A 57,671-nucleotide genomic window follows, 5' to 3' on the forward strand; every position below is an offset into this window, starting at 1 on the left:
TGAAGACGGGCCTCGATGTGATCAAGGCGGCCATTCTTGGCGCTGAAAGCTTTGGTTTTGGTACCGCGCCCATGGTGGCCATCGGCTGTAAATACCTGCGTATCTGCCATTTGAATAACTGTGCCACTGGTATTGCCACCCAGCGCAAGGCCTTGCGCGATGAGCACTATATCGGTACTGCCGAAATGGCCATGAACTTCTTTCGCTTCGTTGCCGAAGAAACCCGTGAGTGGATGGCACAGCTCGGGGTGCGCAGCCTGGAGGCGTTGGTCGGTCGCGTGGATCTGCTGCGTGTATTGGATGGGGAAACCGACAAACAGAGCAAGCTCGACCTGTCACCGCTGCTGCATACCGATGCACACCTCGCCAGCAAACCGCAAACTTGCCAGTCCGCCAGGAATCTGCCCTGGGACAAGGGCGAGCTGGCCGAGCGTATGGTGGCGGAAATCCTGCCCGCGATAGAAAATCTGGCCGGGGGTGCGTTCAGCTACGCGGTGACCAACTGCGACCGTTCCCTGGGCGCGCGCCTGTCCGGTGAGATCGCCAAGCGCTATGGCAACCAGGGCATGGTGGAAGCACCGATCAAACTGCATCTCAAGGGGGTCGCCGGGCAGTCGTTCGGCGTTTGGAATGCTGGTGGGTTGGAAATGTATCTGGAGGGGGATGCCAACGATTACGTGGGTAAAGGCATGGCTGGCGGTAAACTGGTGATCCGCCCTCCCGAAGGCAGCGTCTTTGACTCTCGGGAAACCAGCATTGTGGGCAACACCTGCCTGTACGGTGCCACCGGCGGCAAACTGTTTGCCGCGGGCCGTGCCGGCGAGCGCTTTGCCGTGCGCAATTCCGGTGCCTTTGCCGTAGTGGAAGGTGCGGGTGACCACTGCTGTGAATATATGACCGGCGGAATGGTCGCGGTACTGGGACGCACCGGCTACAACTTCGGCGCCGGCATGACCGGTGGGTTTGCCTATGTATTGGATCTGGAGCGGGATTTCTTCGACCGCTGCAACCATGAGCTGATTGAGTTGCGCCGCATCAGCAGCGAGATCCTGGAGCCGCACCAGAGCCACTTGCGCGCAGTGATTGAGGAGAGCAGCGCAGAGACCGGCAGTGCCTGGGGTATGGAGTTGTTGGAAAACTTTGACGAACACCTGAGCCATTTCTGGTTGGTGAAACCCAAGGCGGCAAGTCTTGCGGATCTTCTTTCTGACGTGCGCAAGCGCGGCGAATAAAGCGGAAACAGACAGGGAGACAGTATGAGAGACAGGCTGAACAACGATTTCCAGTTTATCGATGTGGCGCGTATTGATCCACCGAAGAAAGATATCATCACTCGCACCAATGAGTTTGTGGAGATCTACCAGCCTTTCAGTAAACGCCAGGTGGCGAGTCAGGCGCACCGCTGCCTGGACTGCGGCAATCCCTATTGCGAATGGAAGTGCCCGGTGCACAACTATATCCCCAACTGGTTGCAACTGATCAGCGAGGGAAATGTGATCGAAGCGGCAGAGCTCTGCCACGAGACCAATACCTTACCGGAAGTCTGTGGCCGCGTGTGCCCACAGGATCGCCTGTGCGAGGGCGCCTGTACCCTTAACGATGGTTTTGGTGCTGTGACCATCGGCAATGCGGAAAAATATATTACCGACACGGCCTTTGCACTGGGCTGGCGCCCGGACCTGAGCCATGTGAAAGAGAGCGGCAAAAAGGTGGCGATCGTTGGCGCCGGCCCCGCCGGACTGGGCTGTGCCGATATTCTGGTCCGCAACGGCGTACAGCCGGTGGTGTTTGACAAGTACCCGGAGATCGGCGGCCTGATCACCTTCGGTATTCCGGAGTTCAAGCTGGAAAAGTCCGTGATGCAGAAGCGTCGCGCGGTTTTCGAGGCAATGGGCGTGGAGTTCTGCCTCAACACCGAGGTGGGCAGGGATATCCGCTTCGGCCAGCTGCTCAATGACTACGATGCGGTTTTCCTGGGCATGGGCACCTACAGCTATATGAAAGGCGGTTTCCCCGGTGAGGATTTGTCCGGCGTGCACGATGCCCTGCCGTTTTTGGTGGCCAATGTGAACCGCAGTATGGGCTGGGAGAAAGACCCGGCGGAATTCATAGCAGTGGAGGGCAAGCGCGTGATAGTGCTGGGTGGTGGCGATACCGCCATGGACTGCAACCGCAGTGCCATTCGCCTGGGTGCCAAGAGTGTGACCTGTGTCTACCGTCGTGATAAGGAGAATATGCCCGGCTCCCGCCGCGAGGTAGCCAATGCCGGGGAGGAGGGGGTGCAGTTCCTGTTCAATCGCCAGCCGGTGGAGATCGTCGGAGAAGGCAAGGTCTTCGGGGTCAGGATGGTGACTACCGAATTGGGTGAAGCCGATGAGAACGGCCGCCGCCGACCCCAGGTGGTGACCGATTCCGAGGAAGTGGTTCCGGCGGATATTGTTCTGGTGGCTTTTGGTTTTCGCCCGAGCCCTGCGGAGTGGTTTGCCAAGTACGATATCGAGTTGGCGGATTGGGGGGGTGTTATTGCGCCAGAAGATCAGAAATACAAATTCCAGACGGCCAACGAGAAGGTTTTTGCCGGCGGTGATATGGTCCGTGGTTCCGATCTGGTAGTGACCGCCATCTGGGAGGGACGCCAGGCCGGCGAGGGTATTCTCGACTACCTGGGTATCTGAGCGGCCCCAGCTGTTCGCAGGGGGCTGTCCGTACACTATCGTCATTTTCCACCCGTTCCAGGCAGCACTCCGCTTAAGTGCTGTCCCCCTGTTTATCGTCACACCGCCCCCGGTACAATGGCCGCTCTTTTAACCCTCTCAGTGTGCCTATGTCTGATACCAAATTGCCCCAATTGAAAAATGACCGTTTCCTCCGCGCCCTGCTGCGCCTGCCCGTGGATCGAACACCGGTGTGGATGATGCGCCAGGCGGGCCGATATCTGCCGGAGTACCGCGCCAGTCGTGCCGAAGCCGGTAGTTTTATGGACCTGTGTCGCAACACCGAGCTGGCCTGCGAAGTGACCTTGCAGCCGCTGCAGCGCTACCCTCTGGATGCGGCGATCCTGTTCTCCGATATTCTCACTATTCCCGATGCCATGGGCCTCGGCCTCCATTTTGCCGAGGGCGAAGGGCCCAAATTTCACAAACCCCTGCGCAGCGCTGCGGATATCGAGAAGCTGGAAGTAGTGAACAGCGAGCGTGACCTGGATTATGTAATAAACGCCGTGTCCACCATTCGCCGCGAACTGAACGGGCGTGTACCGCTGATCGGCTTCTCCGGCAGTCCCTGGACCCTGGCCACTTATATGATCGAGGGCGGCTCCAGCAGGGATTTTGCCCGTTGCAAGGAAATGCTCTACAAACGCCCTGAGCTGATGCACCAGTTGTTAGCGGTACTGGCGGACTCGGTAACCGATTATCTGAATGCGCAGATTCGCGCTGGTGCCCAGGCAGTGCAACTCTTTGATACTTGGGGTGGGGTCTTGAGCCACAGTGCCTACCGGGAGTTTTCCTTGCACTATATGGCGCGTATCCTGCGTGGCCTGATCAAGGAGGCCGGGGGACGTCGCGTGCCCGCCATCCTGTTTACCAAGGGCGGTGGTCAGTGGTTGGAGGCGATGGCAGAAACTGGTGCAGAGGCCCTGGGCCTCGATTGGACCACGGATATCGGCAGTGCCCGTGCCCGTGTGGGTGGACGGGTGGCCCTACAGGGCAACCTGGATCCATCTGTCCTCTTCGCCGGGTCCGAGCGTATCCGCCGGGAAGTCGCGCACATCCTGGGGGCGTTTGGTCACGGCAGCGGGCATGTTTTCAACCTCGGTCACGGTATTACCCCGAAAATTGATCCGGACCACGCCGGCGCCATGATCGAGGCGGTGGTAACGCTATCGGCAAAATACCACACCTAACGGTGGCAACCAGTGTCTGAGTCTGTGAAGGCAGTCTCAGTTTGGACGGGTGCTCGTCAATATCTCTCCATGATATAAAGAGACGCTTGCCCAGGGGGTCCCGGTTATTGCGCCTGACGATTCCTCTGGGCGCGTTACAGGCAATTTTCACAGCAGTCGGTACCCCCCCAAGTGGCAATCGAACAGGCAAAAATTTCCGTTGGTGACCTCCAGCGCGGCATGTTTGTTTCCAGGCTCGACAGGCCCTGGGCCCGGACGCCTTTTGCACTGCAGGGCTTTTATATCCGCGATCTGGAGGAGATTCGCCAACTGCAAAAACACTGTCGCTATGTCTATGTAGATGTGCACAAGACCGTGGGCAGTGCCGGCATCGCTCTTCGCCGTCTTCTGGATGGCAGTTGCGGCAAGCAGAGCCGGGCCGCTTCCCATGTGGTCATTCCCTGTCGCCCTGTGACTGTTGTGCATGGTACCTACCCACCGCCGCAACCGGCCCGGCGTGAGGCTGGCAATGCGCGCAAGCTGCACGGGCAGATACTGCAGGGTATGGGAGAAGTGATGGCGCTGGTGGCCAGCAATCGCCCACTACCGCTGAGGCAGGTAAACCGGGTGGTGGAAGACCTGGTCGAGAGCGTGTTGCGCAGCCCGGATGCTTTCACCTGGCTGGCGCGGGTGCGGCACAGGGATGAATACACCTACAGCCACTCGGTGCGCGCGAGTATCTGGGCGGTAGTGTTTGGCCGCCATATCGGCCTCTCGCGCCAGGCGTTGCTAAGGCTGGGGGTGGCCACGCTGCTCAAAGACGTGGGCAAGTTGTCTATCGCCAGAGAAATACTGCAGATGCGACACAGGGACCCCCGCAGTGAACTGGCGTACCGAAACTTTGTTCAGCACAGTGTGCAATTGTTGGCCACAGATGCACAACTAGATCCCGAGGTGATCCGTGTTGTGCAATGTCATTGCGAGCGCCACGACGGCAGCGGCTACCCCGCTGGCTTGCGCGGTGACAAAATCCCGGTACTGTCGCGCCTGTGCGGGATCGTGACTTTCTACGATGAGGCCACCAACCCGCGCGGTGCCAGCCAGCCCATAGCACCGTCCCGCGCCGTGGCGCAACTTTACGATTTGCGTGGCGTCACCTATCAGGAGCAGCTGGTGGTCGAGTTTATCCAGGCGATCGGACTCTATCCCACCGGCACCCAGGTGGAGCTTTCCTCTGGAGAGGTTGGTGTGGTGGTGGAGCAAAACTACGGTCGGCGCCTCAGGCCCAAGGTGATGATTGTCCTGGATGGGCACAAGCGTCAGCTGAGCAAGCCGAGACTGTTTGATCTGGCCGCCGCCGAAGACCGCGCAGAGAAGCTGATTGAGCGGGGTAAAATGGGTGCTCGGAAAAAAATCCGTATTTTGCGGGATATTGAGCCCGGTGCTTATCCCGAGGTGGATGTCGCTGCAGTGCGGGACTATTACCTGTTCAAGGGCCGCGGGCAGCTGTCCCGACTGATCTCACATCTGGCAAACTAGCGGGCTTTTTACAGCTTGTGGAGGCAATATGGGCAACCATAACCTCCCCATCTATCAAGCCCGGTTGTTGTCAGCGGCAAGGTTGCCGAAATGCGCACCCATGCGCACCAGAGACTCTGCTTTCAGAGTGTCGAGCCAGCGCACCCGGTCTGCGCCGAACAGCATGATGACGGTCGAACCCAGTTTAAAGCGCCCCATCTCCTCACCTTTTTCCAGGTGGATTGGTGCATTGTCGAGATAGTGGGTGGTGCAAACACCGCGCCTGTGCGGAGTTACCTGGCCCGCCCATACGGTTTCAATGCCGGCGACGATCATGGCCCCCACCAGGATCATGGCCATGGGGCCGGCAGCCGTATCGAATAGACACACCAGGCGCTCATTGCGGGCAAACAGGCGCGGCACGTTTTCTGCGGTCACTGTGTTGACGGAGAACAGCTGGCCGGGCACATAGGTCATGCTGCGCAGGGTGCCGGCAACTGGCATATGCACCCGGTGATAATCCTTGGGCGACAGGTAAACCGTAGCGAAATGGCCGCCGTTAAAGTGTGTCGCCAGCTCCGGGTTCCCACCCACCAATTCCAGCAGGCTGTAATCGTGTCCCTTGGCCTGGAATATGCGGCCATTGTGAATACTGCCCAGCTGGCTGATGGCGCCATCTGCCGGGCAGGCGAGACTGTGTTCGCCAGTGACAATAGGGCGTGCGTCTTCTTTCAATGCGCGGGTGAAGAAATCGTTAAAGGTGCGATAGGCGGTGCAGTCGGTTTCCTTCGCCTCCTGCATATTGACACCGTACTTTTCCACGAACCAGCGGGTAAAGGGGTCTTTGATCAATTTGATTTGTGTGTTCGCCAGCCAGCCGGCAGCGCGGGACAGGGCGTGCTGCGGGGTCAGGTACTGCAGTGTGGCAAAGAGTTTTGGATGCATAGAATGACAAGGGTTCTCAGTGATGCTTATGTTTCTACCGGGGTATCGGGCAAATTGCCCCACTCGCTCCAGGAGCCGGGATAGGCACGGATATCCAGGCCAAGGGATTTGCCTACCAGCCAGGTAAAACCGGAACGGTGGTGGCTCTGGCAGTGGGTAACGATCGTGTGGTTTTGATCGATCCCCAGCTTTGCGAGAAACGCCCGAGCATCGGCACGGATACGCAGATCGCGTTGGGGATCCATGAGCTGGGTCCACTCGCAGTTGATGGCGCCGGGAATATGCCCGCCTTTCATGGCCAGGACCCGCTCGCCACGGTATTCCTGCGGCGAACGTGCATCCCACACGAGGAAGTCCGGGTTGCCCAGTTGTGCCTGAATCTGTCGGGCATCCATGATCGCGGCGGTGTCGATCGAGAGATCGATTTCACTGGGTGTGATCTGTGGCTTTTCTGTGGCAAGGGGCAGGCCGGCCCCGCGCCAGGCGCGCATGCCACCGTTCAAATAACTGAAGTTGCGGTGCCCGATTACTTCCAGGGTCCACAGGAAGCGTCCGGCCCAGCCACCGCCCTCGTCATCGCAGGCCACCACAGGCAGTTCCGGGCGCAGACCGATGCCGCGAAACACTCGGGTCAGCTGGTCCAGATCCGGCAGTTTGCCCGGTGCTGGCGGTGTGCCGGCCATCAGGGCCTGAAATGACAGGTGCTGGGCACCGGGAATATGGCCGCTCAGGTAGTTCTGTGGGGAGCTGAGGTCGATGACCAGCAGCGTCTCGTGTTCCAGTCTGGCGACGAGGTCTTCCGCCTCCATAATCAGGTTCAACATTTATTCTCCGATGCCAGGCTGTTGCGCAGGTGCAGAAAACTGTTCATTCGGCGCTCGCTAATATCTCCATTGACCAGTGCGGCGCGGATAGCGCAGCCGGGCTCTGCCTGGTGGCGGCAATCGCGAAAGCGGCAGTGGCCGATAAAGGGACGGAACTCAACGAACCCCTCCAATAAAGCAGCTTCTTCCAGATGCCAGAGACCAAACTCGCGAATACCGGGGGAGTCTATCAGATCGCCGCCACTGGGCAGGTGAAACAGTTCCGCTGCGGTGGTGGTGTGGGTGCCCTTGCGGGTGGCTTCTGAGAGAATGCCAGTGTGTGCGCCGGCGCCTGGCAGCAGGGCATTCACCAGTGACGACTTCCCAACGCCAGACTGGCCCACAAACACACTGCTGCCTTGAGCCAGTGTTTTCAGTAACCGGGGCAGGCCTTGGCCGGTTTTGGTGGAGAGTTTCAGCACCGGGTAACCCAGGTCGGGATAGGGTGCCAGCAGTGCTTCCAGAGTCTCGTGGTTGCTGTCGTCGATCAGGTCGATCTTGTTTAAAAGCAGAATGGGAGCAATACCGGTGGTTTCTGCAGCGACCAGATAGCGGTCGATGGCATTGGCGTAGGGCTCGGGATAGGGCGCTATCACAATGACAATGCGATTGATGTTGGCGGCTATGGTTTTCAGGTCGCCGTAGCGATCCGGGCGCTGTAATTCTGATATGCGTGGCAAGCGCGCGCCGACAACGCCACAGCCGCTACCGCTATTGGCCGGGCGCCAGGCAACGTGATCTCCGGTGACCGGGGTGTCAATGTTGGCGCGCAGGTGGCAGCGCTGGCGCAGGGACGGGATACTTTCACTCTCCACCAGGATCTGGGTGCCGTAATTGGCAATCACCAGGCCGGTTTGTTCCCGTCCCAACCCGTCGTGTTCCAGGGCTTGCTCCACGGATTGCCCGCGTTTGCGCGCGCGCGCCTCGCGCTCCTGTTGGGCCTTGGCAATTCGCCACTGCTGGCGCCGGCTCAATTTGCGTTTACTCATGCACTGGTACCTGGAGATCAGCGACGGATTATAGCTATTGGCGGGTAGTTGCGGTAACTTGCGTGGAAAGTTTGAGGAGACCCCTGTGGATCAGAACAACCTGATCTGGATTGATCTGGAGATGACCGGCCTCGACCCGGAGAGAGAGCGCATTATTGAGATCGCGTCCATTGTGACCGATGCGCGGCTCAACATTCTCGCTGAGGGTCCGGCCCTGGTACTTCACCAGAGCGATACACTGTTGAAGGCCATGGACGACTGGAATACCGAACAACACGGCAGCTCCGGTCTGGTGGCGCGGGTGAAGGCGTCGACGATTTGCGAACGAGAAGCGGAACGAGAAACTTTGGAATTCCTGCGCCACTGGGTGCCGGAGGGCGCCTCGCCCATGTGCGGTAATTCCATTGGCCAGGATCGCCGCTTCCTGGTCAAATACATGCCGCAGCTGGAATCCTATTTTCACTATCGCAATTTGGATGTCAGCTCGGTGAAAGAGTTGGCCAGGCGCTGGCGACCGGATGTGCTAGAGGGTATAAAAAAGCACAGCAGCCACTTGGCCCTCGACGATATCCGCGATTCCATCGAGGAACTGCGCCACTACCGCGAGACGTTTTTCCGCCTTTAGCCCTGGGTGCTACCGTGCGTTATATCAGGGTATGCGCTTGATTTTACGTCTGCGCTTACGCCCGCTGCGCAACCGCATCAGAGCCCAGTCGATATGCTCCAGCACCAGTGGTGTGGCGGTTTTTCGCGCCATTTCTAGAGTATCTAACACGGCAGCGCTGGCTTCCCCATTGCCCAGGGCCACCGCCAGATTGCGCTGCCAACGCTCGTAACCGATACGGCGAATGGGAGAGCCTTCGGTCTTGCGTAGGAACTCCGCCTCCGTCCAGGCAAACAGCTTGAGCAGTTCGCCGTTGTCCAGGCCGTGACGCGGGTGGAAGTCCCGCTCGGCGGTGGGCTTGGCGAACTTGTTCCAGGGACAGATCGTCTGGCAATCGTCACAGCCGAATACCCGGTTGCCCATTGGTTCTCGGAGTGTCTCCGGTATCGGTCCCCCGTTTTCAATGGTCAGGTAGGAAATGCAGCGGCGTGCATCCAGCGTGCGGGGGCCGATAAAGGCATCGGTGGGACACACCTTGAGGCAGGCGACACACTCGCCGCACTGGTCGGCCTCTTCGCTGGTATCCACCGGCAGTGGCAGGTTGGTATAGATCTCGCCGAGAAAGAAAAAGGAGCCGGCCTTGGCATTGATAACCAGGCAGTTCTTGCCCACCCAGCCGAGACCGGCCTTTCTGGCCAGGGCGCGTTCCAGCACCGGGGCGCTGTCGGTAAAGGCGCGTCCTCTGGATTCGATACCCTGTTCGGCGCAGAAAGTATCGACTTTCCTGGCCAGGGTGGCCAGGCGCTTGCGAATCAGTTTATGGTAATCGCGGCCATTGGCATAGCGGGAGACGTAGGCCTTGCTGGAATCCTTGAGCACCTCAATGGGCCGGGTATCCGGTGGCAGGTAGTCGAGGCGGGCGCAGATAACGCGTATCGTGCCTGTCTCCAATAGCTCCGGGCGCCAGCGCTTTTCCCCGTGGGCACCCATCCACGCCATATCCCCATGGTAGCCCGCGTCTATCCAGGCGCGCAGGCGTTCGCCGTCTTTCTCAAGCTGACAATCGGTGATGCCAATTTGCTGAAAGCCCAGCTCCCGCCCCCAGCGTTTGATCAGTTTGGCAAGTTCAGGGAACAGTGATTCGGTCATAAATTGCAATGGCTCGATATCTCGTGCAAGCACACCGCCTGGCCGGGGCGGTATACTTTGCTGTCAGGGCGAGTGACGGCGATGTAATCGCCTATTTTGCCACAGATGAAATTTTGACCACATTGCGGGAGTCGCATGGACACGCCTCAACCTCTCTACAGTGCCGAATCGGTTCGGGAACTCGACCGGCAGGCGATGGCTGCACTGGGGATCCCCTCCATCCAGTTGATGAAGCGCGCCGGTCGCGCTGCGTTTGACCGTTTGCTGGCGCGTTGGCCGGATATCGGTCGCATACAGGTCTACTGTGGCGGTGGCAACAATGGCGGCGATGGCTATGTGATTGCAGCTCTGGCCGCGCAGAAGAATATTCCCGTCACCGTTTTTGCCTGCACCAATCCCGAACGCCTAAAAGGCGATGCCCGTGCTGCACATGACTATGCCTGCCGAGAGGGTGTGCGGATAGTGACTGCCCTCACCCAGATGGGCAGTGCCGATGGCGATACCCTGAGCGTGGACGCCCTGCTCGGCACCGGCTTCAGCGGCCCACTGCGGCCCCCGGTAGCGCACGCCATAGAGCGTATCCGCAAAAGCCGGGGACCGGTGCTCGCCGTGGATATTCCCTCCGGGCTCGATGCCGATACCGGCAGTGCAGGGCAGGCGGTCTGTGCTGATATGACGGTCACTTTTATTGGCCGCAAGCTGGGCCTGTATTGCGGCCGCGGACCGGCGCTGTGTGGTGAGGTGGTCTTTGCGGGGCTCGGCGTGCCAGAGCCGGTATACGACGCAGTGCGACCACTGGTGCAGCGTTATGGGAGTGCCAGTATCAAGCGCTTGCCGCCGCGCCCAGCCGACAGTTTTAAGAACCAGTTCGGTCATATTCTGATTGTGGGCGGTGACAGCGGTTTTGGCGGCGCGGCATTAATGGCGGCACAGTCTTCGGCACGTGCCGGTGCTGGCCTGGTTTCCCTTGCAACGCGCCCAGGGCACCTGGGTGCGGCACTGACCCGTTGCCCAGAGGTGATGGCTCATCCGGTGGTTTCAGGACAGGAACTGGAGCCGCTGCTCATCGGTCCCGACGTGATTGCGGTGGGGCCGGGGCTAGGGCGCTCGCCCTGGAGCGAGCAACTGTTGGCACGTGTCGGTCGTACAGGAAGCCCGCTGGTGGTAGATGCCGATGCTCTGAACATTCTCGCTCAGGGGCGGGTCTTGGCCGGGGTCAAGCGGGATGACTGGGTCCTCACCCCTCATGTGGGAGAGGCTGCGCGTCTGCTCGGCTGCGATACCGTCGAAGTGTGTGCCGATCTCCGTGCGTCGGCCGCGGCTGTTCAGCACAAATTCAGTGGCGTGGTGATACTAAAAGGAGCCGGTACGCTGATTGCCCATGACGGCGGTGTCGATCTGATCAACAGTGGCAACCCGGGGATGGCCTCCGGCGGCATGGGTGACCTGCTCACTGGCATTGTTGCAGCGTTAATTGGACAGCATCTGCCGCTTGTGGAAGCGGCACGCCTGGCGGTGTGGCTACACGGTGAAGCGGGCAATCGCGCTGCTGCGGATGGCCAGCGCGGTTTGCTCGCTACCGATCTCCTCCCCTGGATTCGCCGGTTGGTGGATTGATCGTGGGTGCGCTGACAATGTATCTGGGGAATGAGGCGGCAACGGTGGCCGGCGGTGAAGCCTTGGGCCGGGCCTGCCTTGCCAGTGGTCTGCAGCAGGGTTTGACACTGTACCTGGAGGGCCAGTTGGGTGCCGGAAAAACCACCTTTTGCCGTGGTGTGTTGCGTGCATTTGGCCATAACGGTGCGGTGAAAAGCCCCACTTATACCCTGGTCGAGCCCTATGAGCTGGGCGCCCAGCGTATCTATCATTTCGACCTCTACCGACTCGGGGATGCCGAGGAACTGGAGTTTATGGGGGTGCGGGATTATTTCGTCGCACACAGCCTGATTCTGGTGGAGTGGCCTGTGCGCGGTGCCGGTGTGCTGCCGGAACCGGACCTGCAGGTAGAGCTGAGAGTGCAGGAGCACGGCCGCCTGCTGTATTTGAGTGCCCACTCCAAGCAGGGTGAGCGGGTCATGGCTTTGCTGGACAAATTGCACTGGGAACATCGAAAGGCATTGGGTACAGGGCAGTGGCTATCAGATGAGTCGTGAGGGTTGACAGGTAATGGCGTTGAGGTGGCGATGGCTGATGGCCCCGGTGTGTGCACTGGCAATGGTGCTGCCGGTTGTGGCGGCGGAAGTGAAAGGCGTGCGCCTGTGGCGTGCGCCGGATCACACACGCCTGGTTTTTGATTTGAGCGGACCGGCGGAACACAAGCTGTTTACTCTCGGCGCCCCGCACCGGGTTGTGGTGGATATTGCCGATACCGAACTGCTGGCAGAGCTGGACAGGCTGAATCTGGAGGGTACCCCAATTGTCCAGATACGCCACGCCCGTCACAATAGCAAAGACCTGCGTGTAGTACTGGACCTGAAAACCCAGGTCAAACCGCGCAGCTTTGCCCTGCGTCGCCATGAAAAACTGCCAGACCGCCTGGTGATCGACCTTTACGATAACGTCAAAAACACAGTGAAGACTCTGGAGCAGGTCGGTGGTGAAAGGGATATTGTCATCGCCATCGATGCCGGCCACGGCGGTGAGGACCCCGGTGCCCTTGGGCCGGGCAGGTTGCGGGAAAAAGACGTAGTGCTGGCCATCGCCAAGCAGCTGAATAAGCAGATCAACCGCAGGCCGGGCTTTAGCGCCAAACTGGTGCGCACCGGTGATTACTATATCCCCCACCGCGAGCGGGTGAATATTGGCCGCAGGATGCGTGCAGACCTGTTTGTCTCCATCCATGCAGACGCCTTCACCCGCAAGGATGCACGGGGTGCCGGAGTGTATGCGGTATCCACCCGTGGCGCCACCAGTGAAACCGCGCGTTTTCTGGCCCAGCGGGAAAATGAATCGGACCTGATTGGCGGCGCCGGCAGTCTGAGCCTCGGCGACAAGGACGACACCCTCGCCGGAGTATTGCTGGACCTGTCCATGACCGCCACCATGAATGCCAGCCTGGATATTGGCGCCAGTGTACTGAATCATTTGGGCAAGGTGGCCCATCTGCATAAAAAGCGCGTGGAACAGGCCAACTTTGCCGTACTGCGCTCGCCGGATGTTCCCTCTATTTTGGTGGAGACCGGCTTTATCACCAATCCCCAGGAGGCCAAGCGCCTGCGTGATCCCAGCTTTCAACGCAAGCTGGCACAAAAACTCAGTGACGGTATAGTGGCACATTTCAACAGCCACCCACCGGCAGACACTTGGCTTGCCGCGCAACGGGATAGAGGATCGCAGCGACATGTGATTGTCCGCGGCGAGACCCTGTCGGGTATCGCCGCACGCTACAAGGTCTCGGTGGCCGCGCTGAAAAAAGCCAACGGTATCAATACCTCGGTGATTCGTGTGGGGCAGACTCTGAATATTCCCTCCGGATAAATCCCCGCCGGGGTCAAAGGTTCCGCCGGGCCGGTCAGGCAGCAACAACAGGCCAGAAATCATGCACGATCGCATCCAGCAGTTATCCCCCCGTCTCGCCAACCAGATTGCCGCCGGTGAGGTAGTGGAGCGGCCTGCCTCGGTGATCAAGGAGCTGCTGGAGAACAGTCTCGATGCCGGTGCCACGCGCCTGGATGTGGATATGGAGAAAGGTGGTATCAAGCGTATGAAAGTGCGCGATAACGGCAAAGGGATTGAGCGGGATGACCTGGCTCTGGCACTCGCGCGCCATGCCACCTCAAAAATTCACGCTCTGGAAGATCTGGATGCAGTGGCAACCCTGGGCTTTCGTGGCGAAGCTTTGGCCAGTATTTCCTCAGTGGCACGCCTGACCCTGACCAGTAGTCGCGATGAGTGTGGCCAGGGCTGGCAAGTGAGCGCCGAAGGCCGCGAGATGCACGCCCAGTTGACGCCGGCAGCCCATCCGCGCGGCACCACGGTGGATGTGCGCGACCTGTTTTTCAATACCCCGGCACGACGCAAGTTTCTGCGCACTGAGAAGACGGAATTCAACCGTGTCGACGAGACCGTCAAGCGCCTGGCCCTGTCCCGCTTCGATGTCTCCATCAGCCTGCGCCACAATGGCAAGGGCGTTCTCAGCCTGCGCGCCGGTAGCAACCGCGTGGAGATGGAGCGCCGTGTCGCCCAGATCTGTGGCCCGGCATTTATGCAGAAGGCCCTGCATATCGAGGTGGAGCGCAGCGGCCTGCGCCTGTGGGGCTGGGTGGCCGAGCCGGCCTTCTCCCGGTCCCAGGCCGACCTGCAGTTTTTCTACGTAAATGGTCGCGCCATTCGCGACAAGGTGGTGAGCCATGCGGTGCGCCGTGCCTTTGCCGACGTGCTCCACCACGGTCGTCATCCCGCTTTTGTGCTCTATCTGGAACTGGACCCGGCGTCGGTGGATGTCAATGTGCACCCGACCAAGCACGAGGTGCGATTTCGCGACAGTCGCCTGGTGCACGATTTCCTGTTTGGCAGCTTGCACCGGGCCCTGGCAGATGCGCGCCCGGGACAGAGGGAGAAAACTGCCGAGGGTGCTGAGACAGGGGTTGCTGAAACTGCGGACACGGGGCGAGTGACCGGTGCCCAGGGAGGGGAGTTTGCCGGACAGCAGAAGATGCCGCTGGGCAATCGGCCATCCCCGGGGAACCTGCAGCAGCAAATGCATGCCTACGGTACCCTGCATCAGCCGTACCGGGGACACGCAGCGGTTGCAGAGCCAAACGGAGATGCCACCGGCTCAGCTGCAGCGGCGCCGCAGCCTATGGGCAGTAAAATGGCTTCCGGGGAGGGGGCGCCGCCACTGGGGTTCGCCATAGCCCAATTGCACGGGATTTATGTGCTTGCGCAGAACGACCATGGCTTGATCGTGGTGGATATGCATGCTGCCCACGAGCGTATCGTCTATGAACAGATGAAAGTGGCTCACGCTGCCGGAGGCATCCAGGCCCAGCCGCTGCTGGTGCCGGTGAGTCTGGCGGTAAGCCAGCGCGAGGCAGATTGCTTTGAGGGGCGCAGCGGGGTTTTTACCTCCCTCGGTTTTGTGCTGCAGCGCGCCGGGCCCGAGACATTACTGGTGCGCCAGGTGCCCACGATGCTGCACGGTGCCGAGGTGGAGCAACTGGTGCGGGATGTGCTCTCTGACCTGATAGGTCAGGGGGATAGTGACCGCATAGGCGAGAGAATTAATCGGATTCTTGGCACCATGGCCTGCCATGGCTCGGTGCGCGCCAACCGCCGCTTGACGGTGCCGGAGATGAACGCCTTGTTGCGGGATATGGAGCGCACCGAACGCAGCGGACAGTGCAATCACGGCCGCCCCACTTGGACCCAGGTTAAACTGGCGGATTTGGATAAGTGGTTTATGCGCGGACAATAACCGCGCACGGAAAGTAGGTGGTGATTTGAACGAGCGCATTTCGGGTGACAAGCCCTGCGCAATTTTCCTGATGGGCCCCACTGCATCGGGCAAGACGGATCTGGCCATGGCTATTGCTGACCGTTTACCGGTGGTCCTGGTCAGTGTGGATTCTGCGCTGGTCTACCGCGGCCTGGATCTGGGTTCAGCCAAACCGACAGCGCGGGAGCTGGCCCGTCATCCCCACCGCCTGATCGATATCTGCGAGCCCAGTGAATCTTATTCCGCCGGCCGCTTTCGCGCAGATGCCCTCCAGGCTATGGACGATATCAGTGCAGCCGGTAAGATCCCTTTACTGGTTGGCGGAACTATGTTGTATTTCCGCGCTCTCTTACAAGGATTGGCAGTATTGCCCGGGGCGGATGCGCATGTGCGTGCTGACATTGAGGCGCACGCAGAGCGCGAGGGCTGGCCGGCGCTGCACGCGGAACTGGTCCGGGTTGACCCGGAACTGGCGGCGGAATTGCACCCCAATCACTCGGCGCGTATTGAGCGGGGGTTGGAAGTCTACCGCCTCACCGGCGTGCCGTTGTCCCGACTGCGCCGCGAGCGGCGCAGTGGCGGGGTGCAGGAGCGCTACCAGCTGCAGCAGCTGGCGATCATGCCGAGGGACAGAGCGCTGTTGCATCGGCGCATCGAAGGGCGTTTTAAACGGATGCTCGAGGCAGGGTTTGTTGATGAAGTGCGGGGACTGCGCGCGCGCGGCGACCTGCACAAGGACCTGCCGGCGATCCGTGCAGTGGGCTACCGCCAAGTATGGCAATACCTGGAAGGTCACTACAGTTACGATGAAATGGTTGCCGCGGGTATCGCTGCCACCCGTCAACTGGCCAAGCGCCAGCTGACCTGGTTGCGGCGCTGGCCGGCGCTCACGACTCTGTATACTCAGGATACCGAGGGCAGGGTGCGTACGCGGGAGGAAATCGTGGCGGAAGCCTTGAAATTTCTCACCTGAGCATCCATAACGTGGTTGGGCTAATAAACGACAGGCCCGTTCAGTCAGTTTTCACAGAGTCCGGCCTTTTCCGGATCGCTACTACACTACTTACACGCGTATTCAACCTCAGTCGTTCATTGATCCGTGCATTTCGCGGGGGTGATTGTGGCCTGCATACCGAATTCAGCTTTTTGACAAGGAGAAAAAAGATGTCAAAAGGGCATAGCTTACAAGACCCTTACCTCAACGTATTACGCAAAGAGCGTATCCCGGTTTCTATCTATTTGGTCAACGGCATCAAGCTCCAGGGGCAAATTGAATCTTTCGATCAGTTCGTGGTGTTACTAAAAAATACCGTCAGCCAAATGGTGTACAAGCATGCAATTTCCACTGTGGTTCCATCTCGCGCGGTTCGCGTACCGCTGCTGAATCCGGCGGCTCAACATGGCGGTGAAGGTAATGCAGAAAGCGGTGAGCGCGAATCCTTCAGCTGAGTGGTCCGTGCGCTAGAGTGACCTGTGCTCCGCTTGATCGGGGCGACCGCAGTTGAGTAAGCGCACCACGGCCTCGCCGGCTGCCACCTCCAGTCAGGGAGCCGGGCCGGCGCCCGTTTTCGCAACAGAGAATTCCCATTGTTTTTCGATCGACCGGAATCCGGTGAACTGGCTGTGCTGGTGCACCTAGAACTCTCCTCCATCGACAGTCCCGATGACCCGCGTGAGTTTGAGGAATTGGCCCTCTCTGCGGGAGCAGATCCCGTCAGCTTCATCTTTGGACAGCGTGCGACACCGGACCCGAAAACCTTTGTCGGGCGCGGCAAGCTGGAGGAGATTGGCCGGGCGGTGCAGGAACAGGGTGCGGAACTTGTGATCTTCGATCACATCCTTTCACCCAGCCAGGAGCGCAATATCGAGCGTGCACTGAAATGCCGGGTACTGGATCGCACCGGTCTGATTCTGGACATATTTGCACAGCGTGCGCGCACCCATGAGGGTAAGCTGCAAGTTGAGTTGGCACAGCTGCGACATATGGCCACCAGACTTGTGCGCGGCTGGACACACCTGGAGCGGCAGAAGGGTGGTATCGGCCTGCGCGGGCCGGGTGAAACCCAATTGGAAACCGACCGCCGCCTGTTGCGTGTGCGTATCGACGCCATTGAGAAGCGCCTGGAAAAAGTCCGGCGCCAGAGGGAGCAGGGCCGGCGCGCGCGTTCCCGTGCAGAGGTGGCCACAGTATCGCTGGTCGGTTACACCAACGCCGGCAAGTCCACCTTGTTCAACCGCCTCACAGACGCCGGTGTGTATGTGCGCAATCAGTTGTTCGCTACCCTCGACCCGACCATGCGCAGGGTTGAATTGCCCAATGTCGGCGCCATGGTATTGGCGGATACGGTGGGGTTTGTTTCGCACCTGCCGCACAAACTGGTAGAGGCTTTTCGAGCCACGCTGGAGGAGGCCGCCAATGCAACTCTGTTGCTGCATGTCGTGGATGCCGCTGCGGAGGACCGCTTGCACCTGATGCAAGAGGTGCAGACGGTGCTAGAAGAAATCGATGCGTCTGATCTGCCACAGCTGGTTGTGTATAACAAAATCGATTTACTCACCGATTTTGCCCCGCGCATGGATTGCGATGACCAGGGTGTGCCGCAGGCGGTGTGGTTATCCGCCGCCACCGGTGCGGGTTGCACGCTGTTGGTTGAGGCGATTGCCCGGCGCCTGGGTGCGCAAATGGTGCGCGGCCGGTTGGTAGTGAGACCCCATCAATCCCGGTTGCGCGCCCAGCTGTACCAGATCAACGCCATTCAGGGCGAAGTCTATCGCGACAATGGTGATTGTGAGTTGCAGCTACTGCTGCCGCGCAGGGACTTCCAGCGCCTTCTGGCGCCATTTTCATCTAATGGTGAGCGCCCCGTTTGGCTGCCACTGGTGGATACAGGTGAGGACAGCGGGCAGAGGGAACACGAGTGACGACTGAGCAGGTGTGGGCATTGTTGTGCAACCGCAATTGCGACAGACTTGCCTGCAGCTGAGTCCTGGCGGCAATATTTTGCCGGCGGGGATGCTAGAATCCGCCGGAGTCAAAGCGTTAATGAGCAGAGTTGGAGTAATTTAGATGGCCTGGAATGAGCCGGGTGGTAATAACAAAGATCCCTGGGGTGGCGGTAACCGCAAGAACGATGGCCCGCCGGACCTGGACGAGTTGATTCGCAAGATTCAACAGAAACTCGGTGGCCTGTTCCGCGGCGGCAGTCCCGGCACTGGCACCGGCAACTTTCCCTGGATGCTGATCCTTGTCCTCGGTGCATTGATTTACGCGGGCCTGGGGATTTATCAGGTCAATGCCAACGAGGCAGCGGTGGTGCTGCGTCTGGGTAAATACCACACCACAGAATCCGCCGGCCTACACTGGAACCCGCCGCTGATCGACAGTGTTACCAAGGTGAATATGACCGAGGTGCGCACCGAGCGCACCACTGGGCAAATGCTCACCGAAGACGCCAACATTGTTGAGGTGGTGCTGACCGTGCAGTGGCAGGTGGGTGACGCGGAGTCCTATGTGCTGCGTGTGCGCGATCCGGTCAAGAGCCTTCAGGAGGCTACCGACAGCGCCCTGCGCCATGTGGTGGGTTCATTGACCTTGAATGGTGTGATCTCCCAGAACCGGACCCAGGTGTCTACCGATACCCAGCAGCGCCTGCAGGAATACCTGGATCTCTACCAGACCGGCATTCTTATTGATGTGGTTAACCTGACCGACGCCAAGGCGCCGCGTGAGGTGCAGGATGCATTTGACGACGTCACCAAAGCCCGCGAGGACGAAGTGCGCCTGCAGAACGAAGCGCAGGCTTACGCCAATCAGGTAATCCCGGTGGCCCGTGGTCAGGCTCAGCGCATTCTCGAAGAGGCGGAGGGCTACAAGGCCCGCGTGGTGGAGAGTGCCCGCGGTGAAGCGGTGCGCTTCGAAAAATTGCTGACCGAATATGAGCGTGCCCCGGAAGTAACCCGCGAGCGCCTCTATCTGGATGCGGTTCAGGAGGTGATGTCCGGTACTTCCAAGGTTATGGTGGATGTTGAAGGCGGCAACAACATCATGTACCTGCCACTGGACAAGCTGGCGCAGGAGAGCGCGACACCGGCGGCTCAGCGCCAAGACACCTCGCCGATTGTGGTCGAGGAAGTCTACCAGCGCGTCGTCGAGCGGTTGCGCAATGATGCTGCCAACAGTCGCCGCAGCCAGACTGTGCGCTAGGAGGTGATGGAATGAATAACAGAACACTGGCTATTATCGCGGTTGTGCTTGTCGGCATACTGCTGATTTCCTCCAGCGCCTTTGTGGTGAAGGAAACGGAAAAGGCGGTGCTGCTGCGCTTTGGTGAACTGGTGCGCTCCTACTATGAGCCCGGTCTTTATTTCAAGATCCCGTTTGCGGAAAAGCTGCGCAAATTTGATGCGCGTATCCAGACCGTGGACTCCAGTCCGGTGCGTATGCTCAACAGTGAAAATAAATTTATGATGGTTGATTCGTACGCAAAGTATCGGATCTCCGATGTGGGCAAGTTCTATACCGCCACCCGCGGTGATGAGCGCAACGCGGTGCGCCTGTTGTCGGAACAGATCAATGACCGCCTGCGCAACCAGTTCGGTGTGCGCGACCTGCACGAAGTGGTGAGTGGCGAGCGCGACGAGCTGATGTCGGAGATCACCAAGAACCTGAACCAGGTAGCACAAAAGAATTTGGGTGTGGAAGTCATCGACGTGCGTGTCAAGCGGATCGACCTGCCGCCGGAGGTTTCCGAATCGGTGTTCCAGCGCATGCGCGCTGGCCGGGAGCTGGAAGCGCGGGATCATCGCGCCAAAGGTGAGGAGGCCAGCGAGCGCATCCGCGCCAATGCGGACCGCCAGAAAGTAGTGATTGAGTCCGAGGCCTACCGCCAAGCAGAGGAGCTGCGCGGTGCCGGTGATGCGGAGGCCGCCGCTATCTATGCCGCAGCCTACAATAAAAACCCTGAATTCTACCGCTTTACCCGCAGTTTGCAGGCCTACAAGGAATCCTTCAAAAGCAAGTCGGACATGCTGCTGGTGGAGCCGGACAGTGAATTTTTCCGCTATCTGAAGGACCCCAAAGGGCAGTGAGCCGGACCCAGTCGGCGCGCCACCCAGACTCGGTGTAACCCGGGAGTCCCGGGTGGTCGTGTCGACGGCCCCGAAAGCCCTACCTTCCCGCCAGTACTTGGTGCTAAAATCACGCAAACCGGGCCCAGCCCGGTTTTTTTGTGAAAACCGCTGGCCATCCCGTTAACCCTGAGAAGCCCGTTTCACCATGACCCAAGCTGATCGCTGGATGCTGCCCGATGGCATCGCGGAAATTCTGCCTGCAGATGCCGTTCAGGTTGAAACCCTGCGGCGCCGACTGCTGGACCTCTACCACTGCTGGGGCTACGAACTGGTGATACCGCCGATGCTGGAGTTCACCGAGTCCCTGTTGATCGGGATGGGGCGGGATGTGGACCTGAGCACCTTTAAGGTCACCGATCAGATCTCGGGCCGCACGCTGGGTATCCGCGCCGATATTACCCCGCAAGCCGCTCGCATTGATGCGCACAGTTTTCCGCGCGCCGGTGCCAACCGCCTGTGTTATGCCGGCCATGTTCTGTATACCCGGCCGCGCACGGCCATGGGCTCCCGCGCCCCGTTCCAAGTCGGTGCAGAGCTGTTTGGTGTGGACAGCCTGAATGGGGATATCGAGGTTATTTCCCTGATGCTGGAGAGCCTGCAGGTCGCTGGGGTCGAACGGATTCACCTGGATCTCGGTCACGTCGCCATCTATCGCAGTCTGGCCGAAGCGGGGGGGCTCGACGAAGCGAAGCGCGGCGCGCTGTCCGCTCTGTTGCAGAGCAAAGCGAGTGCCGATGTGCGCCGTTGGGTGGCGGAAAATGTTGCCGACCCACAGGCGGCCGCCTGGTTGCAGGTATTGCCCGGATTGGCGGGGGGCCTGGAGTGCCTGGAGAGGGCTGGCACAATGCTCGCGGGTGCACCGGCAGCGCTGCGGGGAGCTCTGACTGACCTGCGCCAGGTGGCGGACGCCCTGCGCGGGCGCTACCCGGCGGTAGAGTTGTTTTTTGATTTAAGTGAAGTGCGCGGTTACGACTATGAAACCGGGCTGGTGTTTGCCGCCTATACACCGGGACACGGCCAGGCACTTGCCAATGGTGGCCGCTATAACGGCATTGGTGCTGTCTTTGGACGCAGCCGCCCGGCTACCGGGTTCAGTAGCGACCTGGTAGTGCTCAATACTTTGGGCAATGGCCCGGCACCGAGCACCGGGGCTATCCTCGCACCGGATGTCCGTTGGCTGGAAGATGCCGCCGGCCTTTGGCGTACCGTTCGTGAACTGCGTGCACGGGGAGAGGTGGTGATTGCCGCGCTGTGTGGTGACATGGACAGCGATCTCCACGCGCGCTGCGACCGCGAGTTGGTATTCGACAGCGGCTCCTGGGTGGTGAAGTCGCGGGACTGATTGACAGTGGAAACGGTGCCGGACACTGTGCGGCAAACATTCCTGATCACCATTATTGCCGGGGCCTACAGCTCCAACGAGAGAAAAACCTGAGTTTAGAGATTGATACTGATGGGCGAGAACCTGGTAGTGCTGGGAACCCAGTGGGGTGATGAAGGGAAAGGTAAGATTGTCGATTTACTGACAGAGAAAGTCTCTCTGGTTGTGCGCTTTCAAGGTGGACACAACGCCGGCCACACCCTGGTCATCGACGGTGAAAAAACTGTATTGCACCTGATTCCCTCCGGTATCCTGCGACCAAGTGTCATCTGCCTGATTGGCAACGGTGTGGTACTGTCTCCCGAAGCACTGCTGGATGAGATGCAAGCGCTGGAAAAGAAAGGTGTGCCTGTCAGAGAGCGCTTGCGCCTGTCACCGGCCTGCCCACTGATCCTGCCTGTACACGCGGCACTCGATGAAGCCCGTGAGAGAGCCCGCGGCGATAAGGCGATAGGGACGACCAAACGCGGCATTGGCCCGGCCTATGAAGACAAGGTGGCTCGCCGTGGCCTGCGCCTGGGTGACCTGTGTAACTGGGATCACTTTTGCAGCCAACTCCGGGAGCTTATCGATTATCATAATTTTGTCCTGACCCGGTATTACAAAGTGGAGCCGGTCAGTTACGGGGACACTCTGGAGAAGGCCAAGCACTGGCGCGAGCAGTTGGTGCCAATGATCACCGATGTAGCGGATCACCTGCACAGGGCTCGTGAGCAGGGAGAACACATCCTGTTTGAGGGCGCCCAAGGCTCATTGCTGGATATCGATCACGGGACTTACCCGTTTGTAACCTCTTCCAACACGACTGCCGGCGGTACCGCCACAGGCTCGGGTTTCGGCCCCCTGTACCTGGATTATGTACTTGGCATCACCAAGGCCTATACCACCCGTGTTGGCAGTGGCCCTTTTCCGACTGAGCTGGACTGTGAAGTCGGCCGCTACCTGGGCGAGCAAGGCCACGAATTCGGTGCAACCACCGGACGGGAGCGCCGCACGGGTTGGTTCGATGCCGTGGCGGTGCGCCATGCGATTCGTATCAACAGTATTTCGGGCCTGTGTCTGACCAAGCTGGATGTGCTCGACGGCCTCGAGGAAGTAAAGCTCTGTGTAGGATACTGCAACAGCGCCGGTGAAGCCGTGGCAGTCCCCTTCGACGCCGCTGGCTGGGAGGGCGTGGAGCCGGTTTACGAGGTCATGCCCGGCTGGCAGGAGATTACCAAAGGCGTGCGCTGCGAGGTGGATCTGCCGCCTAATGCCAAGGCCTATATCGCCCGTATTGAGGCGCTGGTGGGAGCGCCTGTAGAGATTGTTTCCACGGGACCGGATCGCAACGAAACCATTGTGCGGGCCTCTTCTGCTCTCTGTAAAATGGGCATTCACAGCGCCAGTGTGTAAAGGGTGGCGACCGGGAAGTGAACCCATGGTCTGATGCAGTTCTTGCTATTTTCCATGGAGCCACTGATGATGGGCTTTGATCCATGCCGTTGGCCGAGCAGTTTTACGGGGCTCGAGGCCTGAATTTGACCGGGTTACTCCATGTCTACATCCGTTGCCAGTCGCTATAGCTTTGCCGAAGAGATTGCCAATAGCGTCACCCACGGTATCGGAGCACTGCTCGCTATCGCCGGCCTCGGGGTTTTGAGCGGTTTTGCCGCCCTGCGCGGTGATGCCTGGCATATTGTCAGTGCCAGTGTCTATGCCTCGACCCTGATCCTGTGCTTTCTCGCCTCGACCCTCTATCACGCTGTGAGCCATATTGGCGCCAAAGCAATTTTGCGCACACTGGATCACTCCTCGATATTCCTGCTGATTGCGGGGACCTATACACCGTTTACCCTGGTGACTCTGCGCGGCCCCTGGGGCTGGTGGCTGTTCGGGATTATCTGGGGACTGGCCCTGCTAGGGCTGATCATTCAGTTAACCCCGCTGAAGAGGGTTCGCGCCCTTTCCATTACTCTCAGCGCCCTGATGGGATGGGTGGTGATCGCAGCAATCAAGCCGCTGGCGGGCAGCCTTGAAACCGGCGGTCTCTGGTTGCTGATGATAGGCGGTCTCTGTTATACCGGTGGTATCGCTTTCTACCTGTGGCGCAGCCTGCGCTTCCATCACGCCATCTGGCATGTGTTTGTTTTGGCCGGTGGTATCCTGCATTTCTTTGCAGTGCTGTTTTATGTGATTCCCTGAATGCCTTGCCCGCATGTCGCACAGGTGATTGCCGGCAATCGAGCTGGCCCCTGTGACCGGTTACCGGGATCAATGCTCTGCGGGTCGTTGGCCACCGATAAAAACCGCCTTTCAGATCACGGGGACTCGGGCTACCCTTGAGCGAGCAGAATCCAGTATCAAGGGTACCGCAATGCGTCAACTGTACAGATCCCACTCGCTGCCCCGTCTGCTTGCACTCTTTGCGGCACTTTTCTGCGCTCTTGCCCAGGCCGTCGATCAGCCCGACCCGGCTTTCGAACAGTGGGTGCGAGAATTTCGCCAGACAGCCATCAACAATGGTATTTCCCCACAGGTTTACGATCAGGCATTTAAGGGCATTACCTCGCCGGACCAATGGGTATTGGACCGGGCCAGTTTCCAGCCGGAGTTCAAGGCACCGGTGTGGCAGTACTTTGATAACCGGGTGCAGCGCAGGGCGATCGAGCGGGGCAGACGGGAGAAGGAAAAAATAGCGCCCTGGCTCGACAAAATCGAGAAACGCTTCGGGGTAGACCCGGATATTCTCCTGGCGATCTGGTCAGTGGAATCGAGCTTTGGCGGTATTCTCGGCAATGACAAGGTCATGCGCAATGTGATCCGCTCCCTCGCGACGCTGGCCTATGCGGACCAAAAACGCAAAAAATTCGGTCGCCAGCAGCTGCTTGCTGCCCTGAAGATACTGCAGGCCGGGGATATCGAAGACCGCTACCTGCTCGGTTCCTGGGCCGGTGCCATGGGCCACACCCAGTTTATCCCCACCAGTTACCTGGCTTATGCAGTGGATATCGATGGCGATGGCAAGCGCGATATCTGGAATTCGGTGCCCGATGCTCTAGCTACGGCGGCCAATCTGCTGTCGAGCAATGGCTGGCAGCGCGGTAAGCCCTGGGGGTATGAAGTGATTATCCCCCAACGTAAATTGCCGGCGGGCAAGCTCACTGTGGCGGAGTGGGAAAAACTCGGCGTCAAGCGTGCCAATGGTGATCCCTTCCCCAGCAAGGCGGCGGTGGCCGAGCTGAAATTGCCGGATGGCCGCCAGGGACCGATCTTCCTGGTATTCAAAAACTTCTTTGTGTTGAAGCGCTATAACAACTCTGATCGCTACGCAATAGCCATCGGCCTGCTTGCCGATCGCATCGGCGGCGCTCCCCCGTTGGCCAAGGATTGGAATCGCCCCTTTACTCCCCTGCAAAGCGGTCAGGTGGAGGAACTGCAGAAACTGTTAAAGCAGCAGGGCTATTACAGCGGCGAAATCGATGGTAAGGCCGGCCCGGCTACCCGCAAAGCCATCCGGGCGTTTGAGGCGCGGGCTGGCGTTGTGGTCAAGGGCTATCCCAGCAAGGAGGTACTTGAATTACTGCAGCGGCAGTAAGGCGAGATCAGAAATTTTCATCGGGCAGCAGGCTGTCCTGCAGTAGCTCGAGGTTCTCCACCACTTCCTGCGGCTCGCGGAAATAGGCGATGTGGTACATCGCCTCACCCTCCTGCACCAGGGGAATGTTCTGCTGCCCGATAATAATGCCCACGCCGTTGCAGCAGACCCGATCGAGCGCATTGCCGAAGGGGTCGGCAATCGTTGCCAGCAGCTCCCCTTCGTGTACCTGATCCCCCAGGGATTTCATGTAGTTGGCAATACCACTGTCACCGGCCCTCAGCCAGCCGCTGCGCCGTGCAACAAACGGTTCGATAGGGTTGCCCCTGCGCCCTCTCGGCAGCATATGCAGGTGTCGCAGGACATTGATCACCCCTTTTACTCCTGCGCGAATACAGAGTTCATTAAAACGCAGGGCCTCGCCGGCTTCGTACAGCAGGACCCTGATCCCAAGGTCTGCGGCTGCCTGGCGAAGAGAGCCGTCACGGATGGAAGTATTGAGCAGTACCGGCACACCGAAGGCTCTGGCCATGGCACGGGTAGTTTCGTCATCCAGGTTGGCGCGAACCTGTGGCAGGTTACTGCGGTGGGCAGCGCCGGTGTGCAGGTCGATGCCGTAGTCGCATTTGGCCACTACTTCGTTGAGGAATACGTGGGCCATACGCGCTGCCAGTGATCCCTTGGCCGATCCGGGAAAGGAGCGGTTGAGGTCGCGCCGGTCGGGGAGATAGCGGGTGTGCTGCAGTACGCCGTACACATTGACCATCGGTACTGCGATCAAAGTACCGCGCAGCGATTGCAGGGCGCGCCTGCGGATCAGGCGGCTGATCACCTCAATGCCATTTAACTCATCCCCGTGTACCGCGGCGCAGACAAAGAGGGTCGGGCCATCCTTTTTGCCGCGCTGTACATGGACGGGAATCGCCATCTCCGTATTTGTATACAGGCTGACAACGGGCAGATCGATGCGGCGGGACTCCCCCCTGGCCACCGGAATATCGCCAATTTCAAAATCGGGCCTGGCTTCCATAGTTCAGCCGTACGATTGACCTGATTAACAGAGTGTAGAGGTCGGATAGGAGGATGGTGTAAGCACCGCTAGTTGCCTTTGCCGCTGTCAAGTAGCGATCACCTCGACTCGTGGCCCGCTCACTGTAGTGTCGGCAGCGCAGGGTGTAAAAACCCCAGGGCCGTTAAGCCAGATCTGCAACACCGGGTGCCAGTATCCCAGGGGGTGGTACCACAGGTCGGTCTCGCTATCGGCAATCAGGTTGATACCGCGCCAGGGGCCGGGTTGTTGTCGATGGCTGCAGCCGGTATTTTCCCTTTGCCCGGGAGTCCACAACCAGCGCACGGCCCCCTTTGCATCGAAGATGGCCAGGGGCCTGCCATCGGGGCTGTTCAGGTAGTGCTCGCTGTCAGTGGATTTCCATTGGCACAGTATGCTGCGGGTCAGAGGGTGCTGTATCCAGTGGTCGAGACCGCGGGATTTTCCATCTATCTGCAGGGTTTCCGCCCAGATTCCCAGGCCGCTCCAGTTGGTGACCACCCGGCGCTGGCGCGTGGATTTGCGGTGTGTACAGGTTTTGCTCAGGCGCCGGCCGAAGGGATCGTAACGGAAGCTGGTCTTGAACTCGCTGCATTCTGCGGTGCCCATCAGTCCCCAGCCGTCGTAGTGATAGCGGAAATTTTTACGTGCCGGCATCTCCCGCTCGCCGATGACGTTACCGCGTTTGTCCCGGTCTATGCACGCCGGGACAGACTCCGCATGCCGGACAGGTGTGGTGAGTGGTAAGGGGGGATGTGTTTCGAATTTCCAGGCCGGGGTCTGGCTGCTCTCCAGAGTGGACAAATGTCCGTACCGGTACCTGTGGGTACTGCGCACCGCCCCCTGTACCAAAATGGTATCCCGGCCATTGGTCTCTGAGCGCAGTATCGATGCTCCGTTGGCGTCGATGCCGTACAGCGATCCGCAGGGTGCGAAGGTGTAGGTGAGGTCGAGGTCATCAGAGCTGGCGCTGCGCAGCCAGCCGCGGGAATCGTACTGATATTTCAGGCTGAAGTCGCGGACATCGCTGCTGTTGTGATTTTCAGCGATCACCCGGCCTCGCCGATCGTATCTGAAGCGAACTGAGGCATGTTGATTATTGGCCTGGATCAGTCTCAGCTGGGTATCGTAGTGAAACGCACTGCTCTGGCCGTTATTGTTGCGAATCCCGGTAACCGCTCCGCGGGTGTTGTAGAGAAAATACCAGTGGCAATCGTTGTCACAGTACTCGCGCAAAGTGCCGTCGGGATTGTAGTGCCAGCGCAACTGACGCCCGCCCGGTGCCCGGTGGCAGACCAGTTGCCCAAGGGAATCGTATCGCCAGTGGTAGCAGCCATTGGTGGTCTGTAGCTGCGCCAGCTGGCCGTGGGGATTGCGCTGCAGTTCCCAGCTGTTGCCATCGGCAAAATGGATCTGGCACACTCGACCGGCACCGTCGAATTCCCAATGAAGGCGCTGCTGATTGCCGAGGTGAATCGCACAGGGCTGTCCGTGTCCTGCGTAGCCCAGGGTATAGTGGTGAAGACCTATACGGGCTTCGCGCAATTCACCGGCCGCCCCATAGTGCCACGCGCAACGGGTCTCACCGTCTGCCACTATTGCGGTCACCCGCTGCCAGTGGTCGTATTCGAATCCCCATTGCTGTTTCCCGCAGCGCACGGTTTGCAGCTGCCCCTGTCCATCCCAGGTAAAATCTACCTTACCTCCCTCTGGATCGGTGATCTGCGTAAGCTGGCCCCGGTTGCCATACAAAAACTTCCACATCTGCTTTTCGGGATCGGTCACGGTCAGCGGCCGGCCGTTATCACTGAACTGATACCGCCAGACCTGCTCCTCGGCGAGCAGCGCCGCCTGGGGAAACCCCTGTTGATCGTATTGATAGCGCGTGCTGATACCGCTCTGGGTGCGCCGAGTGCAGCGCCCGAATGTATCGTGGCGAAAGAAGGTGCGCTGGCCGTGACGGTCGGTGTACTGACACAGATTGCCGTAGGTATCGTAGAGCCAACTGCGCTGGTGCTGTCCGCGTCGCTCGCCGGTCAGCTGACCAAAGCCATTAAAGCAGAGCTGCTGTGGGTCCCTGTCGGGCATCTCCACCTGGCAAGTAGTGTGTTTGTGTTGCCAGCGCAATACGATCTCTGCCGCATTGAGGCGCATTTTTTGGCAGCGTTCACGTTGGTCGTATTCAAACTGACAAGTACCGGCCTGGTCGCTACTCAATTCAATAAGGGCAAGGTTTTTATAGCGATACTGCTCAGAGTCCTGGGCACTACTGGCCTCAGTGAGAAGTTCACCGTGAAAGGCATACTGGCAGAGATCGCGCTGGTCCCCCGGGGCGTGGTGATTGACCAGCTTACTGATCCGGCCGCCGTGAATCTGAAATTCCACGACCCGCCCCCAGGAACTCACGATTCTTCTGGGCAGCCCCGCGCTGTAGTCGATGGTCAGGGTATTGCCGCACAGATCGCGAATCTCGCTGAGAGGCAGTGCCCTGTTGACACCATCTGCGCGAAAAATCTTGTGAGATTGGTCGAAGGCAATGAGGCAATAGCTGTGCAGACTTTGGCGCGACAGCAGCAGGCGTTCGAACCGGTTGTAGCAGGCATGGCCCACTGCGGGCTGTTGGAAGCGAATCCTGCGCCCCTCGGCGGTATGCAGCTCAACAAGATTGTCTTGCACCAGCAATTGTTCGTTCAGGGAATGGCGCCAGCCGGTGCCAATGCCCAAATCCTCGCGAATAGAGGTGCGGTAGTAGCGCTTCCAATGAAAGGGCAGCGGGCCCGGTATCGCCAGATCGATCCGCTCAAAGGCCACCTCGCCATTGCTGCCAATGACCCGGCCACCAATCCGCCGGCACTGATTCAAGGGTGGAACAGAAGTACCCTGTGGGTTGACGCCGGGGGTGTTGATAAAGTGCACCGGGCTGTCGCCAATACCGGGCAAATGCTCTACTGCCGGTGCCATCGCAATGGTGTATTGGTTGGTCGCTACCGCTGGCGCTTCAGGCCAGGGCGATAGTGCACGACCGGCAGGGCCCGGACTCCCGGATCTATCCCTGATAGCGTTCAACCACCGGCAGGCGGCAGCCGGGTCCTGCTGTGAAAAAGTGACAGGCGGTGGGTTTAGGGCCTTGAGCAGGTCGGATACGAACTGGGCGGGGTATTCCGGTGTCATTCTTCAGTTTCCGGAAAATAGGCTAGCGCTGCAATTTGCGCACAGTCACATCCGGTGACCTGGGCCTTTGGGTTATATTTTGTTCTTCTATGTGCATTCGCGGCAGAGGCCGGGAGGCGTATTCGAGAATGCCGGCGGAGATATTGTCCCGACCTCCGAGCTTGTTGGCATCGTCGATAAAACGATAAACGCACTCCAGCGCGGGACGATGCGTGGCCAGTATGCGCTCAATCGCATGGTCGTCCAGGTATTCTGTGAGTCCGTCGCTACACAGCAGCAGGAGGGCATTTTCTGTGAGTTTCCAACTGTTAATTTCCGCTTCCACGCTTGCGGATACGCCCAGCGCCCGGGTAATGTGATTACGCACCCCGGATTGTTTGGCCTGCCCAGGGCTGATTTGACCGCTATCGAGCATTTCTTGTACTACACTGTGATCCCGCGTAAGGCGCTGTAAGCCGTAATTGTTCCAAAGGTATGCACGGGAATCGCCAATGTGTGCGACGATAAGAAGGTTGTGCCACATAACGGCCACAACCAGGGTCGTACCCATATTGGCAAGTTGTGGATTGCGGTTTTTGGTATTGAGCAGTGCGGTATTTGCATTGTTGATAGCATCAATCAGGGTTGCGCGTAAAATCAATTGCTGCTGCTCTGGGCTACAGGCAATAAAGGTGTGTTTAAGCAGGTTGTCGAGGTGGGTCTGAATGGTTTCTGCTGCCAATTTACTGGCCGTGGCACCCCCGGTATACCCCCCCATACCATCGGCCACCACGATATAGGCGAAGGGTTTATCCGCGCACGCATGCCAGCGAATACTGTCTTCATTTTCCTCGCGTACTTGTCCAATGTCGGTGCGCCCGTTGACTGCCAGACTTATCTGATCCATGTCTGGTGCAATTCCCCTGTATTAAATTGCAAAAAATGCAGCGTAACATGATACAACCCTCAACCGACGGTAATGTTAACTTGCCCACAGGCCAAGTTTGAAATTTTTTCCCCGAGTTTGCGATAATAAAATCCCTGTTATCATCGATTAAGGCGCTGCGCCTGTTAATGAAGGACACGCTGGCAAAATGCCCCGTTTGCCCAGGCTCAACCTGAGAGATATTCCCCAGCATATAGTGCAGGTGGGTCACAATAACCTGCCCTGTTTTTTTGATGAGGAAGATTATCAATATTATTTGATTAGTTTGCGAAATGCTGCGGACCAATACCATGTGGATGTGCACGCGTACGTTTTGCTGCCAAATATGATCCAGATCATTGCCACACCGAGGATTCCGGATGGTATTTCCTCTGTGATGCAATCTTTGGGGCGTCGCTACGTGCAATTTGTGAATCATCGCTACAAGCGCTCCGGCACACTCTGGAGAGGACGTTACAAGTCCAGTCTGATCGATTCGGAGGCCTACCTGCTCACCTGTTACCGCTATGTTGAGTTGCGGCCGTTATATTTGGGGTTGGCGGATTCCCTGGGGAATTACCCCTGGTCGAGCTTCAACCATCACGTCAATACAAAGCGTGACAATCTGATTTGTGATCATCACCTGTATCTCGCCTTGGGAGAAAATCCCCAGGCACGTGCACAGGCCTATAGAAAACTGTTTCGTTACAGCTTTGACCGCAGGTTGCTCGATTACATTGCCGAAACCATCAAGCTGGGGCACGTATTGGGTGGGGACACCTTTAAGGAAAAAATCGAACAGATTGCCAATCAACGGGTTCGTCCTCTCAGGCGGGGGCGACCAAAAAAATCGAAAAAAATCGAAAAAGAATCGCTGGAAACCCGTTAGATAAAAACGCATGATGTGCTCAGGAAGGTACCGAAACGGCAATGGATAGTTTGCCAGCGGTCAGCCGGGCGTGAGTGGAACCAACGGAGCAATAGACGTCCCTATTTCAGGTGATGGTAAAAAAAATGATAGCAACAGGCCCTGATACCCTGAAGGTTGCGATCCTGGGAGACTTCAGCGGGCGCGCCAGCCGCCGCCGGTGTGAGCCTGGCACTATCGCTGGGCGCAGGGTCTATCTGCTAAACCGCGATACTTTCGAAGGGGTTTTTGCCGATTTGGAGGTGCGTCTGCAACTGCCGGTGATAGAAGGGCCTCTGCCGCTGTCCTGTTTTGATGATTTACACCCGGATTACCTTTTCACTCGCCTGCCACTTTTTAAAAAATTTATTGACCTAGAGCGTCGCCTGCGGGATCCGCAGCAGTTTCAGCAAGCTGCCGAAGATATCCGGCAGTGGAGCCCGGAGTTACGCGAGGGTTCCCTGGAAGCTGGGATTTCTGCTGCCGACCGATCCACCCTCGATAAAATCCTCGCTGCTGACCGCAAACACCAGGCCAGCGAGTGCAGCAGTGCATTTCAGGTTGAGCGGTTGATCCGGGATATTGTCGCGCCCTATGTGCAGAAAAATACCCATCCCCGCCAAGGTGAATATTTAAGTGCTCTTGCCGTGGCGACTTCCGATGCGATGCGCAAGGTCATGCACCACAATGACTTCCGCCAGTTGGAAGCGAGTTGGCTTGGCCTGCAGTTTTTGTTGAGGCGCTGCGATGAGCACAGAAAACTGCAATTCTATTTGATTGATGTCAGTAAAGAGGAGCTGCTGGCAGACTTTGCCGGTGCGGAAAGTAATCTGGAGCAATCCCAGGTCTTCAAGCTGTTGGTGGAACGTGAAACGGCTTCGGGTAACCGGCCCTACAATCTGGTTATCGGCGACTTCTATATCACCGATGAGGAGCGGGATCTGCACTTGCTGATTGATCTCTCAACCATTGCGGAGGCGGCGGGCAGCGCCCTGTTGATGGGTGGCGATACAAAACTGGCCGGCTGCCCCAACCTGGCCGGTTCTGTTGATCCCGACGATTGGTACTACCCCATGAGTGAGCGCTTTGCCGAGAGCTGGCAGGCCGTACGGGACTATTCAGCGAGCGAATACGTGGCCTTGGCTGCGCCCAGGTTTATGTTGCGACTCCCGTTTGGCAGTGGGGCCGCCACCACCGAGCAGTTCGACTTTGAGGAACTGACAGCAGAGCAGGGGCATCAGTATTATCTGTGGGGCAACAGTGCCTATCTGCTCGCACTGGCGGTCTGCCGGTCCTTTTCTGCGAGCGGAAGGTTGCAGGTACCGGTATCTGCCAGTTATGAGGACCTTCCATTACATCTGCGCAAACTGCCACAAGGACAGTGGGTGACCCCCTGTGCCGAAGCTCTGCTGACCGATAGAGGTGCCGCACGGTTTATGCAGGCTGGGCTCAGTACCCTTCGCTCTGTGCAGGGGCGGGACCAGATTGTTCTTCCCAGACTGTGCTCCCTCGCCGGCGGGGCCCTGAAGGGCCCCTGGGGTTGAAATGCATATGCGATGGATCTGGAAAATCGGCGGGTTCTGCAATGCGCAAGGCCCGGTGTTGGTGATATGACCGGCAAAGCTGCCCCGTGTTTTGCCATGCCGCACGCCGGCCAGAACGTTTTGTGGGCAAATGAAGTACAACAATAGTGTGAGTCAGGAAGACATGGACCTCATTCTCTCTGTATTGGCCGACCCCCCGGGGGCCAACATGCTCAAGCACACCAAACTGTTTACGCAAGCGGGTGGCAGCTTGGGCCGCTCGGCAGACAACGACTGGGTATTGCCCGATCCCGACCGCGTTGTCTCTTCCAGACATGCACAGATTGCCTTTAGTGGGAATCAATATTTTCTGACGGATACCAGTACCAACGGTACCTTTTACAACGGTGCCGAAGAGATGATCGGCAAGGGGAACCAGGTGTCCCTGAAAGAGGGCGATATCCTCCATATGGGGGAATACCGCCTCAAGGTGACTCTGCGTCAGCCGCAGGCGGAAAGCCATCTGCCAAAGGGTCTTGGCAGTGCCGATTTTCTCGACACCTCAGACCGCACAACCTTTAATTCTAGCACCAGAGCCAAAATACAAAACCAGAACGACGCCAGGGAGCTGGACAACTGGCTGGAACCCGGTGGCGGCGCCGATATCTCCCAGTCTGGGGAGTGGGGTTATATCGGCTCCGGGACCCAGCAGACACCGTCCAGTGACAGCCTGTTGGGGGTCGAGGCCGGCCCGCTGGATCCCCTCGCTGCCTTTGACCGGCCACAGGCGGTGGCTACACCAGATGCCCCGGGTTTGGGTGGGGCGGTCAGCCAAGCCGGTGCGGGCCAGTGGTCCGATGAGGATTGGTGGAAAGATGGCAGCGAGCAGGACCATGTGTCGGCGGATCAACAGGCCGTGCACATTGCCCCGGAGCCGCCAATGGAAGCACAGACTCCGGCCCAGCCACAGGTGGCGCCATCCAGTCCGCATCAGGTACCCCCCGAGCCATCACAGCCACCGCCCCCGCAGCCACAATCCGCGCCGGGGCTGTCTCCATCGTCACCACCGATGGCACCTGCACAAGCGCAGGAAACTCCCACCCAATTAACGTCACACGGTGCAAAGGCGCCTCACGATAACCCGTTTGCGGATTCTTTCGCCGCTGTGGAGGGCCAGTCGATGGCGGGTGCGCCGGGATTTGGGCAGGCGCCCTCGTCAGGCCTTGGGGATTCTGTCGCCTCGGGGCACTCCTCTTCCCAGTTGCAGCCCCAGCCGCCCCAGCTGAGCCGGGTCGAACCCCCAGCGGACCCGCCGCAGACACCGTCCGCAACGGCCAGTGTGCTGGCGACAACTCTGGGCTTGAATATGAGCCCCGCGCAGCAGCAACAGGCGGATCAGCAGGCGGCCGAGATCGTTCGCGAAACCGTCGCCCGCTTGATAGACCTCTTGCGCGCGCGCACCAGTATTAAAAATGAGCTGCGTGTGCAGCGTACCATGATCCAGACTGAGGCCAATAACCCACTGAAGTTCAGTGCAACCGAACGGGATGCCCTGGAGGTCATGTTTGCGGGAAACGGTGCATTTATGCAGCCGCAAGACGCGGTGCGGGACAGTTTTGAAGACCTCTCCGATCACCAGGTGGCGGTACTCGCTGGCATGCGCGCGGGCTACGGTGCGATGCTCAGTTACTTTAACCCCGAAAATATCGAGCGGCGCCTGGGTGATACTTCCGGGGTTTTCGGCAATAAGAATGCGAGAAAATGGCAGGGCTTTAGTGCACTGTACCGCGAGTTGGTTGGCGATCCCGAAGCTTGCTACCGCAAGTTGTTTGGCGATGAATTTGCTGTGACGTATGAAAATCAATTGTCAGAATTGAAAAATGCCAGACAACTGCAAAATGAATCTGTTGAACGAAGAAAAGGAGTTGGTCGTGTCGAAAAATAATTGGTTCCGTATCACTCTGCTGGGGTTTCTGGTGGTTACCCTGGCAGCCTGCCAGACTACCAGGCGCACCCTGAACCTGGACACCAGTGTCGAACTGTCGATGGATATCCGCGAAGACGTCAATCCCGATGACGATGGGCGCGCTTCTCCCGTGGTGGTTCGTATTTTTATGCTGGCGGATGACCGCCAGTTTGCACGGGAGGAGTTCCTGAACCTGTACGAAAATGCCCAATCCCGCCTGGGTAAAGACCTGCTGGATACCGTGATCCTGAAAGAGTTCGCTCCCGGTGAACAGCGCGTGGAAGCATTGGCGCTGACCCCGGAGGTGAAATATATCGGCCTTCTGGCCGAGTTTGTGCAGTATCAGCGGGCCGATGCCCTGATGGTGCTGCCGATCGTCGACCATAGAAAAAATGCGTACCAGATATCCCTGGCCGATACTCGCATCGGCACGCCCGACGAGATTGCCAAACGGCGCCGTGACAAAGCATCCGTCCTACCGCGAAGGGACACTGCAGAGGGCCGGGACAAGATGATAACCATTTCCAGTGAGGACTATGAATCGATGAAGGAGCGTCTCCGGGAAATGGAAAGTTCTAAATAGCACGGCGCGCCAAGCACGGGCAGATTTTATTTCCAGCACCGGTCTATTTGGCCGGGGCGTACAAGGAAGGCTTATGTCGGCAAACAATAAGGTGATCTGGAGTGAGGGCATGTTTTTACGCCCACAGCATTTCCAGCAGCAGGATCGCTATCTTGAACAGCTGGTCGAAGCGCGCACCGCATCCCTGGGACCCTATACCTGGGGTGTGGTTGAGCTGGCGATCGACAGCGAACCGCTTTCTATGGGCAAGGTTTCTGTCTCCCGACTGCGGGCAATTTTTCCAGATGGCACACCATTTCTGGCACCGGAGAATGAGCATCTGCCGGATGTATTGGATGTGCCTGTCCATACCCGCGATGAAATCGCCTATTTATGTATACCCCTCAAGCGCCCTGGCAGCCAGGAGTCCATCAGGGATCAGGAGGATTTTCCCCAGGCCCGCTACCAGGCAGCCAATTTTGATGCGCGCAACAGCGCCACGACATCGGGGGAGTCCGCCCGTATCCAGGTGGGCAAGCTGCGCGTCTGCCTCAAGTTGGAGAGCGATGACCGGAGTGGATATGCCGCGATCGGTATTGCCCGGATACGTGAGTGCCAACCGGAAAAACCGCTGGAGTTGGATACAGATTATATTCCACCGCTGCTGAATGCTGAGGCTTCGCCGGTGATCAAAGCCTATATCGAAGAGGTCAGTGGGCTGCTGGACCATCGCGGCTCCGCCCTCGGGCACCGTTTGAGTGACAGCGGCAGAAGTGGATCGGCGGAGATCGCCGACTACCTGTTGTTACAGGTGATCAATCGCTTTGAGCCCCTGCTGAAACAGATTACCGCACAGCCGCGTCTGCACCCCCACAGCCTGTTTCTGGAACTGCTGCAACTGGCTGGGGAATTGTCGACATTCACCTCGCCAAACAAACGCCCGGCGGAGATTCCCGGTTATGCCCACGAAAATCTGCAACTGAGTTTTGCCGGTCTGTTTTCCGCCCTGCGCCAATCCCTGTCCACAGTCCTCGAGCAGACCGCTATTGCCTTGGAACTGGTGCAGAGAAAGTTTGGCATCTATGTGGCACCGGTAACCGATCCCTCAATGCTCAAGTCGGCCAGCTTTGTCATGGCTGCGAAAGCGGATATGCCGGGTGACCTGTTGCGCAGCCGTTTTCCCACCCAGGCCAAGGTGGCCCCGGTGGAGGCCATTCGCGAGTTGATCTCAGCACAGTTGCCGGGACTGTCCCTGCGCCCACTTCCGGTGGCGCCCCGTCAAATTCCCTATCACGCCGGATTCACCTATTTTGAACTGGAACGCAGCGGCGAAATGTGGCAGGCCATGTTGAGATCCGGCGGTTTTGCCGTACATCTCGGCGCAGAGTTTCCGGGACTGTCCATGGAGCTTTGGGCCATAAGGAATCATTGAAATGAGCAAAGAAAGCTTCACTCCCCCGCCGGCATCCGGTGCTGGTGACAGGACGGTGATGATACCGACTCCGGGTGCTGCCGCCCCGGTGCAGCCGGACCCCATCCCCGAACAGTTCTTCGCCAACCCCGGTAACGCTGCAGACAGACAGGTGCGCAACAGCCTGAATCCGATGGTGTCTGCGGCCTCCAAACTGCTGGGTGTGATTATCAAACTGCGCACTACCATGAACCACACCAATGTGCCGGATCTGCACAAGCGCCTGACCCGGGAAATCCAGGCATTTGAACGAGAGGCCAAGCAACTGGCGCTGACCCCGGAGAGCGTTCTCACGGCACGTTACCTGCTTTGTACCGTGGTGGATGAGATGGTGTTGACCACCCCCTGGGGAACGGCCAGCGGCTGGAGCCAGCATTCGCTGCTGAGCCTGTTCCACAAAGAGACTTTTGGCGGTGAGAAGTGTTTCGCCATTTTGCAACGCATGCTCGAAACGCCGGCCTCTCACCAGGAGTTACTGGAGCTTTTCTATCTGTGCCTGAGCCTGGGCTTTCAGGGCAAGTACCGCCTGGTGCAGCGCGGGCACGAACAGATTGAACAGATCAGGGACGAGCTTTACCGCACGATTGAGCAGCACAGACCAACCATGGAGCGCGATCTGTCGCCGCGCTGGCAGGGCTGTGTCGAGCGCAAGTCGCGCCTGATCCACTTTGTACCGCTGTGGGTCATCATGAGTGTTGCCCTGGGTCTCTTGGTTGCCACCTACAGTGGTTATCGCTGGTGGTTGTACGAAACGACAACACCGGTTGTGGATCGCGTGGCGGAACTCACAGGTACTGAGAGCGAAATCCCACCAAAAGAAGGGTAAAACCGGAACGAATACAGCCGGTGCCGGCAGGGCCCCGGGAGATGGAGCTTTTCATGAAACGCTTGCGCGATTTTTTTACCAGCAAATGGGTGGTCGGGCTGATTGGTCTTTTGGCCCTCTCCCTGCTGATTTGGTTTGGGGCGGACTACATCAAATTTGGCAGCGACAATGCCACGCTCTCCCCCACTATCCGCATCATTATTATCGCTTTTATTTTTGCACTCTGGCTGGCCTGGAATCTGAGTCAGTGGTTGGTGGAGCGGCGCCAGAACCAGGCGCTGATTCAGGGTATAGAGGCATCCCAGGAAGTGGCACAGGACCCCGATGAAGCCCATTCCCGCGAGGAACTTGATGCGCTTAGCGGACGCTTCCGCGAGGCTATGGATGTCCTGCGCAATGCCCGCTTCAAATCGGAAAAAGGCAGGGTATCCCTGTATCAGCTGCCCTGGTATGTCATTATCGGCCCTCCCGGTTGTGGTAAGACCACGGCGCTGGTCAATTCCGGGTTGGAATTTCCCCTCGCACAAAGTCACGGTAAGGCAGCACTCGGCGGTGTCGGCGGCACGCGCAATTGTGACTGGTGGTTTACCAATGATGCAGTATTGATTGATACCGCGGGCCGCTACACCAGCCAGGATAGCCACCGGGTGTATGACAACACTGCCTGGCAGGCATTTCTGGGATTACTGAAACGCTACCGCCGCCGCCGTCCCATCAATGGCGCTGTGGTCGCAATCAGCCTGCAGGACCTGATGGTGCAGACAGAAGAGCAGCGGCAGCAGCAGGCAAAAACCATCCGCCAGCGGGTGAATGAACTGCAGCGGGAACTGGGAATCCGCTTTCCCATTTATCTCACCTTTACCAAGTGTGACCTGGTGGCAGGTTTCAGTGAATTTTTTGACAACCTTTCCCAGGCCGAGCGCGAGCAGGTGTGGGGCATCAGTTTCCCGCGCGAGGTGGATGCCACTGCCGGTGCCCGCCTGGATAATTTCAAGTCGGAGTTTGATCAGCTGATTGAGCGGCTCAACCAGCGCGTCCTGTGGCGGGTACACCAGGAGCGCAATATCGAGAAGCGCGCACTGCTTCAGGGCTTTCCGGCGCGAATGGAGAACCTTTCCGGCGTGCTCACCGAGTTTGTCAAACAGTCTTTCGAACCCAACCGCTATGAGACGGTGCCCATGGTGCGGGGGATTTACTTTACCAGCGGCACCCAGGAGGGCAGCCCGGTTGACCGTATGATGGCCTCGGTAACGGCGGACTTTGGCCTGGAGCGCAATGTCGGGCCCAGATTCCAGGGAGCTGGCAAAAGCTTCTTTTTGCATCGCTTACTGAAGGACGTTGTGTTTCCGGAAGCGGAACTGGTCGGTGTCAACCGCAAGATCGAAACAGCCAATCAATGGCTGCGCAGGGGGATCTATGCGGCTTTGGCGATGGTTTTTGTCGGAGCCGTATTCCTCTGGAGCGGCAGTCTCGCTCAGAATACAGTGTCCATGGGCGAAGTGAGCGATCACCTTGCCGCGTATCAACAAGCAAAAAATGCATTGAGGGGTGAAAGGCCGGCACCGGTAAATACACTGAACATACTGGAGCCGTTACGCCAGGCCAGCGCGGTGTACGATCGCGATGCGCACCCCTGGATTGGCAACCTGGGGCTCTACGACGAGCGGATCGATGCGGAGGTGAGCAATCTCTACAGGCGCAAACTCGAAGGTGTCTTTTTACCGGCTTTGTTGCGGGATATCGAGAGTGACCTGAGCCAGCTTGACAGCGATGACCCAGCGCTGGGGAATACCCTCAAGACTTACCTGATGTTCTTTCATGCCGACCGGTTGGATATTGGCACCATAGAGGGCTATTACGCTGCACGCTGGGAGCGCCAGTTACCGGGGGAGGCCGGCGAGCAGGAGCATCTGCGCTACCACCTGGATCAATTGCTGGCGCGGCCTGTACCCACCAGCGTGGAGCAAAACACGCGGGTCGTGGCCCGCGCACGCCAGCAACTGCGACGCATACCCGTACCCCAGCGGCTATTTGCCCAACTGCAAAATTCTGATCTGGGCCAGACCCCGGTGGACCTTTACCAGGAAATAGGCGGCGATACCCAGCATCTCTTCGGGATGAATGCAAATGATGCCCGGTTTCGTATGCCTTTCCTCTACACCAAAGCGGGGTACAAGGAGCTGGACTTCGATGCGGATTCCCCGCTTTTGGCCTCGATGGCGAAAGAGCGCTGGATTTACGGTAGCGATCTCAGTGGAGAGGATTTCACTGAGGCCGACCGGGAGAAACTCGGTGAGGAGGTCAAGCGTATTTACCTGGGGGAATACCTGCAGCGCTGGCAGTCATTTGTGGGTGGATTCCGTATTCGGCAATTCAAGACGACTTCCCAGGCATTGGAAGTGTTGTCAAACCTGTCCGACCCGATTTATTCACCATTGCTTGCGGTTGCGGAAATTACCTCGGATAACACGCGCCTGACACCGCGCCCCGAGTTGCCCGTTGATGCCTCCGGGGTTGCCCTGCCGGTTTCCAGTACCACCCGCAGGGTAGGTGGTGCTGCACTCGGTAGCGCGGCGGGTGCTTTGCGGGATCAGTACAAACCCAATATCGTCGATTTACACTTTGAGGAAGTGCAGCGTATTACCCAGAGTGAGAAGGGGCGGCCAGCCAGGGTTCAGGAATATCTGCTGGCCATTCATCAAATTCAGGAATACCTGACCGAGATTGACAGTGCACCCGATGCGAATGAGGCCGCATTTGCACGGGCCAAGGCGCGGTTTGGCGGAGGAGGCGATGCCATCAAGCAGCTCAGGATCAAGGCCGCCAGTGCCCCGGCGCCATTCGACCGGTGGCTGACCGATATCGCCAACAGCACCTGGGGGTTGGTGATGGCCAAGGCCAAGGCCCATCTCAACCGGGTGTGGTATGAACGGGTTTATCTCAGCTATGCCAACACTTTGGCCGGGCGCTATCCATTGAGCAGTGATCGCGATCGGGAAGTACCGATGATGGAGTTTAACCAGTTCTTTAAGCCGGGCGGCATCCAGCAGTCGTTTGTCAACGAGTATCTGGAACCGTTTGTGGATACCAGAAACTGGCGGATAAAGTCTGTCGAGGGTCAGGCGCTGGACCTGTCCCAGAGGGCGTTATCGCAACTGCGGCGGGCGGAGCGCATCCGCAAGACCCTTTTTGCCGGGAGTGGCACTGCATCCTATGCATTCCGTATTGAACCTACCAAGCTGGATTCCAGTGTGCGCCTGTTTGAACTGGAGCTGGGGGATCAGCGCGTTCTTTACTCCCATGGACCCAAGACCAGTAAGAAACTCACCTGGCGCGGGGGGGAGAGCAACAGGGTCAGGATTATTTTTGAAGATCTGAATGAAACGGTGCATCGGAAACATTATGAGGGGGACTGGGCGTGGTACCGTCTGTTGGCCAGTTCCGATCTGGCAGTCGGGCGCAGCAAGGCGCAACGCCTGGTGACTTTTTCCGAAAACGGTCGCAAGGCGCTGTTCAGGCTGACTGCCGCCAATGTCAACAACCCGTTTGACCGCGGTCTGCTGCGTGGTTATCGATGTCCGGAGGTTCTGTGAGCGGTATCGGACTCTTTGGCAAACTGCCCGGACACGGCGACTTTATTCAGCGCCAGTTGCCCGGCAGTTTTGTCGATGTGTGGGATGCGTGGTTACAAAGTGCAGTACGCGGTTCCCGAGAAATCATGGGGCAGCAATGGCTGGATTATTATCTGACGAGTCCAATCTGGCACTTCGTGCACGGCAAAGGGGTGATCGATGAAAGCGCCTGGGCGGGTATCCTGGTGCCCAGTGTGGACAGTGTGGGTCGCTACTTTCCCTTGACCATTGCCACGGCGCTGTCACCCAAAGTGGATGCTTTTGCGTTTTTGTCGGCTGCCAGACAATGGTACCAGAGTCTGTCCGAACTGGCGGTCAGTGCGCTGCAAAACCGCTTGCATGTCGATCAGCTGTCTGCAGCGTTTGTCTCTGCTCCGGAAGGTATCGGTGCGGCCAGTGAGTGTCGCATGCAGTCCGAGGTGTATGTTGCCAGCGGCGATGTTAGTGGTGTTGAGAGCAGCTATGGGGGTTTGCTCGGGCAAATCTGCCAGCGGCACTTTTCCTGTTACAGCCTTTGGTGGTGTGAGGGGTCTCAACACCTGGCACCTACCAGCCTGCTGTGCCCGACGCTGCCAACTCCGGAATCCTATTGCGCCATGCTGGGAGCCGGGGACCCACTGCCGGCAAAACATCCGTATCCTTAGCCTGCCATTAAACAGGCTTGTAAGCTGCGGTAATTGATTGGAAATGTTCAGGTGGCTATTTTCTATTGGAGTTTTATGCCCGTGACTCCCGGCAGTGCAGTGACCTGATACAGGAGTTTCTTACGGCTATAACTCAGCGAAACCCAATTTTACCCAGGGTGGCCAAATTACGTTTTTTTAAAAGTGCTCAGGCTCTGTAGGCTAGACAGGGCAGAGATGAGGACGCAAAGGATAAAGTCAAATCTATACAAATAGTGATGACTGAGAAGCTGTTCACAGGAGCGGATGAGCCCTTAGGGAGCGCTAAACTCCGGTTTTACGTTCTTTCAATGGAATTAAAAAAAGCGGTGTATCACAAAAAATGCCAAAAAAATTTGATTAACTTTGTTTGCTGTGCCCATTTTTCGCAGTATTCTGGTTTGAAGATGCCATTTGCCTTGATTCGATATCTACAACGTGTACTCTTCCCAGAATCCTTACTTGAAGGGATTGATTCGGCAAAAGGGATTTTTTCATGGCATTCCCAAACACGGTAAATATAGAGGCGCTGGTTGCTCCGGTTTCTTCAGAAAAACCCGCCGGTGAGGATATCCGCGAGGATCGTTCACCTACATCAGAGTATTATGCCATCAAGGATGCCCGAAACAGTGCCAGAGCGGCTGAGCGCTCGGCCATGTTCGATGATACGGATGCTGATTTGCTGGCGCCCTGGCGCGATGTGGCCAAGTCCGCAGAAAAAATCCTCACCAGGAAAAGCAAGGATCTGGAGGTTGCCAGCTGGTTCACCGAAGCGCTGATCCGGTTGCACGGATTCAGCGGGTTGCGCGATGGCTTTCAGCTGATTGACCGGTTGGTAGAAGATTTCTGGGATGGCCTCTACCCACTGCCCGACGAAGACGGTATTGAAACCAAAGTGGCACCACTGACCGGCCTCAATGGCGACGGTGGTGATGGCACATTGATGATGCCAATTCGCAGCGCCGCTATTACACCGGAAGGTGATTACGGTGCATTCTCATTCTTTCAGCACCAGCAGGCGCGGGATGCGGACAGAATTTCGGATGAGGATGCAAAAATGGCTCGCATTGAGACCTTGGGCTACAGTCTGGAAGCGGTCAACCAATGTGTCAACACTGCCAGTGACGTCTGGGCACAGAATCTTATTGAGACAATAGAAACCGCCCTGGGGCATTTCGGCAATATGAATAATGCGCTGCGAGAGCGCTGTGGTCATGAGACACCACCGTCAACAAATATTTCCTCGCTTCTGGACGAAGTATTGCGCACGGCGCGCTTTATTTACAAAAACCAGTTGCAGTCGATCGCACAGGCTGAAGCGGTGGTGCAGCATGACGCTCCGTCCAGTGAAAATGACTCCGAAACTCCCGTCGAGGGCGGTCTGGCAGGCAACGGGTTCTCCGCGCCTTCAGGACCTGTGTCCTCGCGAGAGGGTGCACTTGGATTACTGGAGCAGGCCGCGAAGTACTTTCGTACCTACGAGCCGCACACGCCTCTAGCACCGGGTCTGGAAAGGTTGATTGGCTGGGGGCGTATGACGGTTTCTGAATTGATGGCGGAGCTGCTGCCAGATGAGCAGGCGCGTCTGCTTTACTCCCAGTTAACCGGCGTGCGACTCGACGGGACCGATAAACAGCGCTACGTGGCGCCGCCGGTAACCAGTAACAGCCATTCCCCAGCACCAGCAGCTCCCGAGCCGGTGCCAGCGGCCTCTGGGCCAGTGTCCACTTCCGATGACGGCTGGGGGCAACCACAAGAAGAAACCAGCACAGGTTGGTAGTTAATTGACAACAGTCCCTAAAGTTAGGAAAGGAGACCTGAGATGTCTGAGAGCATCCACAATAAACTCAAGCGTGTGCGCAAGCCCCGTGTGCATATTACTTACGATGTAGAGACCAATGGCACTGAAGTCAAAAAGGAACTTCCCTTTGTGGCGGGTGTTATGGGTGATTATTCAGGGGATAACACCGAAAATCGCAAGGTGTTGAAGGATCGCAAATTTGTGCAAATAGATCGCGACAACTTCAATGACGTGATGACCAAAGTGAATCCGAAGTTGAAGCTGCAGGTGGAAAATACGCTATCCGGAGACGGCAGCAAAATGGCTGTTGATCTCGATTTCAAACACATGGATGACTTTTCCCCCGAGCAAATCGTTGAACAGGTTGAGCCACTGAAGCAGCTTCTCGAGGCGCGCAGTAAATTGCGTGATCTCCTCAGCAAGGCCGATCGCTCAGAAGAACTGGAAAAAGTGCTTGAGGATATCCTGAAGAGCACGGAAAACGTGGGTGCTATTTCCGAGCAACTGGGCTTAAACGGGGATAAGGGAGAGGACTCAGAATGAGTACAGAAGCAGAAAACGTTGCGGAAAGCGAGGCAGAAGAACTGTCTGTGGGTCTGCTGGAGCAGGCGATCGCGGCAACCAAGCAGACAGAACCGCAGGAAGCTCAGGACCTGCTTGCGAATCTCACCGACCAGGTGTTGAAAGGCACCGTGACCTGGGATCGTAACCTGACCCAGACGATTAAAAAAGCGGTCAGTGCCATTGATACCGCGATGTCCAGACAATTGTCCGCGATCCTGCACGATTCCAAATTCCAGAAATTGGAGGGCTCGTGGAGAGGGCTCAACCACCTTGTTATGAACAGTGAGACCGGCGCGACCATGAAAATACGCATGCTCAATCTGAGCAAGCGGGAATTATTCCGGGATCTGGACAAAGCGGTTGAATTTGACCAGAGCCAGACTTTCAAGAAAATTTACGAAGAGGAGTTTGGCACCGCGGGGGGAGAGCCCTATGGCTGTATGATCGGCGACTTTGAGTTTACCAGCCATCCGGAAGATATTGAGCTTTTGAGCAAAATGTCTAACGTTGCCGCAGCGGGTTTCTGTCCGTTTATCGCAGCTGCAGGTGCGGGGATGTTTGGTTTTGATGATTATACCGAACTGTCCAAGCCACGGGACCTGGGCGGTATATTCGAGTCCGCTGAATATATCAAGTGGCGCAGTTTCCGCGACAGTGACGACTCCCGGTTTGTCACTTTGGTAATGCCGCGCACACTGGCCCGCACACCATACGGCGCCAATACCAAGCCGATCGAAGCATTTAACTTCGAGGAATTTGAAGTAGACGAGTCCGGAGTTTCCCGCTCCGCGGAGCACGATCAGTACTGCTGGATGAACGCCTCTTATGTAATGGGCACCACCATGACCAGGGCGTTTGCTGAGAACTCCTGGTGTACAGCGATCCGCGGTGCCGAGGGTGGCGGCAAGGTTGAGGGGTTGCCTTCTCATGTATTCAAGAGCGATGATGGTGACCTGGATCAAAAGTGCCCCACCGAAATCGGTATTACCGATCGCCGGGAGGCAGAGTTGAGTGCACAGGGTTTTCTGCCCCTGTGTCACTACAAGAATACCGACTACTCTGTCTTCTTTGGTTCCCAGAGTGCACAAAAACCCAAGACCTATGATGATCCGGATGCGACCTCAAATGCCGCCATTTCCGCGCGACTTCCCTATCTGATGGCCACTTCCCGTATCGCCCACTACCTGAAGGTCATGGCGCGGGACAAAGTGGGTTCATTTATGGAGGCCAGTGACTGCGAACGCTGGCTGAATAAGTGGATTATTCAATACACCAACTCCAACCCGGATGCGAGCCCGGAAATGAAGGCGAAATACCCACTTTCTGAAGCCCGGGTAGAGGTCAGGGAAATTCCGGGACAGCCCGGTTGCTATAGCGCCGTGGCTTACCTGAGGCCCTGGTTGCAGATGGAGGAATTGACCACGTCCATGCGTATGGTGGCGAATATCCCCTCTGCCGGATAGTGCCCCAGGCCCGTCGGATAAAGGCGGGCCAACTTATCAAAAGGTATTGCCCCGAGCCGGGATTCTAGCGAGTCTCTCAAAAATACTACTTGTGAGGATGTCCGGTGCCTTGTAAGACAGCCAATCAGATAGCGGAAGATCACATAGAAGTACTATCGGGAAATTTGGCCAGGGGGGATCAGAATGAACTTCGGATTTTTTTACAGGAACCGGATACGCTGTTTGCTTTTGAATACTGGTTGAGCGAGATCTGTCCCTGCTCCGGAAAGAACCGTTTTTCTGTTCGCCAGTATCTCAGTCGGATGATCGCGGAGCTGGACGAGCTGATTTGTGAGCAGGTTAACCGGATTATTCACCATCGTCGTTTTCAGCGGCTTGAAGCCAGTTGGCGCGGCTTGTCCATGTTGGTTTTCAATACGCCCCATTCGGACAACATTAAGATAAAGCTACTGGATGTGAACTGGAGGGATCTTAGCAAGGATGTGCAGCGGGCCCCGGATTTTGATCAGTCCGGTCTTTTCCACCTAGTCTACAATGAGGAATTTGGTACCCCGGGTGGGGAGCCTTTTGGCCTCTTAATGGGGGATTACTATATTTCCCACCGCCCATTACCGGAACACCCGTACGATGATGTCTTTACCCTTCAGGGAATAGCACATACAGCGGCCGCCGCATTCGCCCCTTTTGTCTGTGCGGCCAGCCCGCAACTGTTCGGTGTGGACCATTTTGATGACCTTGCAAAGCCGATCCGCTTTTCTGAAGTTTTTCGCCAGGGTGAATATATCCGATGGAACAGTCTTCGCGAGTTGGAAGACAGCCGTTTTATCGCAGTGACTCTGCCACAAGTGTTGATGCGTGAACCTTATAGTGTTGATTTTTCACTATACCGTGGCTTGCGGTTTGAGGAACAGGTTTCGGGTTTGCATCACCGGCACTATTTGTGGGGCAACGCCTGCTTTGCCCTGGGTGCGGTATTGTTGCGGGAATTCAGTGAGGTCGGCTGGTTTTCCCATATCCGCGGAGTTGCCCGAGACCACCTGGGCGGTGGACTGGTAACCCAGTTACCGGTTGTGCCCTACAAGCCCGACAGTCGCCCGGGCATGGTGCGTATGTCCACCTCCATCCTTGTCACCGATTTTGTCGAACGGGATCTCTCTGAGCTGGGCTTTGCCTGTCTGAGCCATTGCTACGATACGCCGTATTGTGCTTTTAACAGCGTTCCCTCGCTGCAAAAAGCCAAGCAGTATACTTCCAAAGCCGCCACTGCAAATGCCAGGATCAGCTCAATGTTGCAGCAGATACTCTGTGCATCGCGCTTTGCCCATTACATCAAGGTAATGATCCGGGACAAGGTGGGCGCTTATATGAATGCGGCGGATTGCGAACGACAATTACAGCACTGGTTGGATCTCTATACGACTGGACGGGATGACCTATCCTGGGAAATGCTCGCCCGTTACCCTCTGCGTGAGGCACGGGTCAAGGTGGCCGACGAACCGGGCAAAGCCGGTAGTTATCAGAGTGTGATCCACCTGAAGAGCCACTATACTGTCGACCATCTTGTATCGGAGCTGAAGCTGACCACGGCGCTGGCCACGATTGGTGTGGGGGCGGCTTAGTACAATGGCAAAAGAAAAGCGTCTGCTGGCACCGATTTTGGATCGACTGCTGGAATCCGCCCGCAAACTGGATATGCACCAGTCACACCAAATACTGCGGCAATTGAGGGAGGGCGTGCGGCGGGACCTCGAGTACTTATTTAATACGCGTTACCGCTGTATTTCTGCACCAGATAGCCTGAGGCACCTGCAGGACTCCAATATTAATTACGGCCTGCCAGATTTATCCACAATCAATCTATCTTCTCTGGATAGCAGAAAACAGTTTTGCCGAGATATTGAACAAACGATTGTGCATTTTGAGCCGAGGATTCGCTCCGTCAAGGTGACGACACAGGAAAAGATAGATATGGAGGACCCGAGTATACGGTTTCGTGTCGAAGCGGTGTTATATGTCAATCCGGCCTCCGAGGTCATTGTTTTTGATTCTGCGCTGAATCCTGTGACCCAAATGGTCGATGTGTCTGAGATTATATAATGAGTGAACGTTTAATCGATCTCTATGAGCGCGAGTTGGCCTTTATTCAGCAGACAGCCGCTGAGTTTGCCCGCATGCACCCCGCTGCGGCCGCCAGGTTACAACTGGATACGGAAACTGTGGATGACCCCTTGGTGGGTCGCCTGCTATCGGGCTTTGCCTACATGAATGCGCGGGTACAGCAGAAGCTCAGCGACGACTTTCCCGAACTCACAGATGCTATGCTGGAAACCCTCTATCCGCACTATTTGCGCCCGATTCCCTCCTGCGCCATTGTGCAGTTTGAGCCGGATGCGGATCTCGATGCCATAACGCCGGTGGCAGCCAGGACCCTTCTGGAAAGCGAGCCCTTTCAGGGTCAGGCCTGCCGGTTTACCACTTGCTATCCCGTGGATATCAGTCCCTTCCAGCCCACCAGTGCGAGCCTGATGCCCAGGCCATTTATTGCACCTGGCTGTAATGATGTCCAGGGTGCCAATGCGGTCCTCAAGTTAACCCTGAAAACCCTGAGCCCGGATTTGAGCTTTGCGGAAATGCAACCGCAGTGTTTGCGTTTTTTCCTGCGGGGACAGCCCGCACATGTCTACAGCCTGTATGATTTGCTGCTGACAAAGTGTATAAAACTGGTAGTGGCGCACAGTGAGACTGACTCCAAGCCCACGTTTTTGTCTCCGGAGGATATCGGACAAGTGGGGCTGGATAAGGATCAGGGCCTGCTGCCGTATCCCGACACGGCATTCATCGGCTATCGCCTGCTTACGGAATATTTTGCCTTTCCTGAGAAATTCCTGTTTCTGGATATCAAAAATATCAGAAGGGCAATTAACGAGAGCTATAAAGACTCCCTCACACTCTATTTTTATCTCTCGGAAACCCACGAAGAACTCGAAAAACAATTGGTGCCGGGCATGTTTGTGCTCGGCTGTACACCGGTAGTGAATCTTTTCACTCAAAGTGCAGACCCTGTTCCACTGACTCATATGCAGTATCAGTATCAAATAGTGCCCGATGCCCGTCGCAGTGACGGTCTGGAAATCTACTCTATTGATGAGGTTACCGCAACGGATGGAAAGGGAGAGACAACCAAGTTCCGACCATTTTATGGCATAAAGCACAGTCAGCATCATTCGGAACAGTCAGCTTTCTGGTTCAGCCGGCGGCGTGAGGTCATTGAGGGGGAGCACCGCAATGAATCTGCCTCGGAAGTGGATATTAGCTTGGTGGACCTGGAGTTTAACCCGCACCGGATCAGTGATCAGACACTGGATGTCAAGTTAACCTGCTGTAATCGCAATCTTGCCAGAAAACTCCCCAGCGGCAATGCGCAACCTTACCTGGAAGTGGTAGATGGGGATCTCCCGGCAAGTCGTATCAGCTGTGTTGTCGCACCAAGTGCCACGCTGCGGCCACCGAGGCGGGAGCGGGGCTATTGGCGGCTGATTTCCCATTTGAATTTGAATCATCTGTCTATTTGCGGAACCCAGGGGTGTAATGCCCTCAAGGAGATATTCAGGCTGTATGACTTTCGTGATTCCGCCAGTATAAGGAACTTGATCGAATCGCTTTTAACACTGAATACCAAACCGATCACCGCGCCGATACAAATAGACCAGAGCATTGTACTCTGTCGGGGCACTGAGGTTGACATTGAACTGGATTCAATGATGCTGACAGGAACCAGCCCGCTTTTGTTTGCCAGTATTATCGAACGCTTCCTTGGCCTCTATTGTTCCATTAATTCCTTTACTAAATTAACTGCCAGGATGAGCGGCAGAGATGGGGAGCTGAAGAGATGGCCACCTCGCGCCGGAGAAAAGGCGTTACTGTAATAGAACGGCTGCGCCGGGAGCCCTATAATTTTGCCTTCTACCAGGCCGTTCGACTTATAGAGCGGGCTGTAACCATGGCCGACGGTGATTTTTGTAATGCAGCTATTGCCGGTGCAGCACCGCCCTCCACGGAGTTCATACGTTTTAGTGCCCAGTGTGGATTTTCTTTTGTCGGTTCAGATGTACTGAGTCTGGAGAGGAAGCCAGTTGACGAAAGTGACGCTCAGGACAGCCTATTAAACCAGTGGCAGATGGAAGTGGGCTTTACCGGGCTGATTGGCAGCCAGGGGGTTATGCCCTACTATCTTACAGAGCTTGTGCAGAGGGAACTTCGGGAAAATAACACCGCCTTACGGGATTTTCTCAACCTGTTCAATCACCGTCATATCTCGCTACTCTATCAAGCCTGGTCCAAATACCAACTTCCGGTCAATTATGAAAGGCAGCGGTTGCGCAAGGAACGGGAACCGGATCTGTTCACTCAGGGGATCGCTGCTTTGGCTGGATTGGGCACCAGCGAAATGCGTTACCGTATGCCCATGCCCGATGAGGCCCTTCTGGGCATGGCAGGCCACTACAGCCGAGGACGCTGTTCTGCTGCTGCACTGACTGGCATGATTAAACATTACTTTGGTCTGTCAGTCACAATTGAGCAGTTTCAAGGCCAGTGGGATGCACTGCCCAGGGACATTTTGTGTCGTTTACCATGTGCAAGCGCACCTGCAGGAGTGAATAATTGCCTGGGGAAAAACACCATTCTGGGTACCCATTGCTTCCAGGCCCAAAATAAATTTCGGGTGATTATTGAGCCAATGGTGTATGAGCAGTTTATGATGATCGCACCCGGTACTCAAAAGCTGGAGACACTGAAGACATTTATCAAATTCAGTGCGGGAATAGAACTGGATTTTGAACTTTTAGTTACTCTTCCCACAAATCAGGTACCACCGGTACAGCTAAACAGGCAATCTGAACATGCGCCCCTGCTGGGCTGGAACACCTACATGGTCAGAGGCCAGGAGACTGCCGGGCTCGTAGAAATCACTCTGAGTGCCGAAAATATATCCCCTGATGAAGCGTTACCCAGCGCAGAAGCTTTTTTTTAAATATCAAAATTAAAAGGAATTTTATCTTGTGATACATATCAATCTTAAACGGCTAGTGGATAACATGACACCGTATATGCGCGATGCTCTTGAAGGCGCCGCGGGACTGTGTCTGGCGCAAAATCAATACAATGTTGAGCTTGAACACTGGATGTTGAAGCTTTTGGATCGGTCTGATACGGATCTCTACCTGCTAGTGAAAGAACATGGTGGCAATCCGGAAAGGTTAGCCAAACAGCTGGCAACTGCCATCGCGGGGTTCCGTACCGGCAGCAGTCGTCCCCCGGCGTTGTCGCCGACTATTGTGGAAGTCAGTAAAAATGCCTGGATGCTCGCCTCTATTGACTATGGCCACCGCGCTATTGGTTCGGGACATTTTCTGGCTGCCCTGATGCTGGAGGAAACCTCTAGAAGGCAGATACTGGAATCCTGCCCGGAACTTAAAAACATTGCACCCGAATCCCTTCGGGAAACAGCGCGGGCCATGTTTGGCCAGAGTGGAGAATCCAGCCATTCAGTCACGAATGTGACAAAGGATGGAGACAATACTGCAGCGACCGTGGTAGTGAGCAAGGCGCCGGCGCTGGACAAATACACCATTAATTTAACCGAAAGGGCCAGGCAGGGGGAAGTGGATCCAGTTCTTGGCCGGGATGAAGAAATCCGCCAGTGTATTGATATTTTGACGCGCCGCCGACAGAACAATCCGATACTGACCGGTGAAGCTGGTGTGGGTAAAACTGCCGTGGTTGAGGGTTTTGCCCTGCGAATTGCCAGTGGTGATGTACCCGAACCGCTCAGAGGGGTGACGGTTCGCACTCTGGATCTCGGTCTCTTGCAGGCCGGTGCCAGTGTCAAAGGTGAATTCGAAAACCGCCTGAAGTCCGTGATTGGAGAGATTCGCGCTTCGGCAACGCCGATCATTTTGTTTATCGATGAAGCCCATACCATGATAGGTGCAGGCGGTAAGGAAGGGCAGGGTGATGCAGCCAACCTGTTAAAGCCGGCTCTGGCCAGGGGGGAACTGCGCACACTTGCGGCGACCACCTGGGCGGAATATAAAAAATATTTTGAGCGCGACCCCGCACTGACCAGGCGTTTCCAGGTTGTGAAAGTAGAGGAGCCTGGTGAAGAAAATGCCATCGATATGATGCGTGGTATTGCCAACAGTCTGGAGCAGCATCACAAAGTGCGTATCCTGGATGAGGCTATTATCGCTTCTGTAAAACTGTCACATCGCTATATTCCCGGACGCCAGTTACCGGATAAATCCGTCAGTCTGTTAGATACCGCCTGCGCCCGGGTTGCGCTCAGCCAGTCTTCTACACCTGGATCTATTGAAGATGCCCGCAACATGATCGCTCGCACCGAAACAACTCTGAGTAAGCTGGAGCGTGAAAACGCAGCTCTGGGTGGATATGAAGACGAGTTGGCCGAGCTGAATGCGGTTAAGCAAACGGAAGAACAGCGTTTAACCACGCTTGAGCAGCAGTTGGTTAAAGAGCGTGAGTTGGTCGGGCAGATCCGGAACCTGCGCGATCAAATTGATGCGGAATTTATGAATAATCAGGACAGTGATGGGGTACCGGATGCCGCCGCACTGGCGGATTGTCAACAACAGCTTAAATCTCTCTCTGCGGACCTGCTGGAAGTTCAGGGCAATACCCCGTTGATACAACCCGATGTGGATGAACAGGCCATTGCTGCAGTGGTTGCTAACTGGACTGGGATTCCCCTTGGCAAGATGGTGAGCGATGAGATCATCGCCGTGAAGACTTTGGCCGAACGCTTAAACAAACGCATTATCGGGCAGCCTCACGCGATTGAAGCAATCGCACAGGCCATTCGCACCGCTCGCGCCGGTCTGACCGACCCCCGCAAGCCTGTGGGCGTATTTATGTTCTGCGGCACCAGTGGTGTGGGTAAAACCGAGACCGCACTGGCCCTGGCGGATGAACTCTTTGGCGGTGAGCAGAATATCACAACCATTAATATGGCCGAGTTTAAAGAGGAGCATAAGGTTTCCATGTTACTCGGTTCACCCCCCGGCTATGTCGGATACGGCGAAGGTGGAGTATTGACCGAAGCTGCACGACGCAAGCCGTATTCGGTCATTTTATTGGATGAGATTGAAAAAGCCCATCCCGGGGTGCAGGATATTTTCTACAATCTGTTTGATAAAGGAAGCATAAAAGACGGTGAGGGTAGGGATATCGATTTCAAGAATACCGTTATTATCATGACCTCCAATGCCGGCGAGGAGGCGATCAGGGCCATCTTTAACCAGGTGGAGGAGAGGCCGGAACCGGAAGTATTACTGGATAATATCCGCTCTCACCTTTTACAGAAATTCAAACCGGCATTTCTCGGTCGCTCTAATGTGATTGCCTATTATCCGCTGGATGATGAGGATCTGATGACCATTTGCAAACTCCATATGTGCAAGATCGAGAAACGTATAGGGGAGCATTATGGTGCATCCTTTTCATTTGATGAAAATGCGTTGATCAATATCGTCGCCCGGTGTCATGAGACTGATACAGGTGCCCGTAATATCGAAGTTATTCTCAACAGGACCATCCTGCCAGAATTGGCCAGTGTGTGTCTGGATAAAATGGCGAAAGGCGAAACGGTCAAAAGCATCAGGGTGTCTGGGAGTGCAACCGGCGACTTATCATACAACGTAGATTAAATCGAAGGTGCAGTCATGAGACAGTGTGCTTGAGCACTCAAGTGGGCTTTAGGCCGCCCACGATTTGATGTACAGGTATCACTGGCAGACAAAATTCGGTTGTGAATTGATCTGATTTTCCATGATCCCCACCACCGGCTGATGGTGGGGATCCTTTGGGTGTCACTGGCTTGGCAGTCTATTTCGCAACCGGGGTACGGTTTTGTGCCAATACCTCTCCCATGGCCATGCAGCGACGGCTCGAGTAAAGGTGATTTTTAAGGGCCTTGACCAGAGTCGGCTTGAGTTGTTGATTTTCTTCCAGTGTGTCTTTGAGTTTCTGTGCCCCCGCTTTGTTGCAGATCAACGGAAAGATACTCGCATAAGTGCTCAGTAACTCCGGAGAATCCTCAGCGTTGATTTGCTCCAACACTTCAAAAATACGTGCGCTGTTGTTATTAAACAGGCCGATTTGTTCGGAGGGAAACATCGAATAGGCAGCCTCCCGAAGTTCACTCAATTTGTATTTATCCCGATGCATGCTCAGGTTGTCCAGCCACTTTTGTTTACTTTGTGACAGTGGGCGTACAGCTTCTGCTGCAATGGCGTTGAGTTTTGCACGGTCGGAATTGTCCGTTTGTAACTCGCGCTCAACAGCCTGTTCGTAGTCGGAAAATAAATAACGATTTTGCAGAGTGATCAGGTCCCAGCGCATATCGGGGTCCAGTTTAAGACCATCAACAGCCAGCTCCCCTAACAGCATCTGTCTGGCATTGGAGAGGGCACGTGGGGAATGGGCTGTACCGGTAAAGGCCCTGAACCAGGTTTTCTGCCTGTCACTACCTGCGGGAGACTGCTGCAACTGTTCCCAGATGAATTTTTCGATGGACAGTTGCAGTGCATCTCGGCGTGCACTTGCAATGGGAATTTGACTCAGGTAACTATAGACAAAGCCCAGATTGCGGGTATTCAAACGAACCGCGTTAATATCTTCTTCAGCGGCACCATTGCTGAGAAGGAAGCTGATATATTTGTCCAGTGGCAGTTTTGCATCATAAGTACTGTCAAACAGGCTCTGCCACAACATCAAGCGCACAAAGGGTGGTTCGATCTGGTTAATGTGTTTTGATATGTTCTCCACGGACACCGGATCCAGATTTATTTTGACAAATGCCCAGTCTCCTTCATTGGGATAGAGAATCTCCGGGCAGGGAAGGCCTACGGCCTCCTTTACTTTGGTTATTGCGCCGCTGTACAGCACAGGCAGAGTTGCAACCCGCTTCATACTGTCGCCATTCATGCGGTAGAAACCGAGTTGTGTGCGTTGTGTCCGCAAGGTCGGATATTCCGTGGGCGCAGTCTGTGTCAGCGTCAGTTCTGTAATTTGACCTTTTTGACACTGAAAGCTGGTCTCAATGGTGTTCAGGCCAGCTTTGTAGAGCCACTGTTGTTGCCACTGTTCCAGATCCATCCCGGCGGCTGCACCCAGATGGCCCATAAAGTCATCCAGAGTCGAGTTGCGGTAGGACAACTCTTTCAGATAGTTGCTGACTCCCTTTCGAAACGCCTCCTTGCCCAGGTAGTAGGGGAGCTGTTTAAGGATAGAGCCGCCTTTCCCGTAAGTGATACCATCAAAATTAGCGAAAGCCTCATCGGTGTTTTGGACTGGCAATTGAATAGCGTGGGTAGTGGGGCGTTGGTCTGCGTTATAGGCCCATTGTTTGGTGCCGAGATAAAAATTTTCCCAGACATTGGTAAATTCACTGTTTTCCGCCAGGGACAGGTTGGCCATATAGGTAGCGAAGCTCTCGTTCAGCCATAAGTCATCCCACCAGTTCATGGTCACCAGATCGCCAAACCACTGGTGGGCCATTTCATGGGCAATCACATTGGCAAGACGCATTCGCTGTGCTTGGGTTTTCTCACCACGGGAAACGTAACTATCGTTAAAAGTCACTGACCCTACGTTTTCCATAGCACCGGCATTGAAATCGGGCACCAGAATCTGGTCGTACTTTTTAAAAGGATAATCAATGTCAAAGTAGGGCTGAAAAAACGCAAAAGACTGTTTGGTAAAAGTGAACCAGTCTTCGGGCTTAACATACTGTGCCAGACTTTGGCGGGCCATCAATCGCAGGGGGATGCCATCGGCCTCGTCTTCCCAGATATGATAGGGGCCGGCGTGAAGGGAGAAAACATAGGATGAGAACTTCTGGCTTTGCGGGAAGAACCAGTGACGCAATTCCCCCTTTTTCTCTATACGGTTTTCCCGCTCGGCACTAATCACTATCCAATCTTTGGGAGCGGTAACGTCCAGGGTATAGCGCGCTTTGAGATTTGGCTGGTCGAAATGCGGGAACAGACGGTTCGCGTCATAGGGTTCGAAGTCTGTGTACGTATAGACTTTGCCATCTTTGGGATCCTCAAAGCGATGAAGTCCGGAGCCGTTTTTAGAAAAGGGGTGCTGGAATTGCACCGTGATAGCATGCTGTAAATTGGGGAGGTACTGTGCGGCAATCGTAATAAAGTGGCCGTTGTACTCGACGGGAATATTCTGGCCGTCCACAGCGACAGATTCTACCGTACCCCCAGCGAAATCGATTGTCAGTGGTTGCTGCAGGATATGCTGGAAGGTCGTATCGGCTGTGACAGTGCCGGAGAAGCGATCGCTCTCCCTGTCTAAATTGACACTGAGCTGGTAGTCCACCTGGGCCACCTGTTGCTTGCGCAGTTTGGCGTACTCTTCAGAAAGCCCCGCTGCCGCAGTTCTGGCCTGGGGTGTAGCCACTGCATCGGGGGCGGATTTTGGCGCGCTGGAATCCTGGCTGCAAGCGGCCAGGGTGATACTGCAAATCAGGGTGACGGCAAGCCCAGGTGCCGCTAATTTGCTCTTGTGGGTCATATTTTCCTCTCTGTACTGGCTATGTTTTCATTATTCTTGATTGCTAATATGGATGCAGCAGGCCCTGTTGCCGTGTGAGTGAATAACGGCAATATTGCGAAACCTGCCGGTGGGAAAGTGGTGATCGGGCCCGTAAAGGCGGGTAGCTTCGTAAAACAAATACACTGCCAAATGGATAGTCTACCCGATGAGCTGCAGGCAGGTTCATTACCAGGCGGGATTATACGCTAAAACGTTGAATTTGTGCGATGAGTTCCAGTTTCGCTTCCCAGGGTGATTAGCCCTCCTCGTAATAGTGCCGTACCTGGAGGAAGCCGGGAAGTTTTGCTATATGTAAACCAGGACACCCTGTGAGTGCACGCAGAGCAGAGCCCCGCGTTGGCACTGAGCTTAAGGGATAGTGACACTTCCGGCGGTACTGTCAGTTACCCATGGCGCCCAGCCATTGCATTGGTAACTACTGGACGAATCAGGCCGCTCCCATGAGTTACCAGCAATGGCCCGAAGGGGACTGGGGACCGGGCCGGCATTCCATTGGGTGGAGTATTTTTGCTCTCTATTTTTCCAAGAAAGGCGTTACTGGCCAGCCCAGGCTGTAATAACTAAGGAAGGGATACGTGCCATCGCCGAAAGGACGCCCCTGTGAAAACCCTGCGACTGATCCTTGGTGATCAACTGAATCACAAGCATTCCTGGTACCGCGAAAACGGTGACGAGATATTCTACTTTATCGCAGAGATGCGTCAGGAAACGGATTATACAGTACATCATATCCAAAAAATCGTGGCCTTCTTTGAGGCCATGAGCAAGTTTGCCAATTGGCTGGAATCCCATGGGAAGCGGGTTATTTACTACCGGTTGGATCACAGGGAAAACCAGCAAAACCTTGCGGGAAATATCAAGCAGCTGATCAAGCGTTTTGCTATTCGAAAGTTTGAGTACCAGCTCCCGGATGAGTACCGCCTGGATCAACAGTTGAAAATGCTCACCCGGGAACTGGACATAGAGTGCTGTGCCTACGACACGGAACACTTTTTTACCGGAAGAGAGACACTATCGAACATTTTTCTCGGTAAAAAAATTCTGCTAA

The 57,671-nt window shown here is 56.6% G+C and carries 43 protein-coding genes (2 of these 43 running past the window's edge); 35 read left to right on the top strand and 8 right to left on the bottom strand.

All coding sequences use genetic code 11. The features are described 5' to 3' along the window. From gltB to M8T91_RS00780, 4 genes are all read left to right on the top strand, one after another. A protein-coding gene (gene gltB, locus M8T91_RS00765) for a glutamate synthase large subunit (RefSeq protein ID WP_301415851.1) crosses the window boundary here: on the top strand, positions 1 to 1,232 show its 3' portion. 3,217 nt of this gene lie to the left of the window's left edge; the window shows 1,232 of its 4,449 coding nt (coding positions 3,218-4,449); its start codon lies off the left edge, out of view; it ends in the stop codon at positions 1,230 to 1,232. Between the two features lie 24 nt (positions 1,233 to 1,256). After that, positions 1,257 to 2,675 carry a glutamate synthase small subunit GltD family protein gene (locus M8T91_RS00770; protein ID WP_301415853.1) on the top strand — a complete coding sequence of 473 codons (1,419 nt, stop codon included), beginning with the start codon at positions 1,257 to 1,259 and terminating at the stop codon, positions 2,673 to 2,675. 164 nt (positions 2,676 to 2,839) lie between these two features. Then, positions 2,840 to 3,904 carry a uroporphyrinogen decarboxylase gene (gene hemE, locus M8T91_RS00775; RefSeq protein WP_301419165.1) on the top strand — a complete coding sequence of 355 codons (1,065 nt, stop codon included), beginning with the start codon at positions 2,840 to 2,842 and terminating at the stop codon, positions 3,902 to 3,904. Positions 3,905 to 4,075: 171 nt separating this feature from the next. Continuing rightward, positions 4,076 to 5,422 carry a cyclic di-GMP phosphodiesterase gene (locus M8T91_RS00780; protein WP_301415856.1) on the top strand — a complete coding sequence of 449 codons (1,347 nt, stop codon included), beginning with the start codon at positions 4,076 to 4,078 and terminating at the stop codon, positions 5,420 to 5,422. Between the two features lie 54 nt (positions 5,423 to 5,476). Here M8T91_RS00780 and asd read toward each other — a convergent pair whose 3' ends face one another. From asd to rsgA, 3 genes are read right to left on the bottom strand one after another with little or no spacing between them, the layout of a single operon-like run. Further along, entirely contained in the window at positions 5,477 to 6,346 is an 870-nt protein-coding gene (gene asd / locus M8T91_RS00785) for an archaetidylserine decarboxylase (RefSeq protein WP_301415858.1), read from the bottom strand. A gap of 26 nt (positions 6,347 to 6,372) precedes the next feature. After that, positions 6,373 to 7,170, bottom strand: a complete 798-nt coding sequence (locus M8T91_RS00790; RefSeq protein WP_301415860.1) for a sulfurtransferase — start codon at positions 7,168 to 7,170, stop codon at positions 6,373 to 6,375. Next, positions 7,164 to 8,198 (bottom strand): small ribosomal subunit biogenesis GTPase RsgA, encoded by a 1,035-nt coding sequence (rsgA, locus tag M8T91_RS00795; protein WP_301415862.1) that lies wholly within the window; start codon positions 8,196 to 8,198, stop codon positions 7,164 to 7,166. Before rsgA ends, M8T91_RS00790 begins: the two co-directional genes overlap by 7 nt. Before the next feature lie 85 nt (positions 8,199 to 8,283). Between rsgA and orn the strand changes: the two genes are divergently transcribed. Beyond that, positions 8,284 to 8,823 carry an oligoribonuclease gene (gene orn, locus M8T91_RS00800; protein WP_436970313.1) on the top strand — a complete coding sequence of 180 codons (540 nt, stop codon included), beginning with the start codon at positions 8,284 to 8,286 and terminating at the stop codon, positions 8,821 to 8,823. A 24-nt stretch (positions 8,824 to 8,847) separates the two neighbouring features. On the opposite strand, the gene queG is transcribed toward orn, so the two are convergent. Next, entirely contained in the window at positions 8,848 to 9,951 is a 1,104-nt protein-coding gene (gene queG, locus M8T91_RS00805; RefSeq protein ID WP_301415864.1) for a tRNA epoxyqueuosine(34) reductase QueG, read from the bottom strand. 135 nt (positions 9,952 to 10,086) lie between these two features. Between queG and M8T91_RS00810 the strand changes: the two genes are divergently transcribed. The 13 genes from M8T91_RS00810 (at position 10,087) to M8T91_RS00870 (ending at position 25,476) form a co-directional block, all read left to right on the top strand. After that, a complete protein-coding gene (locus tag M8T91_RS00810; RefSeq protein ID WP_301415866.1) occupies positions 10,087 to 11,568 on the top strand; it encodes an NAD(P)H-hydrate dehydratase in 1,482 nt (493 codons plus the stop codon). Between the two features lie 17 nt (positions 11,569 to 11,585). After that, positions 11,586 to 12,104: a tRNA (adenosine(37)-N6)-threonylcarbamoyltransferase complex ATPase subunit type 1 TsaE gene (gene tsaE / locus M8T91_RS00815; protein WP_301419169.1), complete on the top strand. Its 519-nt coding sequence runs from the start codon at positions 11,586 to 11,588 to the stop codon at positions 12,102 to 12,104. Positions 12,105 to 12,117: 13 nt separating this feature from the next. After that, positions 12,118 to 13,428, top strand: a complete 1,311-nt coding sequence (locus M8T91_RS00820; protein WP_301415868.1) for an N-acetylmuramoyl-L-alanine amidase — start codon at positions 12,118 to 12,120, stop codon at positions 13,426 to 13,428. A gap of 61 nt (positions 13,429 to 13,489) precedes the next feature. After that, positions 13,490 to 15,367 carry a DNA mismatch repair endonuclease MutL gene (mutL, locus tag M8T91_RS00825; protein ID WP_301415871.1) on the top strand — a complete coding sequence of 626 codons (1,878 nt, stop codon included), beginning with the start codon at positions 13,490 to 13,492 and terminating at the stop codon, positions 15,365 to 15,367. Positions 15,368 to 15,437: 70 nt separating this feature from the next. Next, positions 15,438 to 16,361: a tRNA (adenosine(37)-N6)-dimethylallyltransferase MiaA gene (gene miaA / locus M8T91_RS00830; protein ID WP_301419171.1), complete on the top strand. Its 924-nt coding sequence runs from the start codon at positions 15,438 to 15,440 to the stop codon at positions 16,359 to 16,361. 191 nt (positions 16,362 to 16,552) lie between these two features. Continuing rightward, positions 16,553 to 16,837, top strand: a complete 285-nt coding sequence (gene hfq, locus M8T91_RS00835; RefSeq protein WP_301415873.1) for an RNA chaperone Hfq — start codon at positions 16,553 to 16,555, stop codon at positions 16,835 to 16,837. A 138-nt stretch (positions 16,838 to 16,975) separates the two neighbouring features. Next, the gene (hflX, locus tag M8T91_RS00840; RefSeq protein ID WP_301415875.1) at positions 16,976 to 18,310 is read left to right on the top strand and encodes a ribosome rescue GTPase HflX; all 1,335 of its coding nucleotides are present in this window, start codon (positions 16,976 to 16,978) and stop codon (positions 18,308 to 18,310) included. A gap of 145 nt (positions 18,311 to 18,455) precedes the next feature. Beyond that, positions 18,456 to 19,592, top strand: coding sequence for an FtsH protease activity modulator HflK (gene hflK, locus M8T91_RS00845; protein ID WP_301415877.1), 1,137 nt, complete (start codon positions 18,456 to 18,458; stop codon positions 19,590 to 19,592). 11 nt (positions 19,593 to 19,603) lie between these two features. Further along, positions 19,604 to 20,476 (top strand): protease modulator HflC, encoded by an 873-nt coding sequence (gene hflC, locus M8T91_RS00850; protein ID WP_301415879.1) that lies wholly within the window; start codon positions 19,604 to 19,606, stop codon positions 20,474 to 20,476. A 187-nt stretch (positions 20,477 to 20,663) separates the two neighbouring features. Further along, complete coding sequence (locus M8T91_RS00855; protein ID WP_301415881.1) at positions 20,664 to 21,860, top strand: ATP phosphoribosyltransferase regulatory subunit; 1,197 nt, start codon at positions 20,664 to 20,666, stop codon at positions 21,858 to 21,860. A gap of 111 nt (positions 21,861 to 21,971) precedes the next feature. After that, positions 21,972 to 23,294 (top strand): adenylosuccinate synthase, encoded by a 1,323-nt coding sequence (locus tag M8T91_RS00860; RefSeq protein WP_301415883.1) that lies wholly within the window; start codon positions 21,972 to 21,974, stop codon positions 23,292 to 23,294. 141 nt (positions 23,295 to 23,435) lie between these two features. Continuing rightward, the gene (gene trhA / locus M8T91_RS00865; RefSeq protein WP_301415885.1) at positions 23,436 to 24,083 is read left to right on the top strand and encodes a PAQR family membrane homeostasis protein TrhA; all 648 of its coding nucleotides are present in this window, start codon (positions 23,436 to 23,438) and stop codon (positions 24,081 to 24,083) included. Positions 24,084 to 24,255: 172 nt separating this feature from the next. Then, a complete protein-coding gene (locus M8T91_RS00870) occupies positions 24,256 to 25,476 on the top strand; it encodes a lytic murein transglycosylase (protein WP_301415887.1) in 1,221 nt (406 codons plus the stop codon). Positions 25,477 to 25,483: 7 nt separating this feature from the next. Here the strand turns inward: M8T91_RS00870 and M8T91_RS00875 are convergent, their stop codons facing one another. The 3 genes from M8T91_RS00875 to M8T91_RS00885 all read right to left on the bottom strand — a co-directional run bounded on the left by M8T91_RS00875 (position 25,484) and on the right by M8T91_RS00885 (position 30,581). Further along, a complete protein-coding gene (locus M8T91_RS00875; RefSeq protein ID WP_301415889.1) occupies positions 25,484 to 26,506 on the bottom strand; it encodes a succinylglutamate desuccinylase/aspartoacylase family protein in 1,023 nt (340 codons plus the stop codon). A gap of 87 nt (positions 26,507 to 26,593) precedes the next feature. Continuing rightward, on the bottom strand, positions 26,594 to 29,695 hold the full coding sequence (locus tag M8T91_RS00880) for a DUF6531 domain-containing protein (RefSeq protein ID WP_301415891.1): 3,102 nt from the start codon (positions 29,693 to 29,695) through the stop codon (positions 26,594 to 26,596). Between the two features lie 22 nt (positions 29,696 to 29,717). Then, positions 29,718 to 30,581 carry a Stp1/IreP family PP2C-type Ser/Thr phosphatase gene (locus M8T91_RS00885; protein ID WP_301415893.1) on the bottom strand — a complete coding sequence of 288 codons (864 nt, stop codon included), beginning with the start codon at positions 30,579 to 30,581 and terminating at the stop codon, positions 29,718 to 29,720. 187 nt (positions 30,582 to 30,768) lie between these two features. On the opposite strand from M8T91_RS00885, the gene M8T91_RS00890 reads away from it, so the two are divergent. The 16 genes from M8T91_RS00890 to tssH all read left to right on the top strand — a co-directional run bounded on the left by M8T91_RS00890 (position 30,769) and on the right by tssH (position 53,700). Next, entirely contained in the window at positions 30,769 to 31,488 is a 720-nt protein-coding gene (locus M8T91_RS00890; RefSeq protein WP_301415895.1) for a transposase, read from the top strand. A gap of 125 nt (positions 31,489 to 31,613) precedes the next feature. Further along, on the top strand, positions 31,614 to 33,050 hold the full coding sequence (locus tag M8T91_RS00895) for a type VI secretion system contractile sheath domain-containing protein (RefSeq protein ID WP_301415897.1): 1,437 nt from the start codon (positions 31,614 to 31,616) through the stop codon (positions 33,048 to 33,050). 130 nt (positions 33,051 to 33,180) lie between these two features. After that, entirely contained in the window at positions 33,181 to 34,974 is a 1,794-nt protein-coding gene (tagH, locus tag M8T91_RS00900; protein WP_301415899.1) for a type VI secretion system-associated FHA domain protein TagH, read from the top strand. Next, the gene (gene tssJ, locus M8T91_RS00905; RefSeq protein WP_301415901.1) at positions 34,961 to 35,578 is read left to right on the top strand and encodes a type VI secretion system lipoprotein TssJ; all 618 of its coding nucleotides are present in this window, start codon (positions 34,961 to 34,963) and stop codon (positions 35,576 to 35,578) included. Before tagH ends, tssJ begins: the two co-directional genes overlap by 14 nt. Before the next feature lie 73 nt (positions 35,579 to 35,651). Continuing rightward, complete coding sequence (gene tssK, locus M8T91_RS00910) at positions 35,652 to 36,989, top strand: type VI secretion system baseplate subunit TssK (RefSeq protein ID WP_301415903.1); 1,338 nt, start codon at positions 35,652 to 35,654, stop codon at positions 36,987 to 36,989. 1 nt (position 36,990) lies between these two features. Continuing rightward, positions 36,991 to 37,854 (top strand): type IVB secretion system protein IcmH/DotU, encoded by an 864-nt coding sequence (gene icmH, locus M8T91_RS00915; RefSeq protein WP_301415905.1) that lies wholly within the window; start codon positions 36,991 to 36,993, stop codon positions 37,852 to 37,854. A 53-nt stretch (positions 37,855 to 37,907) separates the two neighbouring features. Continuing rightward, positions 37,908 to 41,447: a type VI secretion system membrane subunit TssM gene (gene tssM, locus M8T91_RS00920; protein WP_301415907.1), complete on the top strand. Its 3,540-nt coding sequence runs from the start codon at positions 37,908 to 37,910 to the stop codon at positions 41,445 to 41,447. After that, positions 41,444 to 42,130, top strand: coding sequence for a type VI secretion system-associated protein TagF (gene tagF / locus M8T91_RS00925; RefSeq protein ID WP_301415909.1), 687 nt, complete (start codon positions 41,444 to 41,446; stop codon positions 42,128 to 42,130). Before tssM ends, tagF begins: the two co-directional genes overlap by 4 nt. Positions 42,131 to 42,644: 514 nt before the next feature. Beyond that, a complete protein-coding gene (gene tssA / locus M8T91_RS00930; protein ID WP_301415911.1) occupies positions 42,645 to 43,928 on the top strand; it encodes a type VI secretion system protein TssA in 1,284 nt (427 codons plus the stop codon). 42 nt (positions 43,929 to 43,970) lie between these two features. Beyond that, positions 43,971 to 44,492, top strand: coding sequence for a type VI secretion system contractile sheath small subunit (gene tssB, locus M8T91_RS00935; protein ID WP_301415913.1), 522 nt, complete (start codon positions 43,971 to 43,973; stop codon positions 44,490 to 44,492). After that, on the top strand, positions 44,489 to 45,976 hold the full coding sequence (gene tssC / locus M8T91_RS00940) for a type VI secretion system contractile sheath large subunit (protein ID WP_301415915.1): 1,488 nt from the start codon (positions 44,489 to 44,491) through the stop codon (positions 45,974 to 45,976). The genes tssB and tssC (M8T91_RS00940) overlap by 4 nt, the downstream gene beginning before the upstream one ends. Positions 45,977 to 46,080: 104 nt before the next feature. Further along, complete coding sequence (gene tssC / locus M8T91_RS00945) at positions 46,081 to 47,595, top strand: type VI secretion system contractile sheath large subunit (protein ID WP_301415917.1); 1,515 nt, start codon at positions 46,081 to 46,083, stop codon at positions 47,593 to 47,595. Positions 47,596 to 47,599: 4 nt separating this feature from the next. Next, the gene (gene tssE, locus M8T91_RS00950) at positions 47,600 to 48,073 is read left to right on the top strand and encodes a type VI secretion system baseplate subunit TssE (protein WP_301415919.1); all 474 of its coding nucleotides are present in this window, start codon (positions 47,600 to 47,602) and stop codon (positions 48,071 to 48,073) included. After that, positions 48,073 to 49,902 (top strand): type VI secretion system baseplate subunit TssF, encoded by a 1,830-nt coding sequence (tssF, locus tag M8T91_RS00955; protein WP_301415921.1) that lies wholly within the window; start codon positions 48,073 to 48,075, stop codon positions 49,900 to 49,902. Before tssE ends, tssF begins: the two co-directional genes overlap by 1 nt. Continuing rightward, on the top strand, positions 49,866 to 51,008 hold the full coding sequence (gene tssG / locus M8T91_RS00960; protein WP_301415923.1) for a type VI secretion system baseplate subunit TssG: 1,143 nt from the start codon (positions 49,866 to 49,868) through the stop codon (positions 51,006 to 51,008). Before tssF ends, tssG begins: the two co-directional genes overlap by 37 nt. Before the next feature lie 28 nt (positions 51,009 to 51,036). Next, positions 51,037 to 53,700 carry a type VI secretion system ATPase TssH gene (gene tssH, locus M8T91_RS00965; RefSeq protein WP_301415925.1) on the top strand — a complete coding sequence of 888 codons (2,664 nt, stop codon included), beginning with the start codon at positions 51,037 to 51,039 and terminating at the stop codon, positions 53,698 to 53,700. A gap of 178 nt (positions 53,701 to 53,878) precedes the next feature. On the opposite strand, the gene pepN is transcribed toward tssH, so the two are convergent. After that, entirely contained in the window at positions 53,879 to 56,581 is a 2,703-nt protein-coding gene (gene pepN / locus M8T91_RS00970) for an aminopeptidase N (RefSeq protein ID WP_301415927.1), read from the bottom strand. Positions 56,582 to 57,223: 642 nt separating this feature from the next. On the opposite strand from pepN, the gene M8T91_RS00975 reads away from it, so the two are divergent. Further along, a protein-coding gene (locus M8T91_RS00975; RefSeq protein WP_301415929.1) for a cryptochrome/photolyase family protein crosses the window boundary here: on the top strand, positions 57,224 to 57,671 show its 5' portion. It continues 1,085 nt past the right edge of the window; only the first 448 of its 1,533 coding nucleotides appear in the window; it begins with the start codon at positions 57,224 to 57,226; its stop codon lies off the right edge, out of view.

The organism is Microbulbifer sp. MI-G, assembly GCF_030440425.1.
GTDB classification, from domain to species: Bacteria; Pseudomonadota; Gammaproteobacteria; order Pseudomonadales; family Cellvibrionaceae; genus Microbulbifer; species Microbulbifer spongiae.

Excerpts from the sequence above, each read along its gene's own strand:
- M8T91_RS00890 (WP_301415895.1), top strand. The coding sequence starts at position 30,769 with ATGCCCCGTTTGCCCAGGCTCAACCTGAGAGATATTCCCCAGCATATA.
- hfq (WP_301415873.1), top strand. The coding sequence starts at position 16,553 with ATGTCAAAAGGGCATAGCTTACAAGACCCTTACCTCAACGTATTACGC.
- tsaE (WP_301419169.1), top strand. The coding sequence starts at position 11,586 with ATGTATCTGGGGAATGAGGCGGCAACGGTGGCCGGCGGTGAAGCCTTG.
- rsgA (WP_301415862.1), bottom strand. The coding sequence starts at position 8,198 with ATGAGTAAACGCAAATTGAGCCGGCGCCAGCAGTGGCGAATTGCCAAG.
- tssM (WP_301415907.1), top strand. The coding sequence starts at position 37,908 with ATGAAACGCTTGCGCGATTTTTTTACCAGCAAATGGGTGGTCGGGCTG.
- M8T91_RS00770 (WP_301415853.1), top strand. The coding sequence starts at position 1,257 with ATGAGAGACAGGCTGAACAACGATTTCCAGTTTATCGATGTGGCGCGT.
- M8T91_RS00870 (WP_301415887.1), top strand. The coding sequence starts at position 24,256 with ATGCGTCAACTGTACAGATCCCACTCGCTGCCCCGTCTGCTTGCACTC.
- pepN (WP_301415927.1), bottom strand. The coding sequence starts at position 56,581 with ATGACCCACAAGAGCAAATTAGCGGCACCTGGGCTTGCCGTCACCCTG.
- miaA (WP_301419171.1), top strand. The coding sequence starts at position 15,438 with ATGGGCCCCACTGCATCGGGCAAGACGGATCTGGCCATGGCTATTGCT.
- M8T91_RS00885 (WP_301415893.1), bottom strand. The coding sequence starts at position 30,581 with ATGGATCAGATAAGTCTGGCAGTCAACGGGCGCACCGACATTGGACAA.
- tagH (WP_301415899.1), top strand. The coding sequence starts at position 33,181 with ATGAAGTACAACAATAGTGTGAGTCAGGAAGACATGGACCTCATTCTC.
- icmH (WP_301415905.1), top strand. The coding sequence starts at position 36,991 with ATGAGCAAAGAAAGCTTCACTCCCCCGCCGGCATCCGGTGCTGGTGAC.
- M8T91_RS00895 (WP_301415897.1), top strand. The coding sequence starts at position 31,614 with ATGATAGCAACAGGCCCTGATACCCTGAAGGTTGCGATCCTGGGAGAC.
- tssE (WP_301415919.1), top strand. The coding sequence starts at position 47,600 with ATGGCAAAAGAAAAGCGTCTGCTGGCACCGATTTTGGATCGACTGCTG.
- tssB (WP_301415913.1), top strand. The coding sequence starts at position 43,971 with ATGTCTGAGAGCATCCACAATAAACTCAAGCGTGTGCGCAAGCCCCGT.
- queG (WP_301415864.1), bottom strand. The coding sequence starts at position 9,951 with ATGACCGAATCACTGTTCCCTGAACTTGCCAAACTGATCAAACGCTGG.
- tssF (WP_301415921.1), top strand. The coding sequence starts at position 48,073 with ATGAGTGAACGTTTAATCGATCTCTATGAGCGCGAGTTGGCCTTTATT.
- asd (WP_301415858.1), bottom strand. The coding sequence starts at position 6,346 with ATGCATCCAAAACTCTTTGCCACACTGCAGTACCTGACCCCGCAGCAC.
- trhA (WP_301415885.1), top strand. The coding sequence starts at position 23,436 with ATGTCTACATCCGTTGCCAGTCGCTATAGCTTTGCCGAAGAGATTGCC.
- M8T91_RS00860 (WP_301415883.1), top strand. The coding sequence starts at position 21,972 with ATGGGCGAGAACCTGGTAGTGCTGGGAACCCAGTGGGGTGATGAAGGG.
- tssC (WP_301415915.1), top strand. The coding sequence starts at position 44,489 with ATGAGTACAGAAGCAGAAAACGTTGCGGAAAGCGAGGCAGAAGAACTG.
- M8T91_RS00855 (WP_301415881.1), top strand. The coding sequence starts at position 20,664 with ATGACCCAAGCTGATCGCTGGATGCTGCCCGATGGCATCGCGGAAATT.
- mutL (WP_301415871.1), top strand. The coding sequence starts at position 13,490 with ATGCACGATCGCATCCAGCAGTTATCCCCCCGTCTCGCCAACCAGATT.
- M8T91_RS00790 (WP_301415860.1), bottom strand. The coding sequence starts at position 7,170 with ATGTTGAACCTGATTATGGAGGCGGAAGACCTCGTCGCCAGACTGGAA.
- M8T91_RS00880 (WP_301415891.1), bottom strand. The coding sequence starts at position 29,695 with ATGACACCGGAATACCCCGCCCAGTTCGTATCCGACCTGCTCAAGGCC.
- M8T91_RS00875 (WP_301415889.1), bottom strand. The coding sequence starts at position 26,506 with ATGGAAGCCAGGCCCGATTTTGAAATTGGCGATATTCCGGTGGCCAGG.
- tssG (WP_301415923.1), top strand. The coding sequence starts at position 49,866 with ATGGCCACCTCGCGCCGGAGAAAAGGCGTTACTGTAATAGAACGGCTG.
- tssK (WP_301415903.1), top strand. The coding sequence starts at position 35,652 with ATGTCGGCAAACAATAAGGTGATCTGGAGTGAGGGCATGTTTTTACGC.
- M8T91_RS00820 (WP_301415868.1), top strand. The coding sequence starts at position 12,118 with ATGGCGTTGAGGTGGCGATGGCTGATGGCCCCGGTGTGTGCACTGGCA.
- hflC (WP_301415879.1), top strand. The coding sequence starts at position 19,604 with ATGAATAACAGAACACTGGCTATTATCGCGGTTGTGCTTGTCGGCATA.
- M8T91_RS00810 (WP_301415866.1), top strand. The coding sequence starts at position 10,087 with ATGGACACGCCTCAACCTCTCTACAGTGCCGAATCGGTTCGGGAACTC.
- hflK (WP_301415877.1), top strand. The coding sequence starts at position 18,456 with ATGGCCTGGAATGAGCCGGGTGGTAATAACAAAGATCCCTGGGGTGGC.
- tssA (WP_301415911.1), top strand. The coding sequence starts at position 42,645 with ATGGCATTCCCAAACACGGTAAATATAGAGGCGCTGGTTGCTCCGGTT.